The organism is Streptomyces sp. NPDC087859 (assembly GCF_044742595.1).
GTDB lineage: Bacteria > Actinomycetota > Actinomycetes > Streptomycetales > Streptomycetaceae > Streptomyces > Streptomyces canus_F.
This window is the reverse complement of sequence record NZ_JBIUUU010000004.1, coordinates 503,007-558,391: the sequence shown is the minus strand read 5'-3', so window position 1 is coordinate 558,391 and position 55,385 is coordinate 503,007. Positions and strand designations below refer to the sequence as shown.

Below are 55,385 nucleotides of genomic sequence, written 5' to 3'. Positions count from 1 at the left end.
CGGACGCTGCCGTGCAATGCGGTGTCCGGGTCGTCCCAGACGACGCCGACCATCGAGAAGCGGCGCACATCGCGGGCCGGCAGGCCCTGTTCGGCGATGGGGCCGAGGGCCCGGTCGCGGCCCAGGGGGGCGAGGGGCAGGGACTGGGTGCTGCCGGGGACGAACCCTTCCGTGTTCGGCGCCGGGCGCGCGACGGTCGCGGCGGCGGGTGGGCCCGGCGGAAGAGCCAGAGCGGCCGCGCACGTGACACCGATCGAGGAAGCAAGAAATCCACGCATGCCAACGATCGTGGACACAGCCCGATATTTCCGCCATTCGGGAATTGACGGACCGTCGGGTCGCGTTCCCCCGAACCGGCGACCCCGCACCTCGTTGCGCGGCGCCGCCCCCGCGTACGCTTGCGCGGGTGACCACCACCGACCGCACCCCTGCCGACCTGCTGCGTTCCGCGCTCGCCGCGGACGCCGGACGCCCCCTGGTGACCTTCTACGACGACGCCACCGGCGAACGCGTCGAACTGTCCGTGGCCACCTTCGCCAATTGGGTGGCCAAGACCGCCAATCTGCTCCAGGGCGAGTTGTCCGCGGAACCCGGCGACCGGGTCGCGCTGCTGCTGCCCGCGCACTGGCAGACCGCGGTGTGGCTGCTGGCCTGCTCGTCGGTGGGCGTGGTCGCGGACGTGGCCGGCGATCCCAAGGCCGCCGACATCGTGGTGAGCGGCCCGGACACGCTGGACGCCGCCCGGGCCTGCTCGGGCTCGCGCATCGCCCTCGCGCTGCGCCCGCTGGGGGGCCGGTTCCCCCAGGTGCCGGACGGCTTCGCCGACTACGCCGTCGAGGTGCCGGGGCAGGGCGACCGCTTCGCGCCGTTCGCGCCGGTCGACCCCGAGGAGCCGGCGCTCGTCGTGGCCGGGCGGGAGTTCAGCGGCGCCGAGGTCGTCGAGCGGGCGGCCGCGGAAGCCCCGGGCCTGGGCCTCACGGGGCCGGGGGCGCGGCTGCTTTCGGGGATGCCTTACGACACCTGGGAGGGGCTCAGCGCCGGGCTCTACTCCCCGTTGGCCACGGGCGGGTCCGTGGTGCTGTGCCGGAACCTGGATCAGCTGGGCGAGGAAGGGCTGGCGAAGCGGATCGAGAGCGAGCGGGTGACGGCGACCGCGCGCTGAGCGGGGCGGTCGTTCGTCCGCGGGACATCGTGGCCGGTCGCGCAGTCATCCGCGCCGCCCGCTCGAAAAGTGCCCTCACTCCCCCGTCCGGCCCACCACCATCCGCCCCAGCCCTCCCATCCACGCCATGGTCGTAGGAGCAGCCGCAGTCGACGCTCGTACGCCATGAGGGGTGGATCCGGACGTGACCGACACCGCTGGTACGCCCTCGGCAGGCACCCTCGGTCCGGGAGCGGGGGCGTCCGCGACCGGGAGCGGGCTGATACGACGGCGTCGGCGGCGGTGGCTGCGGTACGGGGCGGTCGCGGTGGCCGTCACGGTGGTGGCCGCCGTGGGGGCCGGCTGGGCGGTGTACGCGAAGCTGGACGGCAACATCACGCCGGACAACGCGGCGGCCGCGGAGCTCGCCCGGTACGAGAAGGAGCGGCCCACCGCGCTCGTCAAGGACGCGCTGAACATCCTGCTGATCGGGTCGGACTCACGGTCGGGGGACGGGAACGCGCGGTACGGGCGAGACTCGGGGACCGAGCGGTCGGACACCACCATCCTGCTGCACCTCGCCGCCGGGCGGCGCAGCGCCACCGCGGTCTCGCTCCCCCGCGACCTGATGGTGGACGTGCCGTCCTGCCGGCAGCCGGACGGCAGCCGCACCGAGCCGACGTTCGCGATGTTCAACTCCGCCTTCCAGAAGGGCGGTTCGGCCTGCACCATCCGAACCGTCGAGAAGCTCACGGGAGTTCGCATCGACCATCACGTGGTCGTCGACTTCCACGGCTTCAAGGGCATGGTCGACGCGATCGACGGCGTACGGATCTGTCTCGCCGAGCCCATCCACGACAAGGCCGCCAAGCTGAACCTGCCGGCGGGCAGGGTGACGCTCAACGGCGAGCAGGCGCTCGGGTACGTGCGGGCTCGCAAGTCGCTCGGCGACGGCAGCGACACCGACCGGATGGACCGCCAGCAGCGGTTCCTCGCGGCGCTCGTCAACAAGGTGCAGAGCAATGACGTCCTGCTGAATCCGGTGAAGCTCTACCCCTTGCTGGACGCGGCGACCTCGTCGCTCACCACCGACCCGGATCTGGCTCACTTGCACGGTTTGTACGACCTCGTCCGCGGGATGCGCGACATCCCCACCGGACGTGTGCAATTTCTGACCGTCCCCAGGGAGTCGTACGTCCGCGACGCCAATCGCGACCAACTCGTCCGGGCCGACGCCGAGAAACTGTTCGAACGGCTGCGCAGGGATCAGCCGGTGGCGGTCGCCGAGGAAGTTCCACAGGATTCCGCGACAAAAAGCCCCAATTCGAGCGATGGCTCGCAAGGAGAAGCGGATTCCTACGAGGATTCGTCCGCCGACGACTACTCCGAGTACGGAGACCGCTACGACGGCAAATCCGGCGCGAAGCGGCCCGATGAGCCCGTCGCGGCCGTTTCGCCCGCGCCGACGTTCCGCGGAAACACCGCCGCCGAGGACACCTGTAAGTAAAGCGATTGCCAAGGCGACGTACAGGTGTTCAAGGAAATGGGGCGGATTGACCAGTTGTAGGGACGTGGAATTTGTCACCGTCGTCGCTTGACGATGAACTGGCCGGATAGTGTGAGCGATCCTGTGCATCCGGCCATCAGGTCTTCCTGGGGTCGGGCACAGTGTGACCGAGACCCGAGCGCCTTTGAGGGGGAAGGCGCCGCGTGGCCCCGACGGAGGATTCAGACAACCGTGGACGCGCAAGGCCGTGGGCGGGCGGACGACATCGACCCCGCAGACCAGTGGGTGCTCAATCCGACCACTGGCGAATACGAACTGCGACTGACTCCTTCCGCACCGCAATCGCCGGTGCCAGGACCTCGTAGATCCGCTCCCCGCTCCGGCGGCGGAGGGGGCTCTGCGGGTGGAGCGACGCGCAACAGGTCGGCGGCCCCGGGCCGTACGGCACCCGCCGAGGCGCCCGGCCGTGACGTGCCGCCGCCACGCAGACGCCGTGGCGCGCCCGAGGAACCGCTGCCGGGCCGGCGCAACCGGCGGCCGGTCAAGAAGAAGTCGAAGGCCAAGAAGGCCGTCGTGTGGACCGGCGGCGTCATGGCCTTCGTCCTGATCGGCACGGCCGGTGCCGCCTATCTGTACCTCAAGCACCTCGAGGGCAACGTCACCACCGAGGACGTCGGCTCCGTGGCCGACAGCGGCTTCAGCAAGGACGAGGCCTTCAACATCCTGATCATCGGCACCGACAAGCGGACCGGATCGGGCAACGAGGGCTACGGCGACAAGGGCAGCGTCGGGCACGCCGACACCAACATCCTGCTGCACGTCTCCAAGGACCGTACGAACGCGACCGCGATGAGCATCCCGCGCGACCTGATCGTCGACGTGCCGGACTGTGAGGGCAAGGACGGCGCGGTCATCCCGGGCACTCAGAACAAGCGCTTCAACACCAGCCTCGGCCAGGACGGGCGGGACCCGGGCTGCACCATGAAGACGGTCGAGGAGCTCACCGGCATCGACGTGAACCACTTCGCGATGGCCGACTTCAACGCGGTGAAGACGCTGACGAGCGCGGTGGGCGGTGTGGAGGTCTGTCTCGCCAAGGACGTCAACGACCCCGACTCGCATCTGAACCTGTCGGCCGGCAAGCACACCATCGAGGGCGAGGAAGCACTCGCCTTCGTCCGCACCCGGCACAGCTTCGGCAACCAGGGCGACCTGGACCGCATCAAGGTGCAGCAGCAGTTCATGAGTTCGCTGATGCGCAAGATGACCTCCGGCGACACCCTCACCAGCCCCACGAAGCTGATAAAGCTGGCCAATGCCGCCACCAAGGCGCTCACCGTCGACACGGGCATCGGCAAGGCCAGCACGCTCAAGGACGTGGCGCTGGAGCTGAAGAAGGTGCCGATGAAGAACATCACCTTCCTGACGATTCCGGTGAAGGACAACCCGGCCGAGGTGGTCAAGGCGACCGTCGTCGTCGACGACGCGAGCGGCCCGCAGGTCTTCAACATGATCAAGAACGACGTCTCCTTCACCGAGGTCAAGGCCAAGGAGAAGAAGGAGAAGGCCGCGGTCGCCGCCCGCCTGAAGGGCACCAAGTCCGCCGCGGACGAGGTGCGGGTGCAGATCCTCAACGGCGGAGCGCCGGGCGGCAGCGCCCAGGAGGAGCTCACCTACCTCCAGACCGAGGCGGGTGTGTCCAAGTCGGAGAACGCGGGCAACGCGGAGAAGACGCTGAAGAAGACGACCCTCGAGTACGCCCCGGACCAGGCGGACCAGGCCCGCAGGCTGGCCGCGATCATGGGGCTGTCCGGATCGGCGATGAAGCCGGGCGAGAGCGTCACCAACTCCCAGGGTCTGCCGACCATGACGCTGACGCTGGGCGAGGACTTCAAGGGGGCCGGGGTGAAGATGAACTCCTCCTCGGCGTCGACCCCGGAAGTCCCGAAGACCACGGCGAACGAGGTCAAGTGCGCGAGTTGACCGTGTGAAGTGTGTGACCTGACAGGCCTGTCGTACGTCTAACAGGGCGTGACGGCAGGCCTGTTCAGTGCTGTCAGGGTGGGGAGGGGACGGGGAGATGACCCAGAACAGTGTGCAGGGGGAACAGACGCGAGAGGGCGTCCCGCAGGCTCGGGAGGGGGCCGCGGAGGGGAACGGGAGCGGGAGCAGACACGGCAGACGCCGGGCACGGCCGCGCCGTAAACACCGCGTGCTGAGATGGTCCGCGACGACGCTGTCGGTGCTGATACTCGGCACGGCCGGCGCCGGATACCTGTACTACCAGCACCTCAACGGCAACCTCGGCACGGGTGAGCGCAGCAGCGGTGACTCCAAGGCGAAGAAGAGCGCGCCGAACGCGGCCGGGCAGACCCCGCTGAACATCCTGCTGATCGGCTCCGACAGCCGCGCCTCCGCCGAGAACGTGAAGCTCGGCGGCAGCAAGGACAACCGCGGCAACCCGCCGCTGGGGGATGTGCAGATGCTCATCCACCTGGCCGCGGACCGTAAGAGCGCCGCCGTGGTGACCATTCCGCGCGACACCCGGGTGCCCATCCCCGAGTGCACCGACCCGGAGACGGACGAGGTCTACCCGGCGACGACCAGAGAGATCATCAACACCACGCTGGCCCGCGGCGGGGCCGGCTGCACGCTGGCGACCTGGCAGAACCTCACCGGGGTCTACATCGACCACTGGATGACGATCGACTTCGCCGGCGTGGTGCGCATGGCGGACGCCGTCGGCGGCGTCGAGGTCTGTGTGAACCAGAACGTCCACGACCGCCCGCTGCCCCGTGTGCCCGGCGGCTCCGGCCTCAAGATGAAGGCCGGCCGCAAGGAGATCAAGGGAAAGCAGGCGCTCCAGTGGCTGCGCACCCGGCACGCGTGGGGCAGCGACCCGCTGCGGGCGCGGGCCCAGCACATGTACATGAACTCGATGATCCGCACGCTGAAGAAGCAGAACGTCTTCACCGACGGCGGGCGCCTGATGGACCTGGCCGAGGCGGCCACGAAGTCGCTGGACGTCTCCGAGGAGATCGGCAGCGTGAAGAAGCTGTACGACCTCAGCAAGCAGCTCAAGTCGGTGCCGGCGGACCGGATCACCATGACGACGATGCCGAACATCGAGGATCCGCAGAACAGGAACCACCTGGTTCCGCAGGAAGCCGACTCCGAGAAGATGTGGCAGATGCTCCGCGACGACGTGCCCTTCGACGACAAGGGGACGGGCTCGGGGAAGAAGAAGCCCGAGGAGAAGGTCTCCGACGACCCGGCGGCGGCGGACGCGGAGATCGGCGTCCTGGTGCAGAACGCCACGCGGTCCTCCTCGCTCGGTCCGGTCGACGGACGGGCGCGGACCGTCAGCGGGCTGCTCACGGAGAAGGGCTTCACCCGCGCTTCGGCGGACACCACGGCGGGGCTCGCCGAGGAGCGGACCGTGGTGCGCTATCCGAGCGCGGATCTGGAGGGCGATGCCCAGCGGATCGCCAAGTCCCTCGGGATTCCCCTGAGTTCGGTGAAGAAGTCGACGGACGTCTCCGGGGTCACCCTGGTCGTCGGCGCCGACTGGCGCGAAGGCACCACGTACCCGAAGAAGTCCGACCCGAAGGCCGGGGACCTGCCGTCGACCTCCGACGAGCTCAACGGGGCGGACAGCAGCAAGTGCATGGACGTGTACAAGCCGTACCGCTGGTAGCGGCCGGCGTCCTGGAAATGTTCGGCTGAGCCGGCTTCCCGCACTCCACAGCGAACTCCTAACTGCCTGCAGAATGATGAAGCGTGCTCAGGTTCCGGAGCTCGAACAGCGCTTCGACAGCGTATTCGACAACGGTTCTCGCGTACGCTTCCGACGAGGCGGACCAGGCACACAGCCGACCGCCGGGCTGGGGAGGCTCGGCAGTCCGTCAGGCGCAGGGTGGGGAGGGCAGGGAGTTGGCGCAAAGTGTGCGCGGCGAGGTTCCCGCGGTGGAGGACACGATGTCCCTCACACCGCAGGACCCCGGGCCGCCGGCCGGGCACGGCGGGGGACGGCGCGGAAAAGACGGCCGACGACGGGCGCGACGCGTCCTGCGCTGGTCCGCGATCGTGCTGTCGGTGGTGATACTCGGCACCGCGGGTGCCGGATATCTCTACTACCGGCACCTCAACGGCAACATCAAGAAGGACGACCTGAACCTCGGCAACGCGAAGGACAGAGCGGCCGAGACGGAGGCGAACGCCGCCGGGCAGACCCCTCTGAACATCCTGCTGATCGGCTCGGACGCGCGGAACAGCAAGGAGAACCAGAAGCTCGGCGGCGCCAAGGACACGTACAACACCGCACCGCGCGCGGACGTCCAGATGCTGTTGCACGTCTCGGCGGACCGCTCCAACATGTCGGTGGTCAGCATGCCGCGCGACACCCTGGTCGACATACCCGAGTGCACGGACCCCGACACCGAGAAGACCTACTCGGCGCTCACCTCGGCGATGACGAACGACTCCCTCGGCCGCGGCGGCCCCGGCTGCACGGTGGCGACCTGGGAGAAGCTCACCGACATCCACATCGACCACTTCATCATGGTCGACTTCGCGGGCGTGGTGTCGATGGCGGACGCCATCGGCGGCGTACCGGTCTGCGTGGACGCCAACATCCGCTCGCACACCTCCTCGGGCAAGGGCTCGGGCCTGGAGCTGGAGAAGGGCACCACGTACATCAAGGGCGAGCAGGCGCTCCAGTGGCTGCGCACGCGGTACGGCTTCGAGGACAACACGGACATCGCGCGGGCCAAGGCCCAGCACCAGTACATGAACTCGATGGTCCGCGAGCTGCGCGAGAACGCGACGCTGAGCAGCCCGAACAAGCTGCGCAAGCTCGCCGAGACGGCCACCGAGGCATTGACGGTGGACGACGGACTGGGCAGCGTGACGAAGCTGTACGACCTGAGCAACGAGCTGCGGAAGGTCCCCAGCAAGCGCATCACCATGACGACGATGCCGTGGCAGTACGCCTCCGACGGCAACCGGGTGGTGCCCAAGCCGGAGGAAGCGGAGAAGGTGTTCCGGCTGGTCCGTGAGGACATCGCGCTCGACGGCAAGGACAAGAAGAAGGCGGAGGACGAGACCTCCGACGACCCGGCCGCCGCGGACGACGAGATCGCCGTCCAGGTGCAGAACGGCACCCGCACCAGCACGCAGACGGCGGTGACGGGGCGGGCCGGCGACGTGACCGAGCTCCTCGTCGGCAAGGGGTTCACCGCGGCCGAGTCGGACTCCTCGGCGGCGCCCAGCCAGGCCAGGACGGTCGTCCGCTACCCGAGCGCCGACCTGGAGGGCGATGCCCAGCGGATCGCCAAGTCCCTGGGGATTCCGATGAGTTCGGTGAAGAAGTCGACGGACGTCTCCGGGGTCACCCTGGTCGTCGGCGCGGACTGGCGCTCGGGTACGGCCTACAAGGCCGCGGCGGAGGACGACGCGCTGCCCGAGTCGGAGGACACCTTCAACGGCGCGGATACCAAGGCCTGCATGCACGTCAATCCCGACTTCACCTGGTAGCCGCCGACCACATGCCGAACTCCGGTTGCTTCCAACGCGGTTGAGCCGAAGCCCGTCGAACTCACCCACAGCGAAGGCCCCTTCCCCGGCGGAAGGGGCCTTCGCCGTTCATGAAATGATCACTTCGGTTCTGCAGTAACACCTGACAGGAGCTCAACCATGCTCACCATCAAGCGGATCGGCTCCGCGGTGGCCGTCCTCGGTCTCACCGCGGCCGGAACGATCGCCGCCACCGGAAGCGCCTCGGCGGCCTCCTACGCCGGTACCTGCGGGTCCGGCTACAGCGTGATCGACACCATGGACGTCGGCGACGGAACCGCCTACCTCACCTACAGCGGCGCCAGCGGCAAGAACTGTGTCGTCACTGTCAGCGACACCCAGGGGACGCCCATGGTCCTGGGCGCCAACCTGCGGCTGCACCGCACCGACACGGTGTGGAAGGACAGCGAGGAGGACTCCGGCACCTTCAAGTACTACGCGGGCCCGCTGTACGTCTCCGCCGCGGGCAAGTGCATCGACTGGGGCGGCCGCGCGGCCTCCAACTACACGCGCATCGACTACGGCGTCCACTGCGGCTGAGCCGCGGACCTCGAAGGCCCCCTGCCCGCGCCGGGAGGGGGCCTTCGGCGCGTTCTAGGCCTCGGTCAGCACGGCCGGGCGGCGCGACGCGATGACCCTCTTCGCCAGCGACTTCGGGCTGGTCAGGAAGCCGAAGCCCCAGCACATGTGCATGGTGGCCAGCGCGACGGGGATCTGCAGCCGTGCCTTCAGCGGCAGGCCCCTGCCCGCGGGCAGCGAGCCGAGGACGATCGCCGCGAGATAGCCGCCGGGGATCACGAAGCCGAGCGGGGTCAGGGCCGCGCCCACCACGATCCCCGCCGCGATCGCGCACACCGCGGTCGGCGGGGCGAGGTAGCGCAGGTTGATGGAGCCGGAGTGGTAGCGGGCGACGACGTGCCGCCAGCGGCCGTAGTCCTTGTACTGCTTGGCGAGCGCCTTCACCGAGGGCCTCGGGCGGTACGACACCCTGAGCTCCGGCGAGAACCAGATCAGCCCGCCCGCCTCCCTGATCCGGAAGTTCAGCTCCCAGTCCTGGGCGCGGATGAACTCCTCGTTGTAGCCGCCCTGTTGCTCCAGCGCCGCGCGCCGGAACACCCCGAGATAGACGGTCTCCGCCGGTCCGGCCTCGCCGCCCGTGTGGAACGCGGCGTTGCCGACCCCGATCTTCGAGGTCATCGCGGCGGCGACGGCATGCTCCCAGTCGTTCTCGCCCTCGGCGTGCATGATGCCGCCGACGTTCTGCGCGCCGGTCTCCTCCAGGAGCCGTACGGCGGTCGCGATGTAGTTCGGGGAGAGCATGCCGTGGCCGTCGACGCGGACCACGATCGGATGGCGGGAGGCCTTGATCGCGGCGTTGAGGGCGGCGGGCGTGCGGCCGGTCGGGTTCGGGACCGTGTGCACGCGCTTGCTGTCGGATGCAGTTTCGCGTACGAGCTCGGCGGCGATCTCGTCCGTACGGTCCTTGGACGGACCGAGGGCGATCACGACCTCCATCTCGCCGGCGTACTCCTGCGCGAGGATCGCTTGGACGGCTCCGCGCAGATGCCGCTCCTCGTTGAGGACGGGCATGATCACAGACACGGCGGGGAGCTGCACGTCGGGCTTGGCGTTCATAGGGGGCTCACGTTACCGCGAACGGGGGACACCGATGCGCCCCGCCCAGGTGGTTCCGGCGGCCGCAGATCGTATGGGCCTACGGTGCTGATGATCCCACGTACGGCCCTCGCGGAGGTGTCCCCCATGCCCACGCCGCCCCGCCGCTCCCCCGCGCACCGGCCCCGACCACGGCCGCCCGTACGACGGCGCAAACCCCGTTGGGCCGCTCGGGTGGTCACGACGCTCTCCGTGGTGATCCTCGCCTCGGCCGGGATCGGACACGCGGTCCTCTCCAGCCTGGACGCGGACATCGCGCGCGTGGACCCCTTCAAGGACATGAAGAACCGGCCCAGAGCCGGCCACGGCATGAACGTGCTGCTGGTCGGCACCGACGGCCGGGACAAGATCACCGAGGCCGAGCGGCAGAAGTACCGGCTCGGCGGCGCCCCCTGCCACTGCACCGACACGGTCATGATCGTGCACATCTCGGAGGACCGGGAGCGGGCGAGCGTGGTGAGCCTGCCACGCGACTCGTACGCCATGACACCGGCGCACACCGACCGGACCACCGGCAAACCGCACCACGGCCACCCCGTCAAGCTCAACGCGGCGTACGCGGAGGGCGGCCCGAACCTCACCGTGCGCACGGTCGAGAACATGACCCATGTGAAGATCGACCACTATCTGGAGGTCGACTTCACCAGCTTCATGAAGACGGTCGACGTGCTCGGCGGCGTGGAGATCTGTACCGCCGACCCGCTGAAGGACGCGTACACCGGACTCGACCTCCCCGCCGGAACCCACACCCTCATGGGCGGCGAGGCCCTCCAGTACGTCCGCTCCCGGCACATCGACGGCGCCGCGGACCTCGGCCGGATGAAGCGCCAGCAGCGGTTCATGGCGGCGCTGATCGACCGGGCCACCTCCTCCGGGATCCTGCTGAACCCGATGAAGTTCCGGGACATCACCCGGGCCGTGCTCGGCTCGGTACGCGCCGACAAGGGCTTCGGCACGGACGAACTGCTGGACCTCGGGCGGGCGATGCGCAACTTCTCCCCCTCCTCATCGGAGTTCACCACGGTCCCGATCGGGCAGATGGGATTCGCCGTGAAGGGCGTCGGTTCCACCCTGAAGTGGGACCCGAAGAAGTCCGGCCGCCTCTTCCAGGCGCTGCGCGACGACAGGCCCCTGGCCGTGCACAAGCCCAGGAGCAAGGCCGTACGCGTGGGGGTGGCCCCGCAGCAGATCCGTGTCCAGGTCGAGAACGGCACCGCCACCGCCGGTCTCGGCAAGCGCGTCGACTCCCAGCTCGCCGCGACCGGCTTCCGCACCACCCGCCAGCCGGTGACCTCCGCGAACCGGACCGTCAAGCGCACGGTCGTCGCCTACGACCCTCGCTGGGACCGCTCCGCGAAGTCCCTCGCGGCGGCCCTGCCGGGCAGCGAACTGCGGGCGGTGAAGGGACAGGGACCGGTGCTGAAGGTGGTCGCCGGGGCGGACTTCCAGAAGGTGCGCAAGGTGCGGGCGGAGGATCCGTACCAGGGGGAGTTCGGGGTGGTCACGGGGGACGAGGTGGGGTGCCTCTAGGGCATCCCGTCATCCCGATGGCCCTTCCTGCGGAAATGGCAAGGTCCGCACGATTACGTCGCTTACGTTCCGGATTGTTGCCGTCCGCCCGATGGCGCCCGACGCCGTCCGGGCGTAGGACGGAAGGGCGACGGGGCCCGGCCCGGGCCCCCGCATCCCCCAGGAGGAGCCATGACCCAGCCCGGAATGACCACGATGAGCAAGGCGATGCAGGACTGCGTCGAGGCCTGCATGTCCTGCCACAGCATGTGCGAGGAGACCATGAGCTCCTGCATGCAGATGGGCGGCCAGGCCCAGATGCAGATCATGCGCGCGCTCATGGACTGCGCCGAGACGACCCGCATGTGCGCGGACATGATGATGCGCCGCTCGCCGATGTCGACGGAGATGTGCGCGATGTGCGCCAAGGCCTGTGAGATGTGCGCCGAGGCGTGTATGGCCATGCCGGACGACGAACAGATGATGCGCTGCGCCGAGGCGTGTCGTCGCTGCGCGGAGATGTGCCGGACGATGGCGGGCGCCACGATGTGAGGCGGGCCTGAGGCCGTTCCAGGGGCACCCTGCGGGGTGCCCCTGATCCTTTGTGCGGCAGGCTGCTCCCATGGCCGCCCTGCCCGTGTTCCGCTACCACCCCGACCCGCTCGCCACCGGCTCGGTGGTGCCGTCCGACGCGTCGTGCGACTGCTGCGGGCAGCGCCGCGGGTTCGTGTACGACGGTCCGGTGTACGCCGTCGCCGATCCCGGGGCCCTGTGCCCGTGGTGCCTCGCGGACGGCAGCGCCGCCGAGCGGTACGAGGCGCAGTTCACGGAGACCGAGGGGCGGGTGCCGATGGAGGTCCGCCTCGAGGTCGATCGGCGCACCCCCGGCTTCCGCGGCTGGCAGCAGGAGCGGTGGCTGACGCACTGCGGGGACGCGGCGGCGTTCCTGGGGCGGGCGGGCGCCGCGGACGTACGGCGGCACCCGGATGCCCTGGCCGACCTCCTGGCGGAGTTCGGTGCGGAGTTCTGCGAAGCCCTGGACGCCGACCGGCAGCCCACGGCGTACCTCTTCGCCTGCCTCCACTGCGACCGGCACCTCGCCTACGCGGACTTCACGTGAGCGGCGTGACGAACGCGCCGGCGAGGTCGCGGCGGCTCAGTTGCCCGAGACCGTGACCGTCTCGTCGTTCTTCAGCTGCTCCACGAGCGTCTTCACCTTCGCCTTGTCCCAGACGAGGTTGCCGTTGGAGGAACCGGAGATCGGCATGTTCATGGACTTGCCGTCGCCGCTGTTGACGCTCTTCATGGCCCAGAACATGTCGCCCAGGTCGAAGAGGCCCATGTCCTTGTCGACGATGAGCGAGTCGAGGCCGGCGCCCATGGTCGGGTAGAGCTTGAAGGGGTTCAGGACCGTGCCCGGGGTGGCGACCTGGTTGGCGAGGGCGGCGAGGAACTTCTGCTGGTTCTTCGTGCGGTCCAGGTCGGAGCCCGCGAGCGCGTACCGCGTACGCACGAAGGCCAGCGACTGCTCGCCGTTCAGGGTCTGCTTGCCCGCCTCGAAGTCGGCGCCGGACTTGGTGTCCTTCATGCCGCCCTTCGGGATGGTGATCTCGACGCCGCCCACCGCGTCCACGATGTTGGCGAATCCCGCGAAGCCGATCTCGACGTAGTGGTCGATGCGCAGCCCGGTGTTGAACTCGACCGTGCGGACCAGCAGCTCGGGCCCGTCCTCGGCGTACGCCGCGTTGAGCTTCGTGTGGCGGCCGGTGCCCTGGTACGTCTTGCCGGACTCGGAGCCCTTGAACGTCGGGATCTCCACGTCCGAGTCACGCGGCAGGGAGATCAGCGTGTCGCCGTTGCTGCCGGTGTGCAGGATCATCATCGAGTCCGTGCGCTTGCCCTCGGCGGACCCGGTGTGCAGCTTCTTCTTCTCCTCGGCGGACATGCCGGCACGGCTGTCGGAACCGACGATCAGGTAGTTCGTGCCCTCGCCCGCGTCCGGTCTGTCGATGACCTTGGAGAGGTCGACCTCGCGGTTGAGCTTGGAGTCGGCCCAGAAGTAGGTACCGATCGTCGTCACGACCAGGACGGTCACGACGGTGATCGCCGTCCACTTGATCCGGCGGCGCCAGTTCGGCGCGGGCCGCTCACGCGTACCGTCGCCGGGACCGCCCGGTCCGCCGCCGCCGTAGACCTGGCCGGTGTTGTAGCCGCTGTCGTAGCCGTCGGCAGCGGTGCCGTCGCCGTAACTGCCACCCCCGTACGCCGGCTGCTGCGGCACCCCGCCCGCGTGCGGCGGCGCGGACTGGCCGGGGCCGCCCCCGTACGCGCCCGAGGCGGGCCGGCGGACCTGCCGCATGGCGCGCGCGCCTTCGGGCTGTGCGCTCGCGCTGCCGCGTCCGTACCGGTTGCCGCGGTTCTCGTCGGACCATGCCTCGGGCCAATCGTTCATGGGGCCCAGTGTGCAGGGAACGACTGTGTCCTTTACAAGGGTCGTAGGAAAATCAGGGCACTGCTGTTGCGAACCCAACACAAAGTCCGCTGTGGCGGCCTCGGCATAAGGTGGAGGCCATGACAGACCAGGCCCCCTCAGCGGAGTCCGACATTCCGGGCAAGCCCACTTCCGCGTCCCGCACCACGCTCAGCCACATCATGACCCACAACGACACCAACCTTCTGGGGACGGTGCACGGCGGCGTGATCATGAAGCTGGTCGACGACGCGGCGGGCGCGGTGGCCGGACGGCACTCCGGCGGGCCCGCCGTGACCGCCTCCATGGACGAGATGGCCTTCCTGGAGCCGGTCCGCGTCGGTGACCTCGTCCATGTGAAGGCCCAGGTCAACTGGACCGGCCGGACCTCGATGGAGGTCGGGGTGCGGGTCCTGGCCGAGCGGTGGAACGAGTCCGACCCGGCCACCCAGGTCGGCTCCGCCTACCTCGTCTTCGCCGCGGTCGACGCCGACGGCAAGCCCCGCATGGTGCCGCCCGTCCTCCCGGAGACCGAGCGCGACAAGCGCCGCTACCAGGAGGCCCAGATCCGCCGCACACACCGGCTGGCCCGGCGCCGCGCGATCATGGAGCTGCGGGAGAAGCGGGCGGCGGAGGGGTTCGAGGACTGAGGTCCGCCTCCGTGGAAACAGCGAGGGGCGCCCGGATGCCGAGCGCCCCTTCGTGCCTCTCCGTCCTTACGGCAGGTTGCGGGCCATCACGATCCGCTGGACCTGGTTCGTGCCCTCGTAGATCTGCGTGATCTTGGCGTCGCGCATCATGCGCTCCACCGGGTAGTCGCGGGTGTAGCCGTACCCGCCCAGCAGCTGCACCGCGTCCGTGGTGACCTCCATCGCCACGTCCGAGGCGAAGCACTTGGCCGCCGCGCCCTGGAAGGTGAGGTCGGAGTCGCCGCGCTCGGAGGCGGCCGCGGCCTGGTAGGTGAGGGCGCGGGCGGCGGCGATCTTCATGGCCATGTCGGCGAGCATGAACTGGATGCCCTGGAACTCGGCGATGGCCTTGCCGAACTGCTTGCGCTCCTGGACATAGCCCTTGGCGTAGTCGAGGGCGCCCTGGGCGACACCGAGGGCCTGCGCCGCGATCGTGATGCGGGTGTGGTCCAGGGTCTTCATCGCCGTGGCGAAGCCGGTGCCCTCCTCGCCGATCATGCGGTCGGCGGGGATGCGGACGTTGTCGAGGTAGACCTCGCGGGTCGGGGAGCCCTTGATGCCGAGCTTCTTCTCGGGGGCGCCGAAGGAGACGCCCTCGTCGGACTTCTCGACGACGAACGCGGAGATGCCCTTCGAGCGCTTCGTCGGGTCCGTCACGGCCATCACCGTGTAGTACTCGGACTCGCCCGCGTTGGTGATCCAGCGCTTCACGCCGTTGAGGATCCAGTGGTCGCCGTCGCGGACCGCCTTGGTCTTCATGCCGGCCGCGTCGGAGCCGGCGTCGGGCTCCGAGAGCGCGTACGAGAACATGCCGTCGCCCTTGGCGAGCGGGCCCAGGTACTTCTTCTTCAGCTCCTCGGAGCCGGAGAGGATGACGGGCAGGGAGCCCAGCTTGTTGACCGCTGGGATCAGGGAGGAGGAGACGCAGACGCGCGCGACCTCCTCGATCACGATCACCGTGGCCAGCGCGTCCGCGCCCGCGCCGCCGTACTCCTCGGGCACGTGTACCGCGTGCAGGTCGCTCGCGACCAGAGCGTCGAGGGCCTCCCGCGGGAAGCGGGCCTCCTCGTCCACCGCGGCGGCGTACGGCGCGATCTTCGCCTCGGCCAGCGAGCGGATGGCGTCGCGGAGCATGTCGTGCTCCTCGGACGGGCGGTACAGGTCGAAGTCAGCCGATCCGGCCAAGGTGTCTCACGCTCCAAATGCGCTGCGGTGCCGACGCTAATTACCGTTAAGTAACTCAAATTTTAGGGGCCTGCTCACTGGAGTGATACGTGAGCTTGGCGACAGAGGGAAAGCTGCCCGCCGAAGGGCCCGGTCACGCCCCTACTAGGATCGGGCAGCGCACCGAACGACGTCCCTCTCTGGAGCACCCATGAGCCTCAAGATCACCGTGATCGGCACCGGCTATCTCGGCGCCACGCACGCCGCGGCCATGGCCGAGCTCGGCTTCGAGGTGCTGGGGCTCGATGTCGTACCCGAGAAGATCGCCATGCTCCAGCGCGGCGAGGTCCCCATGTACGAGCCCGGCCTGGAGGACCTGCTGCGCAAGCACGTCGCCGGGATCGAGGGCTCCACCGGGCGGCTCCGCTTCACCATGGACTTCGCCGAGGTCGGCGCGTTCGGTGACGTCCACTTCGTCTGCGTGAACACTCCGCAGCGGCACGGCGAGTACGCGTGCGACATGTCCTACGTCGACTCCGCGATCGCCTCTCTCGCGCCTCACCTCGCCGGTCCGGCCCTCGTCGTCGGCAAGTCCACCGTTCCGGTCGGCTCCGCGGACCGGCTCGCCACGTACCTCGCCGAGCACGCGCCCGCCGGTGCGGACGCCGAGCTGGCCTGGAACCCGGAGTTCCTGCGCGAGGGCTTCGCCGTCGGCGACACCCTGCACCCCGACCGGATCGTGGTCGGGGTGCGCAGCGAGCGGGCCGAGAAGCTGCTGCGCGAGGTGTACGCGACGCCGGTCGGCGAGGGGACGCCGTTCGTCGTCACCGACTTCCCGACCGCCGAGCTGGTGAAGACCTCGGCGAACTCCTTCCTCGCCACGAAGATCTCCTTCATCAACGCGATGGCGGAGGTGTGCGAGGCCGCGGGCGGCGATGTCGTCAAGCTGGCCGAGGCCATCGGGTACGACGACCGGATCGGCAGGAAGTTCCTGCGGGCCGGCATCGGCTTCGGCGGCGGCTGTCTGCCCAAGGACATCCGGGCCTTCCTGGCGCGCGCCGGGGAGCTCGGCGCGGACCAGGCGCTGTCGTTCCTGCGCGAGATCGACTCGATCAACATGCGCCAGCGCGGGCAGATGGTGGAGCTGGCGAGGGAGGCGCTGGGGGGCGGGTCGTTCCTCGGCAAGCGGGTCGCGGTGCTCGGCGCCAGCTTCAAGCCCGACTCGGACGACGTCCGGGACTCGCCCGCGCTGAACGTCGCCGGCCAGATCCACCTCCAGGGCGGCCAGGTGACGGTGTACGACCCGAAGGGCATGGCGAACGCCCGTCAGGTCTTCCCGACGCTCGGGTACGCCGACTCCGCCGTCGAGGCCGTCCGGGGTGCCGACGTCGTGCTGCATCTGACGGAGTGGCGGGAGTTCCGTGAGCTGGACCCGGCGGCGCTGGGCGAGGTCGCCGCGACCCGGCTGATCCTCGACGGGCGGAACGCGCTCGACCCGGAGGTATGGCGCAAGGCCGGATGGTCGTTCCGGGCAATGGGCCGGCCGACGGCCTGATCCTGCACGGTGACGGAATTCGGAATTATGCAATAACGCGGCAAAGAAATACTCGGCGAGCGGGTCCCCGTACATGAAAGCGGTGGCCCGCTTCGTCTTGCCTGGGCCTGTGGGGCCCCTCCAGCACTGGGCGGCAGGCCCTTCGCGCGGCCGCATATGCCGGAATTCCCGCCGGAACAAAGGCGGTCTAGCCCGTTTCCCTTCCCGGGGACGAACGCCGGTCCGGCCGAGGCTCAGTCGGCCGGACCGGCGCCGCTCCCCATTCTCCACGCCCCCGCCTCCCCACGGGAACCGCTTTCAAGGAGCCCCCGGATGAGAACCGTCACGCCGCCCTCCGAGCAGCGGCACCACCCCCGGGCCGGGCGGTACGCCGTCGCACCCGGCCGCTCGCTCGTCGAACTCGCCTGCCGGTACGGCCCGTTGCCCACCTTCCGCCGCCGCCTCACCCCACCCTCGCCGCCGCCTCGCTCACCATGCCGGACGACGACCCGGACGCCCGGCCCTCCTTCCGCTTCGAACTGCTCGACCCGTGTGCCGTCCTCACCGGCGCGCACGTCGGGCCGCTCGACGGCAGCCGGCACCTCCAGGTCACCGGCGACCTCGAACTGCGCAATGTCGCCTTCCCGGTGCTGCTGCGGCTGCTGATCGCGGCGGAGTTCGCGTGCGCCACGGAGTCCGCGTAAGGGCGGCCAGGCGGGCGGCGCTCGGCGCCGTACTCGCCCTCCTCGCCCTCACGTTCCTGGCACCGGGGCAGGCCTCGGCGGCCTCGTACCGGGTGGCCATGCAGGGGTACGCCTTCGCGCCCGCGTCCCGCACCGTGCACGTCGGCGACACAGTGACCTGGACCAGCGGGGACACGCCACCGCACGACGTGAAGACCACGTCCGGTCCGGTAGCGATCCGCTCCCCGATGCTGAGCAAGGGGCAGAGCTGGACCTACACGTTCACCGCGGCCGGTTCGTACGGCTACAAGTCAATACTGCACCGTGCACCCGGACATGACGGCGCGGATCACGGTGCTGGCGGCACCGAAGCCCACCCCGAAGCCGACGCCCGCCCCCACCCACCAGCACGGGACCGGCACCTCGCACGAGGCCATGCCGATGCCGACCCGGACGGCCCCGACCACGCACCGGGCCGCCGGCACGTCCCCGAAGCCCTCCGCGCCGGCCTCACCGTCGCAGTCGCCGAGCACCTCGCCCCCTGTCGCTGCGGCGGCCCCGCAGACCGAACCCGTGGCCGCGGCCCGCCCCCTGCGACCCCTGCTGCTCCTGACCGGACTCGTCGCCGGGGTGGCCGTCCTCTGTCTGCTCCTGGTCGGCTCCCGCGCGGCCGCGTCCCGCGGCGAGGACTGACCGTGCGGCGCTACCTCGCCCGGTAGCGCCGCATCTTCGCGCGTGCCCCGCACACCTGCATCGAGCACCAGCGGCCCCGGCCCGCGGGACTGCGGTCGTAGTAGGCCCAGTGGCAGTCGGCCGCCTCGCATGCCTTCAGCCGCAGCCAGGTCCCCGCGACCAGGGCCTCGGCCACGGCCGCCGCGACCCGGAAGAGCAGCGGCGTCCCGTCGGCGGGCGCGAGCGCGGCCGAGCCGTCGCCCGCGTCGACCGTCACGACCAGCGGCGCCGCCGCCAGCAGCTCGCCGAGCGGGGTCACCGCGCGGTGCGCCGGGTGGCCGGCGTGCGCGAGCAGGGCCGCGCGCAGTGCTTCGCGCAGCTCACGGGCGCCTGCGGCCTCTTCCTCCGTGAGTCCGAAGCGCGTCCGGCCGTCCGCCGTGTCGAGCGCGTCGGCGCCCGACTCGAGGTCGAGGGTGTTGACCAGGGACTCCACCAGAGCCAGGCCCCCCGGCGCGGCCGATCGTTCACTCATGCTTGCGACGTTACCTCCTATGCGGCAGCATGCAGTAACCGTTACCGGTTACCCGGCTATGGAGGTAACCCCGCTCCGAGGAGGAAGTCATGGCTCTCGCCACACTGGGCGTCGTCGTCCTGGACTGTCCGGACCCCCGTGCGCTGGCCGGTTTCTACGCCGAGGTACTGGGCGGCACCGTCGAGGGCGACGGCGACTGGGTGGACCTGAAGGTGCCCGGCGGACAGTCGCTGGCCTTCCAGGCCGCATCCGGGTTCGTACCGCCCGAGTGGCCGCGCGCGGACCACAACTCACAGCAGTTCCACCTGGACCTGACCGTCGACGACCTGGACGCGGCCGAGAAGGGCGTGCTGGCCCTCGGCGCGCGGCCGCTGGACACCGCCGACCGCTCCCGCTCCTGGCGTGTGTACGCGGATCCGGCGGGGCACCCGTTCTGTCTGTGCGCCTGCTGAGACCTGGAGGGTCCGCCGTGACTGTGGCTCGTTTCCGTTCCGTCGTGATCGACTGCCCCGACCCGCTCGCGCTCGCCCAGTTCTACGCGGCGATCGTGGGCGGAACCCCCCGCGTGGAGGAGGCGGACTGGGTCGTCCTGGAGACCCCCGGCGCGCCACGGCTCGCCTTCCAACAGGCGACCGGGTTCACCCCGCCCGAGTGGCCGCGGGCGGACCGCAACGGGCAGCAGTTCCACCTCGACCTCGACGCCGGGTCGACCTGGGAGGAGATCGACGCGGCGGAACAGGAGGTACTGGCCCTGGGCGCGCGTCTGCTGCGCGCGGAGGACAAGGAGGACTTCCGGGTGTACGCCGATCCGGCGGGGCATCCGTTCTGCCTCTGCCGGATCGAGCACGCGTGACCGGTGGGGCGCCGCCGAGCCCTACGAGGACGGCGCCGGATCGTCCCCCTCGATCGGTATGCCGCTAGCCGTCCAGGTCGGAGATCTTCGCCGTCGACGGCTCGCGGCGCTCCTGGGCCGCGCGGGCCGCGAAGTCGGAGCCGCGCAGTACACGCTGGACGTTGCCCCAGGCCAGCAGGGCGATGTCGGACTCGGACCAGTCGCGGCGCAGGAGCTCGGCGATCAGATGCGGGTAGCAGGAGGCGTCGGTGAGGTCCTGCGGATGGGCGGTGCCGGCGTCGTAGGTGCCGGACAGGCCCACGCACTCGGCGCCCGCGAGGGAGCGGACGTGGTCGAGGTGGTCGGCGACGTCCCGCACGGACGGGCCGGTCTGCTCGGCGGTGAGCGGCACCATGCACAGCCCCTTGGCGGCTCCCAGCTCGGTGAGCAGGTCGTCGGGGAGGTTCGCCGGGTGGGGGCGCAGGGCGCGGGCGGCGGAGCGGGTGCACACCACCGGCGCCTTGGAGACGGCGAGGGCGCGGCGGGCGGTGTCGGCGGAGGCGCCCGAGAGATCGGCGAGGACACCGAGCCGGTTCATCTCGCGCAGCACCTCCTCGCCGAACCGGGTCAGCCCCGCCTCGCTCGCCCAGGTCACGCCGGACAGGGTGAGCACGCGCAGGCCGAGGGCGTGCAGCGAGCGCAGGATGCCGAGCGAGTCGCCGAGCGCGGCGGCACCGGCGGGCCCGAGCAGCACGGCGACCCGGCCGCAGTGCCGTACATCGGCGGTCTCCCCGGCGGTACGGGCGAGCCGTAGCCCCTCCGGATGGGCGCTGACGACGGTCTTCACCAGGTCCAGCTGCTCCAGCGTCGCCCCGACGGCCCGGTCGCCGCCGATGCTCTCGGGCAGGTGCAGCGACCAGAACAGCGCGCCGACATGCCCTTCCCGCAGCCGCGGCACATCGGTGTCGACGGAACTCTCGCCGAGCTCCAGGTCGAACCACGGCAGATGCCGCAGCGCCCACGGCAGTCCGCTGTACCCGTCGGCGACGGGATGCGCGGCGAGGATGGCGTGCGCCCGCTCCAGGGGCTCGGTGTCCGGATCGGAGACCGGCGTGTAGGGCTCCGGCTCGACGAACGGGTCGGGCAGGTCGTCGAGCCCGGCGACCTCGCTGGTGGTGTGCAGTTCGTCCTGGAGGTCTGCCATGGCGGGCTCCGTACGTCGTGATCGGCGGCATCAGCAGTACGGTCACCGTCGCACGGGGGGCGGAAGGCTTCCTGGTGGGCGGGGCGTTCGGGGGTACTCCGGTTCAGCGACCCCGCGCCGCGTCGATCACCTCGTCCAGGGTGTCCCGGGACCGGACCAGGTCGGCGATCATCCGGTCGATGCGGTCGCGCTCCGCGGTGAGGTCGGCGACGAGCCGCGGTGTGGCGACGGCGGAGGGGCCGCCGTCGGCGTCCCGCATACAGGGCAGCAACTGGGCGATCCGGCTGCTGTGCAGTCCGGCCGCGAACAGCTCCTGGATCCGGACGACCCGGTCGACGGCCGCCTCCGGGTAGTCACGGTGCCCGCCGGGGGTCCGGTCGGCGCGCAACAGCCCCTGAGCCTCGTAGTACCGCAGGGACCGCTCGCTGACATTGGTCCGCCGGGCCAGCTGACCGATCCGCATGAGCAGCCACCCCCGGGCTTGAAACTGACATCAGTGTCAAGTTCTACCGTGCGGTCATGACGCAGACAACGGACTTCCTCGCACCGGCCCGCCTCGGCTCCCTGGCCCTCCCCAACCGTCTGGTGATGGCCCCGATGACCCGCAACAGGGCCGAGGACGACGGCACACCCTCCCCCCTCATGGTCACCTACTACGCCCAGCGCGCCTCCGCCGGCCTGATCATCGCCGAGGCCGCGACACCGAACGCGGTCGGGCAGACGTATCCGAACATCACCGCGATCCACGCCCCGCGGCATGTGACGGGGTGGCGGCAGGTCACGGAAGCCGTACGGAGGGCGGGCGGCCGGATGTTCCTCCAGCTCCAGCACGGCGGCCGGGTGGGCCACCCGGCCACCAGCGGGCACACCCCGGTCGCGCCCTCTCCCGTCCCGCTCCCGGAGACGATCTTCACGCCCGAGGGGCACCAACAGGCCGTGACACCGCGGGAGATGACCACCGACGACATCCGCTCCACCGCCGCCGACTTCGCCTCGGCCGCGCGCAACGCGATCGAGGCCGGATTCGAGGGCGTCGAGGTGCACTCCGCCAACGGCCATCTCCTGCACCAGTTCCTGTCCGCCAACACGAACCGGCGCACGGACGCCTACGGCACCGAGCGGACCCGCTTCACGGCGGAGGTCGTCGAGGCCGTCGCCGCCGCGATCGGTCCCGAGCGGGTGGGCGTACGCATCTCCCCCGGAGTCACCGTGAACGGCATCGAGGAGGGCGACGCGGAGGAGATCTATCCGCCGCTCGTCGAGAGGCTCGGCACTCTCGGACTCGCCTATCTGCACATCGTGTACGCCGACCCGGACTCCCGCCTGTTCCGGCGGATCCGCGCGCAGTGGCCGGGAACGCTGATCGCGAACCCGGTGCTGAAGGACTTCTCCGCCGGCGAAGTACGTGACGGCGCCGAGCGCGCCCTCGCCGCCGGAGCCGATCTCGTCGCCCTCGGACGCCCGTTCCTCGCCAACCCCGACCTGGTGGCGCGGCTGCGAACGGGCGCGCCGCTCAACCCCGTTCGGGACCGCTACCTGATGTACGTGGGCGGGGCGGCCGGATACACCGACTACCCCGCCCTCGACGAACTCTCCGAAGAGCCCGCTCAGCCGTCCAGCGACTCGATCGTCGCGTTCGACGGCGAGCGCGTCACCTGAAGGTCCCGGGCCACGTCCTCGGCGGCCCCGAGCACCCGGACCGCGTTCTGCCAGGTGAGCTTGGCCAGGTCGGACCTGGACCAGCCGCGGTCCAGGAGCTCGGCCACGAGGTTCGGGTAGCCGGAGACGTCGTCCAGGCCGTCGGGGGTGAAGGCCGTGCCGTCGTAGTCGCCGCCGATGCCGAGGTGGTCGATGCCCGCCACCTCGCGCATGTGGTCGAGGTGGTCGGCGACCGTGGAGACCGTGGCGACGGGGCGCGGGCGCTGCTCCTCGAAGGCGCGGTGGACCTTCATCGCGTCCGGAGTCGTGGCCAGATGGTGGAAGCCGTGGGCGCGCATGTTCTCGTCGGCCGCGGCCGTCCAGTCCACCGCGGCCTGGAGCACGAACTTCGGCACGAACGTCACCATCGCCATGCCGCCGTTGGCGGGGAGGCGTTCCAGGACGTCGTCCGGGATGTTGCGCGGGTGGTCGCACACCGCCCGCGACGACGAGTGGGAGAAGATCACCGGCGCGAGCGTGGAGTCGAGCGCGTCCCTCATCGTCGTGGCCGCCACATGCGACAGGTCGACGAGCATGCCCTCGCGGTTCATCTCGCGCACCACCGCACGGCCGAAGGCCGACAGCCCGCCGACGCGCGGCGCGTCCGTCGCCGAGTCCGCCCAGTCGTTGTTGTCGTTGTGGGTGAGGGTCATGTAGCGGACGCCGAGGGCGTACAACGCGCGTAGCGTGGCAAGGGAGTTGGCGATGGAGTGGCCGCCCTCGGCCCCCATCAGCGACGCGATACGGCCCTCCGCCCGCGCCGCCTCCATGTCCGCCGCGCTCAGCGCGGCCCGCAGGTCGGCCGGGTGCCGGTCGATCAACTGCCGTACGCAGTCGATCTGTTCCAGCGTCGCCGGCACCGCGTCCGGCAGGTCCGAGCGGACGTACACCGACCAGTACTGCGCGCCCACGCCACCGGCCCGCAGCCGGGCGAGGTCGGTGTGCAGATGGGCGCTCTGGTCGGTGGCGATGTCCCGGGCGTCGAGGTCGTAGCGGACCTGTTCGCGCAGTGCCCAGGGCAGGTCGTTGTGGCCGTCGACGACGGGGAACTCCCGCAGCAGTGCCCGGGCGGTCTCCACGGAGCTCACAGCCGTCACTTCCCGAAACCGAAGCCGTTGCCCGGCCCCTCGACCTTGGCGCGCAGCCGCTTGCCCTTCTCGGCGGCCTGCTCGCCCAGCTCCTGCTGGAACTCCTTCATCCGGCCGAGGAGCTCTGGGTCGTGGGCGGCGAGGATCCGGGCCGCGAGGAGGCCCGCGTTGCGGGCGCCGGCCACGGAGACGGTCGCGACGGGCACCCCGGCCGGCATTTGCACGATCGACAGCAGCGAGTCCATGCCGTCCAGGTACTTCAGCGGGACCGGCACACCGATGACCGGCAGCGGGGTGACGGAGGCGAGCATGCCCGGCAGGTGGGCCGCGCCGCCGGCGCCCGCGATGATCACCTTGATGCCCCGTCCGTCCGCCTCCTCGCCGTACGCGATCATCTCGCGGGGCATGCGGTGGGCGGAGACGACGTCGACCTCGTACTCGATCTCGAACTCGTCGAGTGCCTGGGCGGCGGCCTCCATGACGGGCCAGTCGGAGTCCGACCCCATGACGATGCCTACAACGGGGCTCATTCGGTGATCGTGCCTCTCAGGTAGCCGGCTGCGTGACGGGCGCGCTCCAGCACGTCGTCGAGGTCGTCGCCGTAGGTGTTGACGTGGCCGACCTTGCGTCCGGGCTTCACGTCCTTGCCGTACATGTGGATCTTCAGCTGGGGGTCGCGGGCCATGCAGTGCAGGTACGCGGAGTACATGTCCGGGTAGTCGCCGCCGAGGACGTTCGCCATGACCGTCCACTTCGCGCGGGGGCGCGGGTCGCCGAGGGGCAGGTCGAGGACGGCCCGGACGTGGTTGGCGAACTGGGAGGTGATCGCGCCGTCCTGGGTCCAGTGGCCGGAGTTGTGCGGGCGCATCGCCAGCTCGTTCACCAGGATGCGGCCGTCGCGGGTCTGGAACAGCTCGACGGCGAGGTGGCCGACGACGTCCAGTTCCTTGGCGATGCTCAGCGCCATCTCCTCGGCCTTGAGCGCGAGGGCCGGGTCCAGGTCGGGCGCCGGGGCGATCACGGTGTCGCACACGCCGTTGACCTGCTGGGATTCCACCACCGGGTAGGCGACGGCCTGGCCGTGCGGCGACCGTACGACGTTGGCGGCGAGCTCACGGGCGAAGTCGACCTTCTCCTCCGCGAGGACCGGGACACCGGCCCGGAAGGGGTCGGCGGCCTCCTCGACGCTGTCGACGACCCACACGCCCTTGCCGTCGTAGCCGCCGCGGACGGTCTTGAGGACGACCGGGAAGCCGTCCCCCTCCGCCGCGAAGGCGGCCACGTCCGCCGGGTCGCTCACGATCCGGTGCCGTGGACACGGCACCCCGATCGCGTCGAGCCTGGCTCGCATGACGCCCTTGTCCTGGGCGTGCACGAGCGCGTCGGGCCCGGGGCGCACGGGGATGCCGTCCGCCTCCAGCGCCCGGAGGTGCTCGGTGGGTACGTGTTCGTGATCGAAGGTGATCACATCGCAGCCCCTCGCGAAGTCACGCAGCGTGTCGAGGTCGCGATAGTCGCCGATGACGACATCGCCGACGACCTGCGCCGCGGAATCCTGAGGGGTGTCACTGAGGAGCTTGAACCTGATGCCGAGCGGGATGCCTGCCTCGTGTGTCATACGAGCGAGCTGGCCTCCGCCGACCATGCCGACTACCGGGAACGTCACGCTCCTAGGGTATCGGCCATATCGGGGCGGCCGGATTCCGTCCCTGGTGCACGCGATTTCCGCCGATCTGGCCCGAAACACGCACCCGTCTTCACGTCCTGTTCTCAATCTGTGAGCTCGTCCACAAGCGTTTGCACAGGGGGGTGGTTAGCATGGCTTGGTTGACGAAACCGGACGGACGGGGCAGGCACGACCATGGGACGTGGTTCCTCGGCGCTTCATGCGGCGCCTCCGAGCGCGGTACGACAACGCGTCGACCGGCTCGTGCGCGAGGCCGCCAAGTTCGGCGCCGTGGGCGGAGCGGGTCTGCTCGTCAACCTTCTCGTCTTCAACCTGGTGCGGCACACGACCGACCTCCCGGTGGTGCGCGCCAGTGTGGTCGCCACGGTCGTCGCGATCATCTCGAACTACATCGGCTTCCGGTATTTCACCTACCGGGAGCGCGACAAGAGCGGCCGCACCAAGGAGCTGACCCTCTTCCTGCTGTTCAGCGCGGTCGGTCTGGTGATCGAGAACGGCGTGCTCTACGCGGCGACGTACGGATTCGGCTGGGACAGCCCGCTGCAGAGCAACATCTTCAAGTTCGTCGGCATCGGCATCGCCACCCTCTTCCGCTTCTGGTCCTACCGGTCGTGGGTGTTCAAGACCCTGCCGGGGCCCGAGGTGGTCGCCAGCGCGGAATCGTTCCTGGCGGAGGCGGAAGAAGTGCAGGCCCGTCGGCCGAAGCAGCGGACCAGGCAGCGGGTCGGCTGAGCCGCCCGGTCACCGTACGGTCGGTTCCGCTTCCGCTACCGGCTTCTGCACCGGCGTACGCGACAGGAACAGTCCGAACACCGCCGGCTGCGCCTGGAGCATCTCCAGACGCCCTCCGTCGGCCTCCGCGAGGTCCCGGGCCACGGCGAGGCCGATACCCGTCGAGTTCCGCCCGCTGATCGCCCGCTCGAAGATCCGCGCGCCCAGGTCCGCGGGCACCCCCGGCCCCTCGTCCGTGACCTCGATGACCGCCTGGTTGCCGGTCACCCGGGTACGCAGCGCCACCGTGCCACCGCCGTGCATGAGCGAGTTCTCGATCAGTGCCGCCAGCACCTGCGCCACCGCGCCCGGTGTACCGACCGCGCGCAGATGCCGCTTGCCGGAGCTCACGATGGCGCGGCCCGCGCTGCGGTAGGCGGGGCGCCATTCGGCCAGCTGCTGCTGGATGACCTCGTCGAGCTCGAAGGAGACGGCGGAGCCGGTACGGGGGTCGCGGGAGTTGGTGAGCAGCCGCTCCACCACGTCCGTCAGGCGTTCCACCTGCGTGAGCGCGATGGTGGCCTCTTCCTTCACCGTGTCCAGGTCCTCGGTGAGGGTGATCTCCTCAAGCCGCATGGACAGGGCGGTGAGCGGCGTGCGCAGCTGGTGGGAGGCGTCCGCCGCCAGCCGCCGCTCGGCGGTGAGCATGCGGGCGATGCGCTCGGCGGAGGAGTCCAGGACGTCGGCGACCCGGTCGAGCTCGTGGACGCCGTAGCGCTTGTGCCGGGGGCGCGGGTCGCCGGAACCGAGCCGTTCCGCGGTCTCGGCGAGGTCGGTCAGGGGCGACGCCAGCTTGTTGGCCTGCCGTACGGCGAGCAGCACGGCCGCGATCACCGCGAGCAGCGCCACCGCCCCGATGATCAGCAGGGTCCGGCCGACCTCCCGGGTCACCGACGAGCGCGGCTCCTGGACGGTGACCGTCTCGCCCTCCTCACCCGTCTCCGTGGCGCTGATGACGTCCCCGGTCGCCTTGGTGCCGACCTCGATGACGGGCTCTCCCGGGATCCGGATCACGGCGTACCGGTCCCCGGCGACCTGCTCCTTCAGCACCTGCGCGTCGACGGTCTGCTCGCCGAGCAGCCGGCTGTCCACGATGCTGGCCAGCCGCACGGCCTCGGAGTCGACCCGCTCCTGCGCGCTGTTGCTGATGGTGCGGGTCTCGACGATGACGAGACTCACACCGAAGACGGCGATGACGACCAGCACCACGGCGAGGGTGGACTGAATGAGACGGCGACGCACGGAGCCCTCCGGGCAGGTGACTTACGTTGAGCTGTGTGCCGACGGCACGGTCAACTCCCTAGGGGCGCGGGGACCTGCGCGACCAGCCCCCCAGGGGCCCGCGGCTGCCGACGAAGCTCAGCTCTTCTCGAACCGGAAGCCCACGCCACGCACGGTGGCGATGTAGCGGGGATTGGCCGCATCGTCGCCCAACTTCTTCCGCAGCCACGAGATGTGCATGTCGAGCGTCTTGGTCGACGACCACCACGTCGTGTCCCAGACCTCCCGCATGAGCTGGTCACGCGTGACGACCCGCCCGGCATCCCGTACGAGGACCCGCAGCAGGTCGAACTCCTTGGCCGTGAGCTGAAGCTCCTCCTCGCCCATCCAGGCACGGTGGGACTCCACGTCGATGCGCACCCCGTGCGTCGCCGGCGGCTGCGCCGGCTCCGCGGCACCGCGCCGGAGCAGGGCCCGGACACGGGCGAGCAGTTCGGCGAGGCGGAACGGCTTGGTGACGTAGTCGTCGGCGCCGGCGTCGAGCCCCACGACGGTGTCCACCTCGTCCGCACGCGCGGTCAGGATGAGGATGGGCACGGTGAGGCCTTCGGCGCGCAGTCGGCGTGCCACCTCGAGGCCGTCCATGCCGGGGAGTCCGAGGTCCAGCACGACCAGATCGATGCCGCCCTGGATGCCGGCGTCGAGCGCGGTGGGGCCGTCCTCGCGCACCTCGACCTCGTACCCTTCCCGTCGCAGTGCGCGGGCCAGCGGCTCCGAGATGGACGCATCGTCCTCGGCGAGCAGTACACGGGTCATGAGCTGATGGTAGACCGCGCTTGACAGAAGCTGGGGTGTGATCGCAAGCCCGTGATTCTTACCATGGGGCGTTCTGGTGCGAACCTATGTCTTGACGGTGAGAACCCAGTAAGAGCCTTGGAAAAGGTGCGTACGGTTCCCTTGACACCTGTGATCCATCTCTCAAGTCCTTTCATTTCCGGCGCTGTCCTGCCGTATGGTGAAAGACGCCTTTAGCACCACGGGGACCTTTGGCAATCATTTGACGCTGAAGGTCTCTTTTGTGTGCGGGCCGGCATCCGCCGGCCCGAAGGAATGACCCGTGGCCGGGCCCCCAGGAGGGGACGGCGACCACCGGGCGCGCAGCGCCGTTCACGCATCAGCACGCGCGTCCCGACCAGCAAGGAACGACCATGGCGTCCAGCCTGACGAAGGACTCGGCCCGCCCGGGCACCCCCGGCACCGAGCAGACCTTCTTCGGCCACCCCCGCGGACTGGCCACTCTCTTCATGACCGAGATGTGGGAGCGTTTCTCCTACTACGGCATGAGGGCTCTCCTCCCGCTGTACCTCGTCGCCCCGGGCGGCCTCCACCTCAGCGCCGCGACGGCGACCGCGATCTACTCCGTGTACGTGTCGCTGGTGTACCTGCTCGCGCTGCCCGGCGGCTGGTTCGGCGACCGCGTCTGGGGTCCTCGCAAGACCGTCGCCGTCGCCGGTGGCGTGATCATGCTCGGCCACCTCACCCTGGCCCTGCCGAACTCCGGAACCTTCTACGCCGGTCTCGGCCTCGTGGCGATCGGCTCCGGTCTGCTGAAGGCCAACATCTCGACGATGGTCGGCCACCTCTACGACGGTCCGGACGACCCGCGCCGCGACGGCGGCTTCACCGTCTTCTACATGGGCATCAACCTCGGCGCGTTCGCCGCGCCGCTGGTCATCGGCACCATCGGTGAGAACGTCAACTGGCACCTGGGCTTCGCGCTCGCCGCGCTCGGTATGGCGCTGGGCCTCGGCCAGTTCCTGATCGGCTCCCGTCACCTCGCCGACCGCTCCAGCGTCGTCCCGACGCCGCTGTCCGCCGAGGAGAAGGCCTCCACCCTGCGCAAGGCCGCGATCTGGGCCGCCGTCGCCGTGGTCTTCTACGCGATCGTCGGCTTCTCCGGCCACTACACGCTGAACTGGATCCTGGTCCCGCTGACGCTGCTCGGCCTGATCATCCCGGTGATGGTGCTGGCCCGCATCAAGCGCGACAAGGACCTGGACCGCACCGAGCAGAAGTCGATGTCGGCGTACATCTGGTTCTTCGTCGCCGCGGCCGTGTTCTGGATGATCTACGACCAGGGCGGCTCGACCCTGTCGATCTTCGCCGACTCCTCGGCCGACAACACCATCTTCGGCTGGGAGTTCCCGGTCTCCTGGTACCAGTCGGTCAACCCGGTCCTGATCATGGCGCTGGCCCCGGTCTTCGCCTGGTTCTGGCTCGCGCTGAACCGGCGCGGCAAGGAGCCGAGCACGATCGTGAAGTTCGCCTCGGGCCTGGTCCTGGTCGGCGCGTCGTTCTTCCTGTTCCTCGCTCCGCTGTCGATCGCCGAGGGCGGTCACAAGGCGGCCGCGATGTGGCTGGTGGCGATCTACTTCGTGCAGACGGTGGGCGAGCTGCTGCTGTCGCCCGTCGGCCTGTCGGTGACGACGAAGATGGCCCCGGCCAAGTACGCCTCCCAGATGATGGGCGTCTGGTTCCTGGCCGTCACCGCTGGTGACGCCACGACCGGTCTGCTCTCCATCGCCGGCGTCGACCTCAACAAGACGGGCATCGTCGCCCTGGAGGCCACGCTCGCCGTGGTCGCCGGTGTCGCGGTGTGGATGTACCGCAACCGCGTCAAGGAGCTCATGGGCTCCGTGCACTGACGTTTCTTCGAACGAAGGGCCGCCTCACCACCCGGTGCGGTGGCCCTTCGGGGTTTTCCGGCCGCGCTCGAGGACCGCACCACACCATCGGGAGCATGCGTCGTACGTTCCTGTCCGTGGCCGCGGCCCTCGGCTTCCTCATGTCGTCGTCCGGCACGGTCGTGGAGGCGGTCCCGGAGACGATCCCGTACGGCGGCCACGAACGGCAGACCATCACGGTCTACGGCGACCGGGGCGCCCCGCCGCTGGTGATCCTGCACGGCGGGTACTGGGCCGAGGACGCCGACTGGAGCCGCACGGCACGGTGGCTTGCGGCCCAGGGCTTCCGCGTCTACGAGACCGACTACCGCCTGAACACCGACGCCCGCTGGCCCGCGCAACGCGAGGACGTCCGGGCGGCTCTGCGCTGGATCGCCGCCGACTCCCCCGGCCGGCCCCTGCTGCTCGGCTCCTCCGCGGGCGGCCAGCTCGCCCTGGACGCGGCGACGTACGGCGCGGGCGGATCGCTGGTCCGGGGCGTGGTGGCCCTCTCCCCGGTCGCCTCCCCCTACCGCGCCTGGGTGGACGGCGGCCGCCCCGGAGCCACGGCCCAGCAGCGCCGCCTACGCCAGGAGGCACAGCGCCTGGTCGGCTGCGACCCCGACCGGACCGGCCCCCGCTGTTGGGACCGCTGGGGCGACCTCGCGGCCCGCGCCCACGCCTCCGGCGCGGACGACGCCCCGATGCTGCTCATCCACTCGGAGCGGGACTTCGTACCACCGGCCCATTCGACGGAACTGGCAGCGGCGGAAAGGCGGTTGGGCCACAAGGACATCACCGTACGCACGCTGGAGGGCGCCTCACACGGAGGCGCCCTCATGAGGCAGACAGAGAAGCTGGTCCTACGTTGGCTGTCGAAGCATGCGTAAGCAACAGCCCACCCAGGGGCGCGGGGAACTGCGCGACCAGCCCCCACCGGCCGTCGGACCCATCACCGCAGACGCCGCCGCCCCGGAAGGAAGGTGAACACACCCGCACCCAGCAAAACGGCCGTACCAGCCACCAACCCCAGGGCCTTCAACGCGCCATGGTCCTCGGCCCCCGTCGCGGCGAGCCCCCCGGAGGACGACGAACCGCCGCCTCCCGTGGACGACGATCCACCGGACGCCCCACCCTCCTGCTCGGTCGTGTCCAGGGTCAGCGACACGGACGTCTTGTCCGGCGTGCACTTCGTCGTCGTACCGAGCGCCTCGATCGTCAGCACCCCCGGCGACAACGTCGACTCCCCCGTCGCCCCCGGCTTGTACGTGCCGGTCATGTCGGGGATCTCGATCGGGTCGCCCGCCTTGATGTCCTCGGTGTTGGTCGGCCCCTCCACATGCACCGAGCCCTCGTCGTCGCCGCCCAGGACCACGTCCATCGACGGCTTGATGGAGTCCTTCGGGATGTTGGCCGGGCTGTTCATCGGCGACTTCTTGAACTGCACGGTGAGCTCGAAGCTCCCGCCGTCCTTCTTGGCGTTGATCTGGATCGTGGAGGTCGCCTTCTGCGTGCCGATGGGCGACTCGCAGGTGTAGGGGATGTCGACGACCTCGCCGGTGAAGTCGGTCTGGCCGCCGCCGGTCTCGGACGGGCTGGCGGAAGGACTCTCCGTGGGCGTCGGGGAGGTGCTCTCGCTCTCGGTCGGACTCGGAGTCGGTGACGAACTCCCGCCCCCCTCCTCGACCTTGATGGTCGCCGCGGATTGCACGGTCTCCGTCGGCGTGCAGTTCGTGTCCGTGCCGAAGGCGGTGATCTTGTACGCGTCCGGCGTCAGCGTGACCTCGCCGGCCGTCGTCAGCTTCAGTTTGCCCTTCATGTCGGAGAGGACCATGGCGCCCCCCTTGGGGATCGCCGGGTTCTCCTGCGGACCCTCCAACGGGACGTCGGCGGTCTGGGCGCCGGCCGCCTTCAGGGTGCCGGACGGCTTGACGGAGTTCGCCGGCAGGTCGATGAGGTCCGGGTTCTTGGAGGCGGCCTGGACGAACTTCCACACCACCTCGACCTCGTCGCCGACCTTGGCGGTGGCCGGCGCGGTGATCTCGACCTTGGTGGTGCCGTCGACCGGGTCGAGCCCGGAGGCCGCGGGCGGTACGCACTTGGTGGCGAACGACACCTCGGCGGCCTGCGCGGGCCCCGCGGCCACACCGATCAGCGCTCCCGCACAGCCGAGTGCGAGCGCGACTCTCGCGCCCGGCAGGACTCTCCTTCGCTGTCTCACGTGGATCCCTTTCTGGTGGGGGTCGTGGAGTGGTCGTCGTGCGGTGCGGAGAGCCGGCCGGCCGCGCCCGGATCGGAGTCCGGGGTGAACCACGGCAGGGTCGAAGAGGGCGGCGGCTCCCGGTCCGGGCTGTGCAACCCCGGAAGCCGCAGGGTGAGTTCGGGCAGCCGCAGCCGGACCGGGGTCCGTGCGCGGCCGGACCGGTGCGGCCGCGCCCGGTCGATCACGGCCATCCCGATACGGAACAGCGCGGCGGGCACGACCAGACAGACCAGGATCCAGAACAGGGTCACGCCCCAGGGCCGGCCCACGCCCCAGGGCTGTTCGGCGAGGACCTTGCCGCCGTACTTGAGGGACACCGTGTAGTCGCCGTGCGCTCCGCCCGTGAGCTCGACGGGCAGTTCGATGCGCGCTTTCCTGCCGGGCTCGATCGTGCCGCGCCACTGCTGTTCCTCCCACTGCGGCGCGAACACGCCGTGGGAGGTGCCGACCTGGAAGAGGGGGTTCTTGATCTCCGAGGTGCCGACGTTGCCGACGGTGAAGACGAGGGTGCGGACGGGGGGTGCCCCGAACCAGGTCAGCAGTCCGCTGGAGCCGTCGAGCCGGGTGTCGGTGAGCACCGAGAGCCGCCCGCCGGAAGCCTCGGCGGGCAGCGGCTCCACGGCGTGTCCGGCGACCTGGAAGATGGCGTCGGCCTCTGCCTTCGCCCCGGTCACCGTCGCCACGTGCACCACACAGGGGCAGGGCACGGGCGGCTCGGCGACGGGCAGCTTCTTGCTGAAACGGCCGTCGGCATCCGTGGTGACGGCCCGACCGTCGGCGTTGGCACAGGAGTTGGTGCCGCCGGGGACACCCCGTGACGGCACCGCCTGACCGCAGACCAGGATCATCAGCAGGGCTTTCGAACGCCAGCCGCTGCCGGTGACGGTGATCGAACCGCCGGTCCCCGCCTGGGACTTGGAAAGCTTCACGGTCGGCCGCTCGGCGGCCTGGACGGGCAACGACACGACCGACACCAGCGCCAGGAGCGCCGCCAGCACCAGGATCCGCACCTTCACGACACCGCTCCCGTCAACTCGACCTCGGCACAAGAGGGTTCAGGCGCGTCGCCCTTACGGCGCCTTCGACGTCGTACGACGAACAGCGCACCCCCGGCGGCCACCGCCCCGGCGACCCCCGCCCCCCCACGGTCCGCTCCCCGTCGACACACTTGCCGTGTCCCGCACCCCGCCCGCCGCCGTCACCGTCAGCCGCACCTCGACGGAGTCCAGCGCGGGCGCGCTCCATGACTCGCTGAGCCTGAGCCGCCGTCCCGGCGCCAGCTCGGCCGACAGGGTGCGCGGGGGCCGGTCGAGGACCCGGCCGAAGAGGCCGTCGGCGCGGACCGCGACCGTGGGCACGAGGGGCGTCGTCCCCCGGTTGACCAGCTCGTACGTGATGCGGTCCCCGTGCACGGCAAAGTGCTCGACGGTCAGCGCGGACACGGTGGGTACGGCGGCCCGGAGGTGAACGGCCACCCGCCGGATACGCCCGTCGGAGTCCCGGACCACGATCTCGGCGCCGGCGTCCTCGCCGGGAACGGTCACGGTGAAGGGCACCTCGGTACGCGTCCCCGGAGCCAGCCGGAGCCGGGAGTCGGCGAAGACGACACGGGCACCGACGCCCGACAACGAGACGTCAACAGCCCGCTCCCCCCGATTGACCAACGCCACCGTGTCCTGGAGCACCACCCCGGGCTCACCCTCGGCATAGAAGGCCGGCCGCGCCTCACCCGAGGGCGCGACGGACCACCCGTCGGCGGCGGCCGCGCCCGGAACGGCGAAGAGCAGAGCAAGCAGGGTCAGCCCCATCACCCGAAGGGCGAACGACATCGGCGGCTCCGTAGGTCGTACGTTGCGATAGCGCGCCCCTTCAGGGGCGCGGGGCTGTATCGATTTGCGGCTACCGCCGCGCGGGCGCGACAAGCCACAACGGCGCCGCGGCCGCAAACGGCCCTGGCGCGGCACCCCGGAAGGCGCACCTCATCCGGCAGAACGCCGACGCCTCCGCGTGACCCACAACGACCCCGCCGCCCCCGCGAGCAACACCGTGCCGCCCAGCGTCCCGAGCGCGATCGCCGAATCCTCGGGCCCGGTCTGCGGAAGCGAGTCACCGGAACCCGAGCCCGAACCGGAACCGGACCCACTCTGCGTACCCCCGGAGGAACCGCCCGCGGCGGTCACGTCGAGGCTCAGAGACGGCCCAGGACTGTTCGTCGGCGTACACGTCGTCGTCGTACCGAGCGCGATGATCGTCAGCACACCCGCCGTGAAGGTGACCTTGCCGGACTCCTTCGGCGTGTACGTCCCGCTCAGGTCATTGATCTTGATGGGGGTGTTGGCGGGCACCACCGCCTGGTTGGCCGAGCCGGTCACTTTCAGAGTGCCCTTCTCCGCACCGCCCAGCTGGATGACCGCGCTCGGCTTCATCGACCCCTTGCCCAGGTCGACCGGGCTGGACGAGACGCCCTTCTGCCAGGACATGGTGATCTTGTAGCCGCTGCCGCTCTTGACGCCCTTGATGTCGATGGGCGAGACGGCGCTCTTGTCGCCGATCGGCGTCTTGCACTGGTACTTGACGTCGACGACCTCGGCCCGGGCGGCGGGGGCGGCCATCAGCACCACCGAGCCGGCCAGGGCCGCGGTGGACGCGAGCGCGGCGGTTCGTTTCCGGTACGACACGGTTCCGCTCCCTTACTCGTTTCCCTGACTGGTTCCTGCCTTGCGCGAGTACCTGACGGCACATCAGATGGGCCGTCAAGGTACGCCCGGGCTCGCGAGGAGGGAAGACAAGGTGCGCGCCGGAGTTGTGACGATCCGGCGCGCACGCAAGGAGGTTCGCGTGGAGAGCTAACCCCGGGTAACCCGAGGACGGAGAAGTTCGGGGGCTCCCCAGCGCCTCAGCACCCGCGGCACCTCGACCGTTCCGTCGGCCCGCTGGTGCTGTTCCAGGAGGGCGGGCAGCAGCCGGCTGGTGGCGAGGCCCGAGGCGTTGAGGGTGTGGACGTACGCCGACCTGCCGCCGCCCGTCGGCCGGTAGCGGATGCCGCCGCGCCGGGCCTGGTACTCACGGGCATTCGACACCGAGCTGACCTCGGTGTACGCGCCGAGGCTGGGCAGCCACACCTCGACGTCGAAGGTCTTGGCCTGGGCGGGGCTGGTGTCCTCGGCGGCGAGCTGGGTGACCCGGTGGTGCAGTCCCAGTCCGGCGACCAACTCCTCGGCGCGGGCGAGGAGTTCCCGCTGAGCGGCTTCCGAGTCCTCGGGGCGGGCGAACTGGAACAGCTCGACCTTGTTGAACTGGTGGCCGCGCAGGGTGCCGCGGTCGGCGGTGCGGTGGCTGCCGCTCTCCTTGCGGTAACAGGGCGTGTAGGCGACGTACTTGAGCGGGAGCTCGGCCTCGTCGAGGGTCTCGCCGCGGTGCAGGTTCACCAGGGCGGTCTCGGCGGTGGGCAGGAGGAAGTGGTCGTCGTCCGTGCGGAAGACCTCGTCGGCGAACTTCGGGAACTGTCCCGCCGTATAGCCGGCTTCGTAGGTGAGCAGGTGCGGCGGCAGCACGAACTCGTAGCCCGCCCGGCGGTGGGTGTCGAGGAAGTGGTTGAGCAGCGCCCACTCCAGGGCGGCGCCCTCGCCCCGGTAGACCCAGTAGCCGCTGCCGGCGAGCCGGGTGCCGCGTTTGTGGTCGACCAGGCCGAGTTCCTCGGTGAGCCGGACATGGTCCTTGGCGTCGAAGTCGAACGCGGGCGGGGTTCCGGTGGCCCGTACGACCTGGTTGTGCTCCTTGCCGCCCGCGACGACGTCGTCGTCCGGGAGGTTGGGCAGGGCGTCCAGGAACGTCCGGTGTTCCCGCGCCAGCCGAGTGAGCTCCGTCTCGGCCGCGGCCAGCCGGTCGGTCAGCTCCTTGGCGCCGGCCCGGAGCTCCTCGGCGGCTTGGCCCGTCCGGTGTCGTACGGCGATGTCGGCCGAGATCCGCCGCCGCTCCCCGCGCAGCCGCTCCACGGCGGTACGGGCCTCGCGGAACGTGGCGTCCAGGGCGAGGAAGGCGGGGATGTCGGCGTCCACGGCGCGCTTGCGCAGGGCGTCCTGGACTCGGTCGGGGTGCTGTCGGATGAGGGTGACGTCGAGCATGGTGCCCGCTCCGTCCGGTGCTGCCGGAACGGCAGGCGCCGCCCCGGGGTGGGTCCCTCGGGGCGTGGGCGAGAGGGTGCTCGCGGTGCCACCACGCCTTCACCGTCGTGGAGCCGTATCGCTGCGGCCGGTACGACGGTCTCGTTCGGGCCCGATGACGGGGGCCGGCCGGCGGGGCATTTCCTCCCCGCACTCGGGAGTGGATTCGCACCGGGACCGCGAGGCCGCCTTCACAGCTGTCGGCGGCTCTCTCTGCTCGCGTGGCCCGGGACTACTTGTCTCCGTCAGCGCGTTGCGGTCGAGGGTAGGGGGGCCGCACCCGGCCCGCCAACCGGATTACGCCGGTGCGCCCAGTTCCGCCCACACCTTCTTGCCCGCCGTTCCGGGGCTGCGGACCACACCCCAGTCCAGGCAGAGGCGCTGCACGATGAACATGCCGTGGCCGCCGGGGCGGCCCGCGCGGTGCGGGGTGCGGGGGGCCGGCTGGCCGTTGCCCTTGTCGGAGACCTCGATACGGATCACCTTGTTGTCGAGCGCGATCCACAGCTCGTCGGGGCCCTCGGCATGCAGACAGGCGTTGGTGACCAGCTCGGAGACGACGAGCAGGACATCCTCGGCGGCGGCCCGCTGGTCGGCGCCGTCGGCGGGCAGCCAGCCCCACGCGTACAACGCCTGACGGGCGAAGTCGCGGGCCATGGGGACGACGCCGCTCGCGCCGTCGAAGTTCAGTCTGCGGACCTGCCGGCCCGCCGACGACTCGGGCGGCACGGCCGCACCCCCTTCGGACATCCCGGAAGCGCCGTCGGCCTCCGGGCCGCGGTCGCCCGGCGAGAAAGGCCGGGTGCTGCTCATCAGCGCTTCACCTCACCGATTCACCAGTTCACAATTCAATAGTCAGAGTTCAGTACGTAGATCGACGATGGATCCGTCGCCGCGCCTGACGCCTTTTTCAGGATGTCTCCTGCCCGACCGAACCGGCAGAACACCCCCCTGTTTCAGCACGCGCCTTTCCTCGCGAGGCGGACGCGCGTGGATTGCACCGGGCGCACAGGGACGCCCGGGGCACCACGAGGCCCGACGGACCGGCTCAGCCGGTCTCGTCGGCCAGGGCCGCTTCGAGCGTGTCATGGACGGTGAACACCGCATCGGCGCCGGTGATCTCGAAGACGCGCGCCACCACGGGCAGCATCCCGGCGAGATGCACTCCGCCACCGGCGGCCTCGGCCTTCAGTCGTGCGCCGAGAAGTACGTTGAGCCCGGTGGAGTCACAGAACTCCAGACGCGAGCAGTCCACCACCAGCCGATTGAAGCCGTCGTCGAGGCAGGCCTCGAGTGGCTCACGCAACAGATCGGCGGTGTGGTGATCCAACTCACCCGCCGGGGTCACAACGGCGCTGGCGCCTTGTTTCCGCACCTCGACCAGAAGCCGGCCAGACTGTGCGCTGCCGACCGTCCCGCGGTCCATGCCGTCTCTCTCTCCCGACGTCGTGGCTGCTCCTGACGCCCACGAACACTACGCCTTCCCTCCACGTCCTGACACCCGAACATCTGCACACAAACGGACATATCCGAACAGAATGCACTTGCGGTGAGGTCGGGAAAGCGGGTAGGGCTAGTAAGGACACGTACTCGACACGGCCGGCTTTGGAGGCGCCGCACACCGCAGTGCACGCAAATGGCTTCGGCAGCCCATATGCCGAGAACGATGGAGGACATCATGTCACCCCGGCTCGACGCCTCGCATACCCCGACCGCGACGTCGACATCCCCCCCGGAACATCTGGATCCCATCGAGCAGGACGACCCACTTGCCGGGCTTCCGGAGATCCCTCCGTTCGACGAGGTGGGGCCGGTGGACGCACGGGCCCTTTCCAAGACCCTCTTCGCGCGGCTGGAGTCGCTGGAGGAGGGCACCCACGAATACTCGTACGTCCGCAACACGCTCGTCGAGCTCAACCTCGCCCTGGTCAAGTTCGCCGCCTCCCGCTTCCGCTCCCGCAGCGAGCCGATGGAGGACATCATCCAGGTCGGCACGATCGGCCTGATCAAGGCGATCGACCGTTTCGAGCTCTCCCGGGGTGTGGAGTTCCCCACCTTCGCGATGCCAACCATCGTCGGTGAGATCAAGCGCTTCTTCCGCGACACGTCGTGGTCGGTGCGGGTGCCTCGCCGGCTCCAGGAGCTCCGGCTCGACCTCGCCAAGGCGGGCGACGAACTGGCCCAGCAGCTGGACCGCGCGCCGACGGTGGGCGAACTGGCCGAGCGCCTCGGCCTGACCAAGGACGAGGTCGTCGAGGGCATGGCCGCGTCCAACGCGTACACGGCCTCCTCCCTGGACGCCCAGCCGGAGGAGGACGACGCCGAGGGCGCCCTGGCCGACCGGATCGGCTACGAGGACCACGGCATCGAGGGCATCGAGTACGTCGAGTCCCTGAAGCCGCTGATCGCCGAACTCCCGCCCCGGGACCGGAAGATCCTCTCCCTGCGGTTCGTGGCGGGACTGACCCAGTCCGAGATCGGCGACGAGCTCGGGATCTCGCAGATGCACGTGTCACGGCTGCTGTCGCGCACGCTGGTGCGGCTGCGGAAGGGGCTGACGGTCGAGGAGTGACCGCACCCGGTGCGAGCGCGGTGCACGACGGTGGCGAGTGCGGGGCGTGCGGGAGGATCTGACGTTTTTGCTCAGATCTCGCGCACGCCCCGTCGCCATACCCCGGCGACCAGCGGTACGCCCGGCCGGTAGGCCAGGTGGACGTGGCTCGGGGCGTCGAGGAGGGTGAGGTCGGCCCGGGCGCCCGGGGTGAGGCGGCCGATGTCGTCGCGGCGCAGGGCCGCCGCGCCGCCCGCCGTGGCCGACCAGATCGCCTCGTCGGGGGTCATGCCCATGTCCCGTACCGCGAGGGCGATGCAGAACGGGACGGACGACGTGAAGGACGAGCCCGGGTTGCAGTCGGTCGACAGGGCCACGGTCACGCCTGCGTCCAGGAGGCGGCGGGCGTCCGGCCACTGCGCGCGCGTGGAGAACTCGGCGCCGGGCAGGAGCGTGGCGACGGTGCTGCTGTTCGCCAGTGCCTCCACGTCGGCGTCCGTGAGGTGGGTGCAGTGGTCCGCGCTGGCGGCGTCGAGTTCGACGGCGAGCTGGACGCCGGGGCCGTAGGAGAGCTGGTTGGCGTGGATGCGGGGGTGCAGCCCCTTCGCCTTGCCGGCCGTGAGGATCGCGCGGGCCTGGTCGCCGTCGAAGGCGCCCTTCTCGCAGAAGACGTCGATCCAACGGGCGTACGGGGCACAGGCGTCGAGCATCTCGCCGGTGACGAGGTCCACATAGGCGGCCGGGTCCTCGGCGTGGTCGGGCGGGACGATGTGCGCGCCCAGGTAGGTGACCTCCTCGGTGTGCGCGGCGGCGATGCGCAGGGCGCGGGCCTCGTCCTCGACGGTCAGGCCGTAGCCGGACTTCGTCTCGAAGGTCGTGGTGCCCTGACGGAGGGCCTCGGCGAGGTAGCGCGTGAGGTTGGCCTCCAGATCGGCGTCGCTCGCCGCCCGGGTCGCCGCGACCGTCGTACGGATGCCGCCCGCGCTGTACGCCCGCCCCGACATCCGGGCGTTGAACTCCTGCGTCCGGTCGCCCGCGAAGACGAGGTGGGAGTGGGAGTCCACGAAGCCGGGGACGACCGCCCGGCCGGCCGCGTCGACCCGGTTGTCAGTGGCGGGTGCTTTGCTTTGATCACCGGTCCACACGACGCGGTCGCCCTCGATGACGACGGCCGCGCCCTGGATCAGTCCGAGGGGGGATCCGTCACCGAGGGAGGGGTCGTTGGTGACCAGGGCGGCGATGTTGGTGATGAGCGTGCTTGCGGTGCTCGCGGAGTGGGCGGGGCTGACGGTCGTCGCGTTGCTCATGGCGTCCTTGGTGGCCTGGTCGGCGGTGGGGGCGGGTTCGGGGACCGGAGTCATCCGCGCAGGGCTTCGACCGCGTCCGCGAGGGCTTTCGGCACATCCGGTACGAGGCGGTGGACCCCGTCCCGTACGACATGGCGACCGCCCACGACCGTATGCGACACGTCTGCTGCCGACGCGGCGAATACGGCCGTCTCGGCCCCGAGCCGCGGCAGCGGCCCTGCCGTCCTGACCGAGTCGAGGGCGATGGTCGTGAAGTCGGCGAGCGCGCCGGGTTCCAGGGTCCCCGCCTCGTCCCAGCCGAGGGCCGCGTGACCGTCGGCGGAGGCGGCCCGTAGCAGCGCGGCGGCGGTCCAGTGGCCGCGGGTGCGGGTGCGCAGGCGCTCGTCGAGCTCCATCGCCCGTGCCTCTTCGAGCAGGTCGATGACGGCGTGGCTGTCGGAGCCGAGGGAGAGCGGGGAGCCCGCCCGCTGCAGGGCGACCGCGGGTCCGATGCCGTCCGCGAGGTCGCGTTCCGTCGTGGGGCACATGCAGGTGCCGGTGCCGGAGCCGCCGATGAGGGCGATGTCCTCGTCGGTGAGGTGGGTGTTGTGGACGCCGGTGGTGCGCCGGCCGAGGACGCCGTGCTCGGCGAGCAGCTGGGTGGGGGTGCATCCGTGGGCGGCCCGGCAGGCGTCGTTCTCGGCGGTCTGCTCGGACAGATGCACATGGAGCGGGGCCCGCCGCTCCTCGGCCCACTGCGCCACGGTCGCCAGCTGGTCGGCGGGCACGGCCCGTACGGAGTGGACGGCCGCTCCGATCCGCGCGTGATCCCGTTCCTTGAGAACTGAACAGCGTTCGGCCCAGGCGTCCGCGCTGCCGTCGGAGAAGCGCAGCTGGTGGGTGTTGGGCGGCTGTCCGCTGTGCTTGTTCAGGATGCCGGAGGAAAGGTAGGCGGTGTCGAGGAGGGTGATGCGGATACCGGCGTCGGCGGCGGCCGCGATGAGGGCCTCGCCCATGGCGTTGGGGTCGGCGTAGGGGGTGCCGCCGGGGGCGTGGTGGACGTAGTGGAACTCGCCGACCGCGGTGATGCCGGCCAGGGCCATCTCGGCGTAGGTGGCCCGGGCGAGGGCGTGGTAGGTCTCCGGGGTCAGCCGGTCGGCCGTGGCGTACATGACCTCGCGCCAGGTCCAGAAGGTGCCGGAGCCGACCTGGACGGTGCCGCGCAGGGCGCGGTGGAAGGCGTGCGAGTGGGCGTTGGCGAGGCCGGGCAGGGTGAGGCCGCGCAGGATCTCGGCGCCGGGGGGCGGGGTGGGTGTGTCGGTGCGGACGGTGGTGATGCGACCGTCCTCGGTCGCCACGGCCACGCCCGGCTCGACGTGGGTGTCGAGCCAGGCGTGTTCGAGCCAGTAGGTCTTCCGGGTCACCTGCAGGCCAGCCCTTCCAGTACGTCGGCGAGTGCGAGTACCCCGGCCACGCAGTCGTCCTCGGCCGCGAACTCGGCCGGGGAGTGCGAGACGCCCGTGGGGTTGCGTACGAACAGCATGGCGGTCGGGATGTGCCCGGAGAGGATCCCGGCGTCGTGTCCGGCGCCGGTTCCCAGGACGGGGACCTTGAGGTCGGTGCCGCTGCTCCTGCCGAGGATGCGGGCGAGTTCGTCGCGCAGGGCGTGGTCGAACTCGACGACGGGGGTGAAGGACTCGCGGACCACGTCGAGGTCGATGCCGTGGGCCGCCGCGTACTCACGGGCGGCCTTCTCGACCCCGCCGACCACGGCGTCCAGGCTCTCCTGGTCGGCGGCGCGGGAGTCGAGCCAGCCGCGGACGAGGGACGGGATGGCGTTGACGCCGTTGGGCTCGACGGAGATCTTGCCGAAGGTGGCGACGGCACCGGCGAGTTCGGCCTCGCGGCGGGCGGCGAGCACGGTCTCGGCGTACGACAGCATCGGGTCGCGCCGGTCGACGAGCCGGGTGGTGCCAGCGTGGTTGGCCTCGCCCCGGAAGTCGAACCGCCACCGCCCGTGCGGCCAGATGGCGCTGGCCAGCCCGACCTGGTCGCCGGACAGGTCCAGCGCCCGGCCCTGCTCGACGTGCAGTTCGACGAAGGCGCCGATGCGGGAGAGCCGCTCCGGGTCAGCCCCGAGGGCGTCGGGGTCGTACCCGGCGGCTTCCATGGCCCTGGGGAGCGTGACGCCGTCCCCGTCGGTGAGCCGGTGCGCCTGCTCCACGGTGAGCTGCCCCGAGGTGAGCCGGGAACCGACGCAGGCCAGCCCGAACCGGGCGCCCTCCTCGTCGCCGAAGTTGACGAGGGCGAGGGGCCTGGTGAACGTCGCCCGGCGGGCGCGGAGTTCGTCGAGCGCGGCGAAGGAGGACACGACACCGAGGGGTCCGTCGAAGGCACCGCCGTCCGGCACGGAGTCCAGATGCGACCCGGTGACGACGGCGTCCCCGGCGGAGGGGTCCCCGAGCCAGGCCCACTGGTTGCCGTTGCGGTCCAGCTCGTAGGTCAGCCCGCGGGCCTCGGCCTGCTCCTTGAACCAGGCCCGGCACTCGCCGTCGGCGCCGGTCCAGGCGTAGCGGCGGTAGCCGTGGGAGTCGGGGTGCCGGCCGATGGGGCGAAGGTCGCTCCACATGGTGTGGAAGGAAGCACCGCCCGAGGCCGGCTGGACCGCATCACCCTGCACAGGCTGTGGACGGTCGTTCCGCAGGGCGATGGGGTTCCCCCCGTTCGAAGGAAGCTGGGAGTGGGGGCGGGTGGGCGCGGCCGGACCCGCGTCCGGCGACGGGACCTCGGTCCCCGCCAAAGCGTTGCCGCGCCCGTTCTCGCTCACCGTCACGCGTCGTCACCCTCGCGCATGGGCACCCGCACACCCCGCTCGTCGGCGACCGACGCCGCGATGTCGTACCCCGCGTCCACGTGCCGGATGACGCCCATGCCGGGGTCGTTCGTCAGTACCCGCCGCAGCTTCTCGCCGGCGAGCTTCGTGCCGTCGGCCACGGACACCTGGCCCGCGTGGATCGAGCGCCCCATGCCCACGCCGCCACCGTGGTGGATGGACACCCACGACGCCCCGGACGCCACGTTCACCATGGCGTTCAGCAGCGGCCAGTCGGCGATCGCGTCGGAGCCGTCGAGCATGGCCTCGGTCTCGCGGTAGGGGGAGGCGACGGAACCCGAGTCGAGGTGGTCGCGGCCGATCGCCAGCGGGGCCGCCAGCTCGCCCGAGGCCACCATGTCGTTGAAGCGTTCGCCGGCCTTGTCGCGTTCGCCGTAGCCGAGCCAGCAGATACGGGCGGGCAGGCCCTGGAAGTGGACCCGCTCCCCGGCCATCTTGATCCAGCGGTGCAGGGACTCGTTCTCGGGGAACAGCTCCAGGATCGCCTTGTCGGTCTTCGCGATGTCGGACGCCTCGCCGGACAGGGCCGCCCAGCGGAAGGGGCCCTTGCCCTCGCTGAACAGCGGTCGGATGTACGCGGGGACGAAGCCCGGGAAGGCGAACGCCCGCTCGTACCCGGCGAGCTGGGCCTCGCCGCGGATCGAGTTGCCGTAGTCGAAGACCTCGGCGCCGGCGTCCATGAAGCCGACCATGGCCTCGACGTGCCGGGCCATCGACTCACGGGCGCGCTCGGTGAACCCGGCGGGGTCCTTCGCCGCGGCGTCCGCCATGTCCTCGAAGGCGAGGCCGGTCGGCAGATACGCCAGCGGGTCGTGGGCGGAGGTCTGGTCGGTGACGATGTCGATGGGGGCGCCCATGGCGAGCAGCTGCGGCACCAGGTCCGCCGCGTTGCCGAGGACGCCGATGGACAGCGGCTTGCGCTGGTCACGGGCCTCGACCGCCAGCTGGAGCGCGTGCTCGAGGCTGTCGGCCCGCACGTCCAGGTACCGGTGCTCGATCCGGCGCTCGATCGCCCGCGGGTCGCAGTCGATGCAGATCGCGACACCGTCGTTCATGGTGACGGCGAGCGGCTGGGCGCCGCCCATGCCGCCGAGGCCGGCGGTGAGGGTGATCGTCCCGGCGAGGGTGCCGTCGAACTTCTTCGCGGCTACGGCGGAGAAGGTCTCGTAGGTGCCCTGGAGGATGCCCTGGGTGCCGATGTAGATCCAGGAGCCGGCGGTCATCTGGCCGTACATGGTCAGGCCGAGGGCCTCCAGACGGCGGAACTCCTCCCAGTTCGCCCAGTCGCCGACGAGGTTGGAGTTGGCGATCAGCACGCGCGGCGCCCACTCGTGGGTCTGCATGACACCGACGGGCCGGCCGGACTGGACCAGCATCGTCTCGTCCTGCTTGAGGGTGCGCAGTGTGCGGACCATCGCGTCGAAGGAGCGCCAGTCACGGGCCGCCTTGCCCGTGCCGCCGTAGACGACGAGCTTGTCGGGGTGCTCGGCGACCTCGGGGTCGAGGTTGTTCTGCAGCATCCGCAGGGCGGCTTCCTGCTGCCATCCCAGGGCACTCAGTTCCGTACCGCGCGACGCTCGGACGGGGCGGGGTCCTGACATGGTCTGCCTCCTAGCGGACTGTTGCTGCTGTTATTCACATCCTGACTTTCTGAATAGACCTAGTCAATAGCGCGGTCCTCCGGCATGGGGCGGGAACCGGTGTTTGGCTGGATGCATGGGCACGGACATCGACCTGACGGGGGACGGCGTGGACAACGGCGACGGGGAGCACCTGGCACGCGCGGTACGGCGGGACGAGGCGGTGCGGGCCGCCGTGGAGCAGGGGCTGCTGGGGCCCGGCCACCCCATCGTCGGCCTTCTGGACGTGACCGGCATCCGGGAGTCGGCGGCCGAGCTGCGGGCGGCGTTCGACGCGGTCACCGCGCGCGGCACCCCGGTGCTGCACGCCTTCGCGGTGAAGGCGACCCCACTGGTGCCGGTGCTGCGGCTGCTGCGGGAGGCGGGGATCGGCGCGGAGGTGGCCAGTCCGGGCGAGCTGGCGCTGGCACGGACGGCGGGGCTGCGTCCGGAGATGACCGTTCTGGACTCGCCCGCGAAGACGCCGGCCGAGCTGCGGGAGGCGCTGGCGCTGGGGATCGCCGTCAACGCCGACAATCCGCAGGAGCTGGACCGCATCGACGCGCTGATGCGGTCCGCCACGAGCCGCTCCCCCATCGGGATCCGGGTCAACCCGCAGGTCGGCGGAGGCTCGATCGGGGCGACGTCCACGGCCACGGCGACCTCGAAGTTCGGGGTGGCGCTCCGGGACGAGGGCGCCCGGGAGTGGATCGTGCGGGCCTACGCCGACCGCCCCTGGCTCACCCGGCTGCACGCGCACACCGGCTCCCAGGGCATCCCGCTGTCGCTGATGGCGCAGGGGGCCGCGGAGACGTACGCGCTCGCCGAGGAGATCAACCGGAGCATCGGGCGGCGGCAGATCGACACGGTCGACATCGGTGGCGGGCTGCCGGTGAACTTCGCCTCGGACGCGACGGCGCCGACGTACGCGCAGTACGCGCGGCTGCTGCGCGAGGCGGTGCCGGGGCTGTTCGACGGGCGGTACGGGCTGGTCACCGAGTTCGGGCGGTCGCTGCTGGCCAAGCACGGGACGGTCGTGGCGCGGGTCGAGTACGCCAAGAGCGCGGGCGGGCGGGCGGTCGCGGTGACGCACGCGGGGGTGCAGGTGGCGACGCGGACGGTGTACGTGCCGGGGTCGTGGCCGCTCAGGATCGCGGCGTACGACGCGAAGGGGCGGCCCAAGGAGGGGCCCGAGGTGGTGCAGGACATCGCCGGGCCGGCCTGCTTCTCCGGGGATCTGCTCGCCGAGGGGCGGGCGCTGCCGCTGCTGGAGCAGGGGGACTACGCGGCGGCACTGGACACGGGGGCGTACTACTTCGCGCATCACTACGCGTACAACTCCCTGGCCCGGCCGGGTATTTACGGCTTCGCCCCGAGTGACGGCCGTGGCGACGGCGGCGGTGGCGGGGTCGCTTTCGCGACCGTCCGTACGCCGCAGACCCTCGACGAGATCGTGGCCGAATCCGGAGGGGCGCACGCGTCCGGGCTCACCACCCTCTGAGCAACCGCGCACTGTTGACGCACACGGTGGACATGTGGGTCAACTGTTCCGAAAACGAGCTCAGTTGACCCACCTTAGTCATCTGGCGCATGTTCCACTGGAAAATGCCAGAATCCTCACCCCCCGCGCACACCCTGCGTAGTTTCGGCGTCACTCAGCCGAACCCCATGCGGGAGGGGAACCGCGGTGCCCGGAATCGACGAGTGTCTGCTGGAAGCCATGCAACTACCCGGTGCCCGGGGCGTCGCGCTGGTCGACTGGACGAGCGGGCTGGCTCTGGGCACCGCCGGGGAGTCACCGGGCGGCGACCACGAGGCGGCCGCCGCGGAGGTGGCCGAGCTGGCCCGACTGGCCGCCGAACACCGGGCGTTCGCCCCGGACGACGACGTCACCGACCCACCGGTCGAGGACGTGATCATCAGCAACCGGGACAGCTACCACGTCCTGTGCTTCGTCCGGACGTCCTTCGACAGCAGCGTCTTCCTGCATCTGTGGCTGGCCCGCGTGGAGGGCAACCTCGCGCTGGCCCGGATCCGGCTCGGTGAGATGACCGGACGGCTGGTGCTCGGATGACCGCGGTCAGGACCCCACCGCCGCCCCGGCTGCCGGTACGGGACAAGGCGGAGGCCCGCGACCGGGCCTGGGGCGGCGTCTCGCCGATGCTGACCCGGCTCGCCGCCGAGCGGGCCACCGGCGTCCTCGTCCGCGAGCGCGGCACCCTGCATCTGGCCGAGGGCCGGGTGGTGCACGCCGAGAGCCCGTCGGCGCCGGGCCTCGACGTGCTCCTCACCGCCCACGGCACGCTGGACCCGGACACCTGGAGCAAGGCGGTCGCCGAGACCGACGGCGCTCCGGGCGCCGGTCTCCTGCTGGCCGGGCGCGGCCTGCTCACCCGGGGCACGCTGGAGCTGTGCCACCTGGAGGCGCTGTACGACGCCGCCTACTTCGCGCTGGCGCCCAGCAGCAGCCCGGGACGCTTCCGCTTCACGGGCGCCGGCCGCCTCGGTGCCGTGCGCCCGGTCACCGTGGCCGCCCTGGAGCACGAGACGCTGCGCCGCCGCGACCTGCTGCACCGCATCTGGCCCGACCCCACGACCGACGAGGCGCCGCTGCTGCCCTCCGACGCCCTGGCCGCCCCCGGCCTCACGGCCCGCCAGCGTGCGGTGCTGCACCTGGTCGACGGCGTCCGCGCGGCATCGGACATCGCCCACCGGCTGGGCCGCCCGGCGTTCCACACCCTGGTGGACGTACGGCGACTGGCGGCGGCCGGGGTCGTGACCCGCGACCCGGCGGCCGCGCCCCGCAGACCCGGTCCCACGAGCCGCGGCACGCCGATACCCCTGGCCGCCCGCGGCCCCCTACGCCCCTCCGACGCGGCCATGCCCGAGGTCGCCGATCCCGACATCACGTTGCTGAAGAGGCTCAGAGATGCGCTGGAGTCCCTTTGAGCGGCAGCGGGCACGCGCCGAGAGGAGAGACCTGATGGCGGCCGAACCCGAAATCCTGGACGAGCTGCGCCGGTTGCGGAGCCGGGTGCCGCACCTCACCGGCGCGCTGGCGGCGAGCGTGGACGGACTCGTCATCGCCCAGGACACACCCGGTGTCGAGCCCGAGGGCATGGCCGCGCTGACCGCCGCCGCGCTCGGTGTCTCCGTACGGCTGGCCGACGCGACCGGGCAGGGCGACTTCCGCGAACTGCTGGTGCGCGGGGCCTACGGCTACGTGTCGACGTACTCGGCGGGCCGCACGGCCGTCCTGACCCTGCTCGCCCAGGACGGCGTGAGCATCGGGCGGCTGCATCTGGAGGGCCGGCGCGCCAGTGCCCGCATCGGGGAGCTCGTCGACTCCCGGACCCCCGTCGAGACACCCGCGAAACCGGTCCGGGCGCCCGCCCGGACCACCACCCCACGAACGAGAACGGCGCGCACGCCACGTACCACCAACGCGCGCACATCCACGGAAAGTTGAACCCGACCCAGAGGGGCACACCACCATGGCCAACACCGAAACCTGTCTGAAGGAAGCTCTCGCCTCCATCGAGGGCGCGACCGGAGTCGCCCTCGTGGACTACACCAGCGGTATGGCGCTCGGCACGATGGGCGGCAGCAAGAGCTTCGACCTGAACGTCGCGGCCGCCGGTAACACCGACGTGGTGCGCGCCAAGATGCGCACCATGGAGCACCTGGGGCTCAAGGGACAGATCGAGGACATCCTGATCACCCTGTCCGACCAGTACCACCTGCTCCGTCTGATCAGCGGCCGCGGCGGCAACGGACTGTTCATCTACCTGGTCCTGGACGCCAAGCGCGCCAACCTGGCGATGGCCCGCCATCAGCTGCGGAAGATCGAGGAGGACCTGGAGGTCTGACGCTCAGACCAGTGCCGCGGCGCGGCGGCGCGCCCCGCCCGGGGCTGCGTCGCCCGCCGCGATGCCGGTGCCGCGGTACGCCTTGACCGCCTTGCCGGCCGGGCGTCCGCCGCGTGCGTCGAGCCAGTCGACCCGCACCCACAGCAGGGCCTCCTCGGCCCGCTCGCGCCGCCCGAGCCACGCGGCCTTCAGCCACAGTCCCACGCCGGTCCCGGCGAGCAGCATGCCGCCCGCCGCGGGGACGACGAAGGAGCTGCCCAGCGCGGCCGCGAAGGCGAGCAGCAGCCACCAGCGGTGGCCGCGGCGCCAGTTGCGTACGGTCACCGCGCGGTCCTGGAGCACATCGTGCTTTCCGGCGCGGGCGGCACCACGGGTCAGGGCGGTGTAGCGCCTGCGACGGCGGTACGCCACGAGGGCCGCCGCGACGATGAACAGCGCCGCCCCGGCCAGGACGCCGATCCGGCGCCCGGTCAGCCCCGGCACCAGGACGCCCACACCGGCCGCGAACACCCCGGCCCACCACAGCGGCGCGGCTCCCGCGCGCACCACCACGGCCACCCGGGCCAGACCTTGAGCTCTGCGATCTCCGCGTGCCACGTTCCGCCTCCTCGTCGCTCTGGCACAGTCCTTCGGCGGCGCAGAATAGTAAGCGAACGTGAGACGCGCCTTAAAGAGTCGTCATGGACGGGTCGTCATTCCACGAAAAGTCCCCGCGCCGCCGCCCGCGCGTCGAACTCCTCGAGCCGCGCCTGGGCATCGGGCAGGTCGTCGCACATCGCCTCGAGAAGCACCCGCCCGAGCAGCATCGGCGCGCACGCGGTGTCGAACGCGAGCCCGGTGCCCACGGCGGCCGGCAGCAGCAGGTCGGACACCTTGGCGACCGGCGCGAACGCGGAGTCGGCGACGGTGACGACGGTCAGCCCGGCCTCCTTCGCGTACCCGAGGGTGTCCACGACCTCCCGCGGATGCCGGGGCAGCGCGAAGCACAGCAGCGTCGAGGCGCCCGCGCGGACGGCGGCGTCGATCCGGTCGTGGATCATCGTGCCGCCCTCGTGGAGCAGCCGTACGTCCGGATGGACCTTGGCGGCGAAGTACGCGAAGCCGTACGCCTGGGAGGCGGCCGCCCGCAGGCCCAGCACCGGCAGCGGACGCGAGGCCGCGAGGAGCCGGCCGGCCTTCTGCACGGGCCGCGGGTCGGCGAGCAGGTCCGCCAGGTGCCTGAGGTTCTCGATCTCGGCCTCGACGGCCTGCTGGTATTCGTTGTACGACGCCGAGGCCGCCGTCTGTTCGGCGGGCGCGACCTCGCGCAGGTGCTTGCGCAGGGCCGGGTAGCCGTCGAAGCCGAGGGCGACCGCGAAGCGGGTGACGGACGGCTGGCTGACCCCGGCGAGCTCGGCCAGCTCGACGCTGGACAGGAACGGCACGTCGGCGGCGCGCCGCACCATGCTGTGCGCGATGCGCCGCTGGGTCGGTGTGAGCCGGTGCCCCTCGAAGAGCGCCTGGAGCCGTGCGGCCGGGCTGTCGGCCACGGCCGTGGCCCTCTCGCCGGCGCGCTCGGCACTCGGCTCGCCACCGTGCTCGCCGCCCCGCTCCACGGCCTTCTCCGCGCTCATGACTCGCTCCCCCTCCAGATGTCCGTGAACCGGTCGAGCAGTGCGGTCGCCGCCGTCACGTCGTCGGTGAGCGGCCGGTCGGCCTGGTCCTCGTCGAGCACCGACATGGCGAGCTCCAGCGCGCGGCCCACCGGGAGGTCCGGGTCGGGGCCGAGGTCGCGCTGGCGCAGCGCCCGTACGGCGGCGACGAGTTCGCAGCCCACCACCAGACGGTACGCACCGCACGCCCGCAGTGTCTGACGTGCGGCGAGCGAGGCGAAGCTGGCCTGTTCCTCGACGCCCCGGGAGAGTACAGCGTGCCCGAGCGAGGCGGGTGCCGAGAAGGCCCGCAGCTCGCCGAGGGCGGCTCCGGCGGCGTACTCCAGGATCATCACGCCGGAGGAGGCGGGTTCGTGGTCGGCGAGGAAGGGGCGCAGACGGGTGTAGGCGGGTTCGTTGAGGGTGGACAGCCGTGACGTCGACAGCCGTGCGACCTGGGTCAGCGCCAGCCTGAAGTGGTCCAGGGCGAGGGCGAGTTGGGCCTGGTAGAAGCCGCCGTGATGGTAGGCGGCCATGTCCTCGGGGGTGATCAGCGGGTTCTCCGCGGCCGCGTTGATCTCGATCGCGACGACCTCCTCCAGGGCGTCGGCCGCGTCATGGGCGGGACCGTGGATCTGGGGCAGACACCGGAAGCCGTACGGGTCCTGGATCCGCCCCAGCGGCGGGGTGGGCCGCTCGTCGGCGCCGATCAGCTCCCGCATGCGCCGGGCGACCTCGGAGGACCCCCGGTGCGGCCGGGCGGCGTGCACGGGCGCCGCGTACGCCTCGTGCGACCCGTCCACGGCGAGCAGCGACAGCGCCCCGACGACCTGCGTGGCCTCCAGCAGCCCCCGCAACTCGTGCAGGGCGAGGGCGGCCTGACCGAGCGTGAGGGCGTTGCTGCTGATGAAGGCGAGGGCGTCGTTGTTGTCGAGGAGCTGCGCCTCGGGCGCACCGACCGAGCCTCGGAGCTCCCTGGAACCAGCCGCACCGAGCCCGGCGGAGGCGCCGCGCGGTCCCGGGCCACCTGAGACACCGCGCGAGCCCGAGCCACCGGAGACGCCCGCACCCCGCTCACCAGGAGCGTCCGCACCCCGCCCGCCGGAGCCCTCCACACCTGCCCGGCCGGAACCACTCGCGCCTGACATGCCGGCGGCGCCCGGCCCGCCGGAAGTGTCGGCGCCGAGCCCTCTGGAAGGCCCGGTCAGACCCGCCCCACCGGAGGCATCCACGCCGGGCCCACCGCGAACGCCGCCGCCGAGCCCGCCGGAGGTTCCGCCCGCACCGAGCCCGTCGAAGGTGCCGGCAAGACCCCCGGCCGCTCCCGTCGCTCCCCGCCACGGGTGCTCCCCCGCCAGTGCCAGCCCCACCTGGGCCAGCGCGGCGATGTCCCCGGTCCCCACCGAGCCGAACTCGTTGACGACCGGATACGCCCCGCTCTCCAGCGCCTCGCACAGCGCGGTGACCACGGTCGGGCGCAGACCCGCGCCACCGGCCAGCAGCTGGTTCGCACGGACGGCGAGCATCGCGCGGACCTGCCTCGCCGGGAGCTCCTCCCCGATCGCCCCGGCATGGCTGCGCAACAGCCGCAGCCCGTGCTCCGCGGCCGCCTCGGTGGGCACGGACTCGTTCCGGTTGGCGCCGACGCCGGTGGAGCGGCCGTAGACGCGTCCGGTCGCGGCGATCTGCCGGGCCGCGTCCCAGGACTCGGTCACCCGCTTCATCGCATCGGTCCCGGGCACCGGCCGCGCGACCCCGTCGGCGAGCCGCACGACGTCCGCGACGCCGAGTCCGATCCCGTCGAGGACCACCAGACCGGTGTGCACAGAACCTGGCGTGTCCACGATTCGAGACGACATCAAGCCCAAACTCCCCTCAATCAGGACACACGATCTTGTCTGCCGGTCATCCGTTACGTCGGATTTACATCAACCCGTTGACAAGTTATTCAGCTACAGAGAACTCTGCATGACGTTATACAGCCGGGCAAGGGACATCTCATGATCCAGTTCGACGCGGTCCACAAGCGCTTCCCCAACGGCACGACAGCAGTCCACGACCTGACCCTCGACATGCCGGAAGGCGGCGTGACCGTCCTCGTCGGATCCTCCGGTTGCGGCAAGACGACCACCCTCAGGATGATCAACCGGATGGTCGAGCCGACCTCCGGCACCATCAAGGTCGGCGGCAAGGACATCACCCGCCAGGACGCGGCCGAACTGCGCCGCTCCATCGGCTACGTCATCCAGCAGGCCGGCCTCTTCCCGCACCGCACGGTGCTCGACAACATCGCCACCGTGCCACTCCTCCTCGGCCACGGCCGCAAGAAGGCCCGCGCCCGCGCCGCCGAGCTCCTGGAGACCGTGGGCCTCGCACCGGACGCCGGCCGCCGCTACCCGCACCAGCTCTCCGGCGGCCAGCAGCAGCGCGTCGGCGTGGCCCGTGCCCTCGCCGCCGACCCGCCGGTCCTGCTCATGGACGAGCCGTTCGGCGCGGTCGACCCCGTCGTACGCACCCAGCTCCAGGACGAACTCCTGCGGCTCCAGAAGGAGTTGGGCAAGACCATCGTCTTCGTCACCCACGACATCGACGAAGCGGTCCGGCTCGGCGACCGCATCGCCGTCTTCCGCACCGGCGGCCACCTCGTCCAGTGCGCCACCCCCGCCGAACTCCTCGCCCGCCCCGCCGACGACTTCGTGGCCGACTTCCTCGGCGCCGAGCGCGGCCTGAAGCTGCTCTCACTGAAGACCCTGGCGAACGTCCCGCAGGGCCCCGCGCCCGAGGGCGGCACGTGGTCCCTCGTCCTCGACGCGGCGGACAAGCCCCTGCGCTGGGCCTCGAAGGACACCGAGATCCCCGTACGACCGCTGACCGACAACGATTCCCTGCTGTCGGCCCTCAACGAGTCCATCGCCTCCCCCACCGGCCTGATAGCCCGCGTCGACGCGGCAGGCGTCCTCACCGGCGTCTCCTCCCGCGACGACATCCACGCGCACGCGGGCCAGGCACACACCGAGGCCAGGGTGGTGACCGCATGACCATCGACTGGTCATGGATCGGCGACCACACCGACGACCTCACCACCCTCACGATCTCCCATCTGCAGGCAGCCCTCGGCGCCGTCTTCTTCGGCGTCCTGATCTCGCTCCCGCTCGCGGTGATCGCCCATCGGATCCGGCCCCTGCGCGGCTTCCTGCTCGGCGTCTCCAACGTCCTGTTCACGATCCCGTCGATCGCGATCTTCGTGCTCCTGCTGCCGGTCAGCGGCCTCACCCGCACCACGACCGTGATCGGTCTGACCGTCTACACGCTGGTCGTACTGCTCCGGAACACCGTCGAGGGCCTCGACTCGGTCCCCGTGAAGACCAAGGAGGCGGCGAAGGCGATGGGCACCCGCCCGCTGCGCACCCTCCTCACCGTCGAGTTCCCGCTCGCGCTCCCCGTGATCATGGCGGGCGTCCGCATCGCGACGGTCATGTCGATCTCCCTCGTCTCCGTCGCGACCTACATCGGCGACGGCGGACTCGGCCAGCTCTTCACCGACGGCTTCCAGCGCAACTTCCCGACGCCGGTGATCGTGGGCGTGGTCCTCACGATCCTCCTCGCGGTGGCCGCGGACGCCCTGCTGGTCGCCCTCCAGTACGTCCTCACCCCGTGGAAGAGGCGGCGAGCCTGATGTACGAACTCTTCAAGAACCTCGGCACCTGGCTGACCAGCGGCGCGAGCTGGTCCGGCTCGGACGGCATCGCCCACCGCCTCGCCGAGCACCTCCAGTACTCGCTCCTGGCGACCCTCATCGCGGCCGCGATCGGCCTCCCCCTCGGCCTGCTGATCGGCCACACCGGCAAGGGCGCCTTCATCGCGATCAACCTCGCCTCCTTCGGCCGCGCCCTGCCGACCGTGGGCCTGGTCGTGCTGGTCTTCCTGGCCGGCGGACTGTCGATGCTGCCGGTGTACGTCGCCCTGGTCGCCCTCGCGGTCCCGGCGATCGTCACCAACACCTACGCCGGGATGACCGCGGTCGACCCGGACGTCCGCGACGCCGCCCGCGGCCAGGGCATGCGCGGCCACCAGATCCTGTTCCAGGTCGAACTGCCGCTCGCCCTCCCCCTGGTCATGACGGGCCTGCGCCTGGCGCTGATCCAGGTCGTCGCCACGGCGACCATCGCCGCCTATGTCTCCTTCGGCGGCCTCGGCCGCTACGTCTTCGACGGCCTGGCCCAGCGCGACCTCGTACAGGTACTCGGCGGCGCGGTACTGGTCGCCGTCATCGCCGTCGTCCTGGACCTGGCCCTGTCCGGCCTCCAGCGCTTCCTCTTCCGCCACCGCACTGCCTAGGGACCCCTCGATGAACCGACGCACTCTCCTCGGCGGCCTCCTCGCAGCGGCCTCCGTCCCCGCCCTGACCTCCTGCGCGGGCGGTATCACCTCCCTCGACGGCGAAGGCTCCGGCACCGGCGGCGGAGGCGGCTCCAGCAAGGACGGAGTCACCATCGGCACGGCCAACTTCACCGAGAACCAGGTACTGGGCTACCTCTACGCGGCCGTCCTGGAAGCGGCCGGCGTGAAGGTCAAGGTCCGCCCCAACCTCGGCACCCGCGAGATCCTCATCCCCGCCCTCAAGGGCGGCGACATCGACCTGCTGCCCGAGTACCAGGGCGCCCTCCTGCACTACCTCGACCCGAAGGCGACGGCCACCGAGGAGGGCGAGATGCAGAACGCCCTCGCCGTCGCGCT

The 55,385-nt window shown here is 70.9% G+C and carries 55 protein-coding genes and 1 pseudogene (2 of these 56 cut by a window edge); 30 read left to right on the top strand and 26 right to left on the bottom strand.

All coding sequences use genetic code 11. From position 1 onward, the window contains the following. On the bottom strand, positions 1-278 hold the 5' end (the start) of the coding sequence (locus ACIOHP_RS12695) for a peptidoglycan recognition protein (RefSeq protein ID WP_401886346.1). It extends 1,060 nt beyond the left edge of the window; the window shows 278 of its 1,338 coding nt (coding positions 1-278); it begins with the start codon at positions 276-278; the stop codon falls past the left edge of the window. Positions 279-406: 128 nt separating this feature from the next. On the opposite strand from ACIOHP_RS12695, the gene ACIOHP_RS12690 reads away from it, so the two are divergent. The 6 genes from ACIOHP_RS12690 (at position 407) to ACIOHP_RS12665 (ending at position 8,762) form a co-directional block, all read left to right on the top strand. Then, a complete protein-coding gene (locus tag ACIOHP_RS12690; protein WP_401886343.1) occupies positions 407-1,162 on the top strand; it encodes a TIGR03089 family protein in 756 nt (251 codons plus the stop codon). A gap of 184 nt (positions 1,163-1,346) precedes the next feature. After that, complete coding sequence (locus ACIOHP_RS12685; RefSeq protein ID WP_401886340.1) at positions 1,347-2,648, top strand: LCP family protein; 1,302 nt, start codon at positions 1,347-1,349, stop codon at positions 2,646-2,648. Positions 2,649-2,879: 231 nt separating this feature from the next. Then, complete coding sequence (locus tag ACIOHP_RS12680; RefSeq protein WP_401886337.1) at positions 2,880-4,631, top strand: LCP family protein; 1,752 nt, start codon at positions 2,880-2,882, stop codon at positions 4,629-4,631. 97 nt (positions 4,632-4,728) lie between these two features. Beyond that, a complete protein-coding gene (locus ACIOHP_RS12675) occupies positions 4,729-6,345 on the top strand; it encodes an LCP family protein (protein WP_401886335.1) in 1,617 nt (538 codons plus the stop codon). A gap of 281 nt (positions 6,346-6,626) precedes the next feature. Beyond that, on the top strand, positions 6,627-8,183 hold the full coding sequence (locus tag ACIOHP_RS12670; RefSeq protein ID WP_401886332.1) for an LCP family protein: 1,557 nt from the start codon (positions 6,627-6,629) through the stop codon (positions 8,181-8,183). A 159-nt stretch (positions 8,184-8,342) separates the two neighbouring features. Beyond that, positions 8,343-8,762, top strand: coding sequence for a spore-associated protein A (locus tag ACIOHP_RS12665; protein WP_401886329.1), 420 nt, complete (start codon positions 8,343-8,345; stop codon positions 8,760-8,762). Positions 8,763-8,816: 54 nt separating this feature from the next. Here ACIOHP_RS12665 and ACIOHP_RS12660 read toward each other — a convergent pair whose 3' ends face one another. Then, entirely contained in the window at positions 8,817-9,857 is a 1,041-nt protein-coding gene (locus tag ACIOHP_RS12660) for a glycosyltransferase family 2 protein (protein WP_401886327.1), read from the bottom strand. A gap of 126 nt (positions 9,858-9,983) precedes the next feature. On the opposite strand from ACIOHP_RS12660, the gene ACIOHP_RS12655 reads away from it, so the two are divergent. The 3 genes from ACIOHP_RS12655 (at position 9,984) to ACIOHP_RS12645 (ending at position 12,525) form a co-directional block, all read left to right on the top strand. Beyond that, positions 9,984-11,426, top strand: coding sequence for an LCP family protein (locus ACIOHP_RS12655; RefSeq protein WP_401886324.1), 1,443 nt, complete (start codon positions 9,984-9,986; stop codon positions 11,424-11,426). 171 nt (positions 11,427-11,597) lie between these two features. Then, on the top strand, positions 11,598-11,957 hold the full coding sequence (locus ACIOHP_RS12650; RefSeq protein ID WP_361537985.1) for a four-helix bundle copper-binding protein: 360 nt from the start codon (positions 11,598-11,600) through the stop codon (positions 11,955-11,957). Positions 11,958-12,027: 70 nt separating this feature from the next. Next, positions 12,028-12,525, top strand: a complete 498-nt coding sequence (locus tag ACIOHP_RS12645) for a CbrC family protein (RefSeq protein WP_401886320.1) — start codon at positions 12,028-12,030, stop codon at positions 12,523-12,525. Positions 12,526-12,561: 36 nt separating this feature from the next. Here ACIOHP_RS12645 and ACIOHP_RS12640 read toward each other — a convergent pair whose 3' ends face one another. Beyond that, positions 12,562-13,857 (bottom strand): LCP family protein, encoded by a 1,296-nt coding sequence (locus tag ACIOHP_RS12640; RefSeq protein ID WP_401886317.1) that lies wholly within the window; start codon positions 13,855-13,857, stop codon positions 12,562-12,564. Positions 13,858-13,976: 119 nt separating this feature from the next. Between ACIOHP_RS12640 and ACIOHP_RS12635 the strand changes: the two genes are divergently transcribed. Further along, on the top strand, positions 13,977-14,525 hold the full coding sequence (locus ACIOHP_RS12635; protein ID WP_361485473.1) for an acyl-CoA thioesterase: 549 nt from the start codon (positions 13,977-13,979) through the stop codon (positions 14,523-14,525). Positions 14,526-14,591: 66 nt separating this feature from the next. On the opposite strand, the gene ACIOHP_RS12630 is transcribed toward ACIOHP_RS12635, so the two are convergent. Beyond that, positions 14,592-15,749, bottom strand: a complete 1,158-nt coding sequence (locus tag ACIOHP_RS12630) for an acyl-CoA dehydrogenase family protein (protein ID WP_266826168.1) — start codon at positions 15,747-15,749, stop codon at positions 14,592-14,594. A 190-nt stretch (positions 15,750-15,939) separates the two neighbouring features. Here ACIOHP_RS12630 and ACIOHP_RS12625 point away from each other — a divergent pair, with 190 nt between their 5' ends. From ACIOHP_RS12625 to ACIOHP_RS12610, 4 genes and pseudogenes are all read left to right on the top strand, one after another. After that, positions 15,940-17,283, top strand: coding sequence for a UDP-glucose/GDP-mannose dehydrogenase family protein (locus tag ACIOHP_RS12625; RefSeq protein WP_361537990.1), 1,344 nt, complete (start codon positions 15,940-15,942; stop codon positions 17,281-17,283). 473 nt (positions 17,284-17,756) lie between these two features. Beyond that, positions 17,757-17,966 (top strand): hypothetical protein, encoded by a 210-nt coding sequence (locus ACIOHP_RS12620; RefSeq protein WP_401886312.1) that lies wholly within the window; start codon positions 17,757-17,759, stop codon positions 17,964-17,966. 98 nt (positions 17,967-18,064) lie between these two features. Further along, positions 18,065-18,214: pseudogene (locus ACIOHP_RS12615) on the top strand (copper-binding protein); the annotation flags it as partial. A 67-nt stretch (positions 18,215-18,281) separates the two neighbouring features. Further along, positions 18,282-18,638 (top strand): hypothetical protein, encoded by a 357-nt coding sequence (locus ACIOHP_RS12610; RefSeq protein WP_401886419.1) that lies wholly within the window; start codon positions 18,282-18,284, stop codon positions 18,636-18,638. Positions 18,639-18,648: 10 nt separating this feature from the next. On the opposite strand, the gene ACIOHP_RS12605 is transcribed toward ACIOHP_RS12610, so the two are convergent. Continuing rightward, positions 18,649-19,149 carry a CGNR zinc finger domain-containing protein gene (locus ACIOHP_RS12605; protein WP_401886309.1) on the bottom strand — a complete coding sequence of 167 codons (501 nt, stop codon included), beginning with the start codon at positions 19,147-19,149 and terminating at the stop codon, positions 18,649-18,651. 89 nt (positions 19,150-19,238) lie between these two features. On the opposite strand from ACIOHP_RS12605, the gene ACIOHP_RS12600 reads away from it, so the two are divergent. Both ACIOHP_RS12600 and ACIOHP_RS12595 read left to right on the top strand, forming a co-directional pair. Continuing rightward, positions 19,239-19,601 (top strand): VOC family protein, encoded by a 363-nt coding sequence (locus ACIOHP_RS12600; RefSeq protein WP_401886307.1) that lies wholly within the window; start codon positions 19,239-19,241, stop codon positions 19,599-19,601. A 17-nt stretch (positions 19,602-19,618) separates the two neighbouring features. After that, complete coding sequence (locus tag ACIOHP_RS12595) at positions 19,619-20,002, top strand: VOC family protein (RefSeq protein ID WP_361538000.1); 384 nt, start codon at positions 19,619-19,621, stop codon at positions 20,000-20,002. A 64-nt stretch (positions 20,003-20,066) separates the two neighbouring features. Here the strand turns inward: ACIOHP_RS12595 and ACIOHP_RS12590 are convergent, their stop codons facing one another. Continuing rightward, on the bottom strand, positions 20,067-21,185 hold the full coding sequence (locus ACIOHP_RS12590; RefSeq protein WP_361538002.1) for a dipeptidase: 1,119 nt from the start codon (positions 21,183-21,185) through the stop codon (positions 20,067-20,069). 103 nt (positions 21,186-21,288) lie between these two features. Then, complete coding sequence (locus tag ACIOHP_RS12585; RefSeq protein WP_361538004.1) at positions 21,289-21,648, bottom strand: MerR family transcriptional regulator; 360 nt, start codon at positions 21,646-21,648, stop codon at positions 21,289-21,291. A 56-nt stretch (positions 21,649-21,704) separates the two neighbouring features. Between ACIOHP_RS12585 and ACIOHP_RS12580 the strand changes: the two genes are divergently transcribed. Then, positions 21,705-22,844, top strand: coding sequence for an alkene reductase (locus tag ACIOHP_RS12580; RefSeq protein ID WP_401886302.1), 1,140 nt, complete (start codon positions 21,705-21,707; stop codon positions 22,842-22,844). On the opposite strand, the gene ACIOHP_RS12575 is transcribed toward ACIOHP_RS12580, so the two are convergent. From ACIOHP_RS12575 to ACIOHP_RS12565, 3 genes are read right to left on the bottom strand one after another with little or no spacing between them, the layout of a single operon-like run. Next, complete coding sequence (locus ACIOHP_RS12575; protein WP_401886300.1) at positions 22,793-23,971, bottom strand: dipeptidase; 1,179 nt, start codon at positions 23,969-23,971, stop codon at positions 22,793-22,795. The two genes, ACIOHP_RS12580 and ACIOHP_RS12575, sit on opposite strands and share 52 nt — an antisense overlap. A 5-nt stretch (positions 23,972-23,976) precedes the next feature. After that, positions 23,977-24,501, bottom strand: coding sequence for a 5-(carboxyamino)imidazole ribonucleotide mutase (purE, locus tag ACIOHP_RS12570; protein WP_401886297.1), 525 nt, complete (start codon positions 24,499-24,501; stop codon positions 23,977-23,979). Continuing rightward, positions 24,498-25,637, bottom strand: coding sequence for a 5-(carboxyamino)imidazole ribonucleotide synthase (locus tag ACIOHP_RS12565; RefSeq protein ID WP_307029788.1), 1,140 nt, complete (start codon positions 25,635-25,637; stop codon positions 24,498-24,500). The genes purE and ACIOHP_RS12565 overlap by 4 nt, the downstream gene beginning before the upstream one ends. A gap of 195 nt (positions 25,638-25,832) precedes the next feature. On the opposite strand from ACIOHP_RS12565, the gene ACIOHP_RS12560 reads away from it, so the two are divergent. Then, on the top strand, positions 25,833-26,390 hold the full coding sequence (locus ACIOHP_RS12560; RefSeq protein ID WP_361538011.1) for a GtrA family protein: 558 nt from the start codon (positions 25,833-25,835) through the stop codon (positions 26,388-26,390). 9 nt (positions 26,391-26,399) lie between these two features. Here the strand turns inward: ACIOHP_RS12560 and ACIOHP_RS12555 are convergent, their stop codons facing one another. Beyond that, positions 26,400-27,671 (bottom strand): ATP-binding protein, encoded by a 1,272-nt coding sequence (locus ACIOHP_RS12555; protein WP_361538013.1) that lies wholly within the window; start codon positions 27,669-27,671, stop codon positions 26,400-26,402. Positions 27,672-27,788: 117 nt separating this feature from the next. Next, positions 27,789-28,466, bottom strand: coding sequence for a response regulator transcription factor (locus tag ACIOHP_RS12550; protein ID WP_266826134.1), 678 nt, complete (start codon positions 28,464-28,466; stop codon positions 27,789-27,791). Between the two features lie 392 nt (positions 28,467-28,858). Between ACIOHP_RS12550 and ACIOHP_RS12545 the strand changes: the two genes are divergently transcribed. Together ACIOHP_RS12545 and ACIOHP_RS12540 are read left to right on the top strand one after the other, a co-directional pair. Continuing rightward, positions 28,859-30,355 (top strand): oligopeptide:H+ symporter, encoded by a 1,497-nt coding sequence (locus tag ACIOHP_RS12545; RefSeq protein ID WP_361485446.1) that lies wholly within the window; start codon positions 28,859-28,861, stop codon positions 30,353-30,355. A 95-nt stretch (positions 30,356-30,450) separates the two neighbouring features. Beyond that, positions 30,451-31,263, top strand: coding sequence for an alpha/beta hydrolase (locus tag ACIOHP_RS12540; protein WP_401886292.1), 813 nt, complete (start codon positions 30,451-30,453; stop codon positions 31,261-31,263). A gap of 62 nt (positions 31,264-31,325) precedes the next feature. On the opposite strand, the gene ACIOHP_RS12535 is transcribed toward ACIOHP_RS12540, so the two are convergent. The 7 genes from ACIOHP_RS12535 to ACIOHP_RS12505 all read right to left on the bottom strand — a co-directional run bounded on the left by ACIOHP_RS12535 (position 31,326) and on the right by ACIOHP_RS12505 (position 38,225). Further along, positions 31,326-32,594 (bottom strand): hypothetical protein, encoded by a 1,269-nt coding sequence (locus ACIOHP_RS12535; RefSeq protein WP_401886290.1) that lies wholly within the window; start codon positions 32,592-32,594, stop codon positions 31,326-31,328. Next, positions 32,591-33,652, bottom strand: a complete 1,062-nt coding sequence (locus ACIOHP_RS12530; RefSeq protein ID WP_401886287.1) for a hypothetical protein — start codon at positions 33,650-33,652, stop codon at positions 32,591-32,593. The genes ACIOHP_RS12535 and ACIOHP_RS12530 overlap by 4 nt, the downstream gene beginning before the upstream one ends. A 54-nt stretch (positions 33,653-33,706) precedes the next feature. Continuing rightward, entirely contained in the window at positions 33,707-34,465 is a 759-nt protein-coding gene (locus tag ACIOHP_RS12525; RefSeq protein WP_401886284.1) for a hypothetical protein, read from the bottom strand. A 150-nt stretch (positions 34,466-34,615) separates the two neighbouring features. Then, complete coding sequence (locus tag ACIOHP_RS12520; protein WP_401886282.1) at positions 34,616-35,314, bottom strand: LPXTG cell wall anchor domain-containing protein; 699 nt, start codon at positions 35,312-35,314, stop codon at positions 34,616-34,618. A gap of 168 nt (positions 35,315-35,482) precedes the next feature. Next, the gene (gene serS / locus ACIOHP_RS12515; RefSeq protein WP_401886279.1) at positions 35,483-36,760 is read right to left on the bottom strand and encodes a serine--tRNA ligase; all 1,278 of its coding nucleotides are present in this window, start codon (positions 36,758-36,760) and stop codon (positions 35,483-35,485) included. 336 nt (positions 36,761-37,096) lie between these two features. Continuing rightward, positions 37,097-37,612, bottom strand: a complete 516-nt coding sequence (locus ACIOHP_RS12510) for an ATP-binding protein (RefSeq protein ID WP_361538023.1) — start codon at positions 37,610-37,612, stop codon at positions 37,097-37,099. Positions 37,613-37,847: 235 nt separating this feature from the next. Continuing rightward, positions 37,848-38,225 carry an STAS domain-containing protein gene (locus ACIOHP_RS12505; protein WP_361538025.1) on the bottom strand — a complete coding sequence of 126 codons (378 nt, stop codon included), beginning with the start codon at positions 38,223-38,225 and terminating at the stop codon, positions 37,848-37,850. 240 nt (positions 38,226-38,465) lie between these two features. Between ACIOHP_RS12505 and ACIOHP_RS12500 the strand changes: the two genes are divergently transcribed. Beyond that, a complete protein-coding gene (locus ACIOHP_RS12500) occupies positions 38,466-39,371 on the top strand; it encodes an RNA polymerase sigma factor SigF (protein ID WP_401886275.1) in 906 nt (301 codons plus the stop codon). Between the two features lie 71 nt (positions 39,372-39,442). On the opposite strand, the gene hutI is transcribed toward ACIOHP_RS12500, so the two are convergent. The 4 genes from hutI to hutU form a co-directional block, all read right to left on the bottom strand. Beyond that, positions 39,443-40,711, bottom strand: coding sequence for an imidazolonepropionase (gene hutI, locus ACIOHP_RS12495; RefSeq protein ID WP_401886272.1), 1,269 nt, complete (start codon positions 40,709-40,711; stop codon positions 39,443-39,445). Beyond that, positions 40,708-42,060: a formimidoylglutamate deiminase gene (locus ACIOHP_RS12490; protein ID WP_401886269.1), complete on the bottom strand. Its 1,353-nt coding sequence runs from the start codon at positions 42,058-42,060 to the stop codon at positions 40,708-40,710. The genes hutI and ACIOHP_RS12490 overlap by 4 nt, the downstream gene beginning before the upstream one ends. Further along, positions 42,057-43,265: an allantoate amidohydrolase gene (locus ACIOHP_RS12485; RefSeq protein ID WP_361538031.1), complete on the bottom strand. Its 1,209-nt coding sequence runs from the start codon at positions 43,263-43,265 to the stop codon at positions 42,057-42,059. The genes ACIOHP_RS12490 and ACIOHP_RS12485 overlap by 4 nt, the downstream gene beginning before the upstream one ends. 200 nt (positions 43,266-43,465) lie before the next feature. Beyond that, on the bottom strand, positions 43,466-45,130 hold the full coding sequence (gene hutU, locus ACIOHP_RS12480) for a urocanate hydratase (RefSeq protein ID WP_323185156.1): 1,665 nt from the start codon (positions 45,128-45,130) through the stop codon (positions 43,466-43,468). A gap of 115 nt (positions 45,131-45,245) precedes the next feature. On the opposite strand from hutU, the gene ACIOHP_RS12475 reads away from it, so the two are divergent. The 5 genes from ACIOHP_RS12475 to ACIOHP_RS12455 all read left to right on the top strand — a co-directional run bounded on the left by ACIOHP_RS12475 (position 45,246) and on the right by ACIOHP_RS12455 (position 49,017). After that, positions 45,246-46,649, top strand: a complete 1,404-nt coding sequence (locus ACIOHP_RS12475; protein WP_401886265.1) for a diaminopimelate decarboxylase — start codon at positions 45,246-45,248, stop codon at positions 46,647-46,649. A gap of 186 nt (positions 46,650-46,835) precedes the next feature. Continuing rightward, positions 46,836-47,222 carry a hypothetical protein gene (locus ACIOHP_RS12470; RefSeq protein WP_307029758.1) on the top strand — a complete coding sequence of 129 codons (387 nt, stop codon included), beginning with the start codon at positions 46,836-46,838 and terminating at the stop codon, positions 47,220-47,222. Further along, on the top strand, positions 47,219-48,097 hold the full coding sequence (locus ACIOHP_RS12465) for a transcriptional regulator (RefSeq protein WP_361538035.1): 879 nt from the start codon (positions 47,219-47,221) through the stop codon (positions 48,095-48,097). The genes ACIOHP_RS12470 and ACIOHP_RS12465 overlap by 4 nt, the downstream gene beginning before the upstream one ends. A 34-nt stretch (positions 48,098-48,131) precedes the next feature. Continuing rightward, complete coding sequence (locus ACIOHP_RS12460) at positions 48,132-48,617, top strand: roadblock/LC7 domain-containing protein (protein WP_401886260.1); 486 nt, start codon at positions 48,132-48,134, stop codon at positions 48,615-48,617. Between the two features lie 25 nt (positions 48,618-48,642). Continuing rightward, complete coding sequence (locus tag ACIOHP_RS12455) at positions 48,643-49,017, top strand: hypothetical protein (protein WP_307029752.1); 375 nt, start codon at positions 48,643-48,645, stop codon at positions 49,015-49,017. A gap of 3 nt (positions 49,018-49,020) precedes the next feature. Here the strand turns inward: ACIOHP_RS12455 and ACIOHP_RS12450 are convergent, their stop codons facing one another. From ACIOHP_RS12450 to ACIOHP_RS12440, 3 genes are all read right to left on the bottom strand, one after another. Continuing rightward, positions 49,021-49,614 carry a hypothetical protein gene (locus ACIOHP_RS12450; protein ID WP_361485417.1) on the bottom strand — a complete coding sequence of 198 codons (594 nt, stop codon included), beginning with the start codon at positions 49,612-49,614 and terminating at the stop codon, positions 49,021-49,023. A gap of 95 nt (positions 49,615-49,709) precedes the next feature. Next, complete coding sequence (locus tag ACIOHP_RS12445; protein WP_401886256.1) at positions 49,710-50,630, bottom strand: MurR/RpiR family transcriptional regulator; 921 nt, start codon at positions 50,628-50,630, stop codon at positions 49,710-49,712. Continuing rightward, the gene (locus ACIOHP_RS12440) at positions 50,627-52,507 is read right to left on the bottom strand and encodes an aromatic amino acid ammonia-lyase (RefSeq protein ID WP_401886252.1); all 1,881 of its coding nucleotides are present in this window, start codon (positions 52,505-52,507) and stop codon (positions 50,627-50,629) included. The genes ACIOHP_RS12445 and ACIOHP_RS12440 overlap by 4 nt, the downstream gene beginning before the upstream one ends. A 141-nt stretch (positions 52,508-52,648) precedes the next feature. Between ACIOHP_RS12440 and ACIOHP_RS12435 the strand changes: the two genes are divergently transcribed. The 4 genes in view from ACIOHP_RS12435 to ACIOHP_RS12420 are tightly spaced (at most 10 nt apart) and all read left to right on the top strand, a layout consistent with a single transcriptional unit that may run on beyond the window. Continuing rightward, positions 52,649-53,686, top strand: a complete 1,038-nt coding sequence (locus tag ACIOHP_RS12435; protein WP_361538042.1) for an ATP-binding cassette domain-containing protein — start codon at positions 52,649-52,651, stop codon at positions 53,684-53,686. Next, the gene (locus ACIOHP_RS12430; RefSeq protein ID WP_401886247.1) at positions 53,683-54,324 is read left to right on the top strand and encodes an ABC transporter permease; all 642 of its coding nucleotides are present in this window, start codon (positions 53,683-53,685) and stop codon (positions 54,322-54,324) included. Before ACIOHP_RS12435 ends, ACIOHP_RS12430 begins: the two co-directional genes overlap by 4 nt. Continuing rightward, entirely contained in the window at positions 54,324-54,986 is a 663-nt protein-coding gene (locus tag ACIOHP_RS12425) for an ABC transporter permease (protein WP_361485407.1), read from the top strand. Before ACIOHP_RS12430 ends, ACIOHP_RS12425 begins: the two co-directional genes overlap by 1 nt. A gap of 10 nt (positions 54,987-54,996) precedes the next feature. Continuing rightward, positions 54,997-55,385 carry the start of an ABC transporter substrate-binding protein gene (locus ACIOHP_RS12420; protein ID WP_361538046.1) on the top strand. Its footprint extends 544 nt past the window's final position, so the window shows 389 of its 933 coding nt (coding positions 1-389); the start codon lies at positions 54,997-54,999; the stop codon falls past the right edge of the window.

Bases quoted from the DNA above. Each gene is read 5' to 3' on its own strand.
- ACIOHP_RS12510 (WP_361538023.1), bottom strand. From the start codon at position 37,612: ATGAGCAGCACCCGGCCTTTCTCGCCGGGCGACCGCGGCCCGGAGGCC.
- ACIOHP_RS12455 (WP_307029752.1), top strand. From the start codon at position 48,643: ATGGCCAACACCGAAACCTGTCTGAAGGAAGCTCTCGCCTCCATCGAG.
- ACIOHP_RS12670 (WP_401886332.1), top strand. From the start codon at position 6,627: ATGTCCCTCACACCGCAGGACCCCGGGCCGCCGGCCGGGCACGGCGGG.
- ACIOHP_RS12665 (WP_401886329.1), top strand. From the start codon at position 8,343: ATGCTCACCATCAAGCGGATCGGCTCCGCGGTGGCCGTCCTCGGTCTC.
- ACIOHP_RS12505 (WP_361538025.1), bottom strand. From the start codon at position 38,225: ATGGACCGCGGGACGGTCGGCAGCGCACAGTCTGGCCGGCTTCTGGTC.
- ACIOHP_RS12610 (WP_401886419.1), top strand. From the start codon at position 18,282: ATGACGGCGCGGATCACGGTGCTGGCGGCACCGAAGCCCACCCCGAAG.
- ACIOHP_RS12550 (WP_266826134.1), bottom strand. From the start codon at position 28,466: ATGACCCGTGTACTGCTCGCCGAGGACGATGCGTCCATCTCGGAGCCG.
- ACIOHP_RS12465 (WP_361538035.1), top strand. From the start codon at position 47,219: ATGACCGCGGTCAGGACCCCACCGCCGCCCCGGCTGCCGGTACGGGAC.
- ACIOHP_RS12655 (WP_401886324.1), top strand. From the start codon at position 9,984: ATGCCCACGCCGCCCCGCCGCTCCCCCGCGCACCGGCCCCGACCACGG.
- hutI (WP_401886272.1), bottom strand. From the start codon at position 40,711: ATGACTCCGGTCCCCGAACCCGCCCCCACCGCCGACCAGGCCACCAAG.
- serS (WP_401886279.1), bottom strand. From the start codon at position 36,760: ATGCTCGACGTCACCCTCATCCGACAGCACCCCGACCGAGTCCAGGAC.
- ACIOHP_RS12580 (WP_401886302.1), top strand. From the start codon at position 21,705: ATGACGCAGACAACGGACTTCCTCGCACCGGCCCGCCTCGGCTCCCTG.
- ACIOHP_RS12605 (WP_401886309.1), bottom strand. From the start codon at position 19,149: ATGAGTGAACGATCGGCCGCGCCGGGGGGCCTGGCTCTGGTGGAGTCC.
- ACIOHP_RS12590 (WP_361538002.1), bottom strand. From the start codon at position 21,185: ATGGCAGACCTCCAGGACGAACTGCACACCACCAGCGAGGTCGCCGGG.
- purE (WP_401886297.1), bottom strand. From the start codon at position 24,501: ATGAGCCCCGTTGTAGGCATCGTCATGGGGTCGGACTCCGACTGGCCC.
- ACIOHP_RS12545 (WP_361485446.1), top strand. From the start codon at position 28,859: ATGGCGTCCAGCCTGACGAAGGACTCGGCCCGCCCGGGCACCCCCGGC.
- ACIOHP_RS12460 (WP_401886260.1), top strand. From the start codon at position 48,132: ATGGCGGCCGAACCCGAAATCCTGGACGAGCTGCGCCGGTTGCGGAGC.
- ACIOHP_RS12650 (WP_361537985.1), top strand. From the start codon at position 11,598: ATGACCCAGCCCGGAATGACCACGATGAGCAAGGCGATGCAGGACTGC.
- ACIOHP_RS12585 (WP_361538004.1), bottom strand. From the start codon at position 21,648: ATGCGGATCGGTCAGCTGGCCCGGCGGACCAATGTCAGCGAGCGGTCC.
- ACIOHP_RS12640 (WP_401886317.1), bottom strand. From the start codon at position 13,857: ATGAACGATTGGCCCGAGGCATGGTCCGACGAGAACCGCGGCAACCGG.
- ACIOHP_RS12430 (WP_401886247.1), top strand. From the start codon at position 53,683: ATGACCATCGACTGGTCATGGATCGGCGACCACACCGACGACCTCACC.
- hutU (WP_323185156.1), bottom strand. From the start codon at position 45,130: ATGTCAGGACCCCGCCCCGTCCGAGCGTCGCGCGGTACGGAACTGAGT.
- ACIOHP_RS12620 (WP_401886312.1), top strand. From the start codon at position 17,757: ATGCCGGACGACGACCCGGACGCCCGGCCCTCCTTCCGCTTCGAACTG.
- ACIOHP_RS12500 (WP_401886275.1), top strand. From the start codon at position 38,466: ATGGAGGACATCATGTCACCCCGGCTCGACGCCTCGCATACCCCGACC.
- ACIOHP_RS12475 (WP_401886265.1), top strand. From the start codon at position 45,246: ATGGGCACGGACATCGACCTGACGGGGGACGGCGTGGACAACGGCGAC.
- ACIOHP_RS12660 (WP_401886327.1), bottom strand. From the start codon at position 9,857: ATGAACGCCAAGCCCGACGTGCAGCTCCCCGCCGTGTCTGTGATCATG.
- ACIOHP_RS12440 (WP_401886252.1), bottom strand. From the start codon at position 52,507: ATGTCGTCTCGAATCGTGGACACGCCAGGTTCTGTGCACACCGGTCTG.
- ACIOHP_RS12435 (WP_361538042.1), top strand. From the start codon at position 52,649: ATGATCCAGTTCGACGCGGTCCACAAGCGCTTCCCCAACGGCACGACA.
- ACIOHP_RS12645 (WP_401886320.1), top strand. From the start codon at position 12,028: ATGGCCGCCCTGCCCGTGTTCCGCTACCACCCCGACCCGCTCGCCACC.
- ACIOHP_RS12525 (WP_401886284.1), bottom strand. From the start codon at position 34,465: ATGTCGTTCGCCCTTCGGGTGATGGGGCTGACCCTGCTTGCTCTGCTC.
- ACIOHP_RS12445 (WP_401886256.1), bottom strand. From the start codon at position 50,630: ATGAGCGCGGAGAAGGCCGTGGAGCGGGGCGGCGAGCACGGTGGCGAG.
- ACIOHP_RS12625 (WP_361537990.1), top strand. From the start codon at position 15,940: ATGAGCCTCAAGATCACCGTGATCGGCACCGGCTATCTCGGCGCCACG.
- ACIOHP_RS12485 (WP_361538031.1), bottom strand. From the start codon at position 43,265: ATGTGGAGCGACCTTCGCCCCATCGGCCGGCACCCCGACTCCCACGGC.
- ACIOHP_RS12600 (WP_401886307.1), top strand. From the start codon at position 19,239: ATGGCTCTCGCCACACTGGGCGTCGTCGTCCTGGACTGTCCGGACCCC.
- ACIOHP_RS12560 (WP_361538011.1), top strand. From the start codon at position 25,833: ATGGGACGTGGTTCCTCGGCGCTTCATGCGGCGCCTCCGAGCGCGGTA.
- ACIOHP_RS12635 (WP_361485473.1), top strand. From the start codon at position 13,977: ATGACAGACCAGGCCCCCTCAGCGGAGTCCGACATTCCGGGCAAGCCC.
- ACIOHP_RS12675 (WP_401886335.1), top strand. From the start codon at position 4,729: ATGACCCAGAACAGTGTGCAGGGGGAACAGACGCGAGAGGGCGTCCCG.
- ACIOHP_RS12540 (WP_401886292.1), top strand. From the start codon at position 30,451: ATGCGTCGTACGTTCCTGTCCGTGGCCGCGGCCCTCGGCTTCCTCATG.
- ACIOHP_RS12425 (WP_361485407.1), top strand. From the start codon at position 54,324: ATGTACGAACTCTTCAAGAACCTCGGCACCTGGCTGACCAGCGGCGCG.